The organism is Mesorhizobium tianshanense (assembly GCF_007830515.1).
GTDB classification, from domain to species: domain Bacteria; phylum Pseudomonadota; class Alphaproteobacteria; order Rhizobiales; family Rhizobiaceae; genus Mesorhizobium; species Mesorhizobium tianshanense.
On sequence record NZ_VLKT01000055.1, the window covers coordinates 1 to 44824 of the forward strand.

A 44824-nucleotide genomic window follows, 5' to 3' on the forward strand; every position below is an offset into this window, starting at 1 on the left:
ATAGGCCAGGTTCAGATGTACCTCCTCGCACAGCCGGCGCTCCGAGCGGATGCCGAAGCAATAGCCGACGATCAGCATGCGGATCAGCAGCTCAGGGTCGATCGAGGGACGGCCGATCGGGCTGTAGAAGGGCGCCAGATGCTGGCGGATGGCGGAAAGGTCGACGAAGCGGTCGATCGCTCTGAGCAGGTGATCCGCCGGCACATGCCGCTCCAGGCTGAAGCCGTAAAACAGCTCCTCCTGCATCACACTTTGCTCGCCCATCATCGACTCAATCTCCTCTTACGACGAAGATTGAATCAGTGCTTCAGGGCTGCTGCAACCCGGACTTTTTCAACACAATCGACCCTGAGCGGTCCTACGGCTCCGGTACCAAGCGTCAGATTTGACCACTGGAGCTATAGAATTGCTCCTGGGCTATTCGAAGGAATAGGTGAATCCTCCTTTGGAGGCTCCGACAGTCACCTTCGTCATCTTTTGGCCCTCGAGCGACCGGTTCAGCACGCCGCGGCTCAATTCCGGCAGAAGCGTGTTTGTCAAAATGGCGTCGATCATCCGCCCGCCGGACTCGATCTCGGTGCAGCGGGCCTTGACCAGATCCATGACGCCGTCACCGATCACCAACTCGGCATCGTTGCTTAAGCGCAGCCGGCGGGCGATCTTGGCGAACTGGTGGCGGGTAATCGCTTCGATCATCGAATCCGATAGCGGGTAGTAAGGAATGGTCACCACCCGGCCAAGGAAGGCCGCCGGGAAAACCTTCAACAGTGGGCTGCGCAAGGCTGTGTCAAGATCGTCGAGCCCGGCCCGCAGCGTACCGCTCCTGGTCTGGTCCATAATGACCTCGGAGCCGACATTCGAGGTGAGCAGGATCAGCGTGTTCTTGAAATCGATCCGCCGGCCCTCACTGTCGTCCATCATCCCCTTGTCGAAAACCTGGAAGAAGATTTCGTGCACGTCCGGATGCGCCTTTTCGACCTCGTCGAGCAGGATCACCGAATAGGGCTTTCGCCGGACCGCCTCGGTCAGGATGCCGCCCTTGCCGTAACCGACATAACCGGGCGGCGCGCCCTTCAAGGTAGAAACCGTATGCGCCTCCTGGAACTCGGACATGTTGATGGAGATGAGGTTCTGCTCGCCGCCGTAGAGCATCTCGGCCAGCGCCAGCGCGGTTTCGGTCTTACCCACGCCCGAAGGACCGCAGAGCAGAAAAACCCCCACTGGTTTTTCGGGCGCGCCGAGCCCGGCGCGGCTGGTCTGCACGCGCTTGGCGATCATTTCCATGGCATGATCCTGGCCGACCACGCGTTCGGACAGAGTGGCGGCGAGCCGCAGCGCCTTTTCGGTCTGGCTCGACAGCATCCGTCCTGTCGGGATGCCGGTCCAATCCTGTACCACGGCAGCCACGGCATTGCGGTCGACTGACGGCAGGATCAGCGGCGTCTCACCCTGCGCTTCGGCCAGTTCGGCCATCAGTTCCCGCAGCCGCGCGAGATCGGCAGCCGGATCGGGTGGAGAAGGACCGGCAGTGGCCGTTGCCTCCGCGTCAGTGTCCGGCATTTCGATCTCGGGTGTTTCGATCTCAGTCGTTTCGATCTCAGGCGTTTCGATCTCAGACGTTTCGATCCCAGGCGCATCGGCGCCTGCTGTTTCGGCGACCGCCTCGGGAGGCTCCACAGCATCGAGCGGCACACCCTCGCCGCGCAGCCTGGCGCGCAATTCGAGTATCTCGCCAACCAGCGCCTTTTCCCGATCCCAACGTTCCTGCGCGGTGGTAAGCGTGAGTTCGGTCTCGGCAAGCCCTGTTTCGACCCGAGCCTGCCGGTCGGCCACGTCGATACCGATCGCTGCCTCGCGGCCGATGATGCCGCGCTCGACCTCCAGCGCCTGGCGGCGGCGCATGATATCCTCCACCTCGGCCGGGGTGGCATGCTGTGAAATGGCGACACGGGCGCAGGCGGTGTCGAGAAGGCTCACGGCCTTGTCCGGCAATTGCCGCGCCGGGATGTAGCGATGGGACAGGCTGACCGCCGCCTCGATCGCCTCATCGAGTATCTGCACCTTGTGGTGCTGCTCGAGGACGCCGGCCACACCACGCAGCATGAGAACTGCGACCGCTTCCGACGGCTCATCTATCTTGACCACCTGGAAACGGCGAGTCAGCGCAGGGTCTTTCTCGATGTGCTGCTTGTACTCGGCCCAGGTCGTTGCGGCGATCGTGCGCAGTTCGCCGCGCGCCAGCGCCGGCTTCAGCAGATTGGCCGCGTCACCGGTTCCAGCCGCGCCGCCGGCGCCGATCAAGGTGTGAGCTTCGTCAATGAAGAGGATGACTGGCGTTTCGGAGGATTGAACCTCATCGATGACCGCCTTCAGCCTTTTTTCGAATTCACCCTTCACGCTTGCGCCCGCCTGCATCAAGCCGACATCGAGCATGCGCACGCTGACGCCCTGCAGCGTGGGTGGCACGTCGCCCTCGGCGATGCGCAAGGCAAAGCCCTCGACGACCGCGGTTTTACCGACTCCGGCCTCGCCGGTCAGGATCGGATTGTTTTGCCGGCGCCGCATCAGGATATCGACAATCTGCCTGATCTCCGGATCGCGTCCGACGACTGGATCGATCTTGCCGTCGCGAGCGCGCTGGGTTAGGTCGGTCGCATACTTGGCCAGCGCGGAATCCCCGCCCGGAGCCCGCCGCGACGGTTCGGCGGCGGGAACCGCAGTCGAGGCACCAGCTTCGAGTGAACCCTCCACGACATCAGCGAACCGCGCGATAACCGCGTCTGCATCGATCTTGTCGAATTCGCCGCTGATCTTTGACAGCAGGCCTTCCAGCACCGGCGTCTTCAGGCAGGCGAGCAGAATATGCGCACTGCGGACTTCCTCGACGCTGAATTCCAGCCCCGCCAGGCTCCAGGCCTCCTGGATGGCGTGAAAGATATGATCGGAAAACTCCTCGATCGAAGTGGCGCCGTAAGGCAGCTTGTCGACGGCGCGGGTCATATCGGCCGTGAGCCGACTCGCATCCACCCCGGCGTCTGCCAGTATCAGCTGAACATCAGAGCGCTCGGAAAGCACGAGTTGTTCGACGAAATGAACGAGCTCGACATAGGGATTGCCGCGCAGCTTGGCAGTGTCGGCCGCGGCCTTGAAGGCGCGCAAACAGACGGGATTTAGCTTGCCGACCAGTTCCTTGCGTTTGAAGCTCTGCGACGACCGGCGCTGTTCCATCGAACTTGCTCCTGCGATCTGCCAGTCAATAAACTGCCACATAAGCAGCGACTTGACAAAGCGTGTGATGGATCAAGCGCCTGAGTGTCCGATTAGGCCGACTTTGTACGTCCCGGCAAAAGCCCACGCCACGGGCGCAAACAGCCATGGAATGGCCATCACTTTTGCGGTGCATTCACATTCAGGGTTCGACAATTGTGCCGCCGATTTCGGGCTCGGGACCCGGCTTGCAAGCTTCCATTAAGATTGAGCGGCAACTGAATTGTGGTAAAGTGTCGCAGTGTGCTAACGTTGGGTCACGCACGGCACAGGGGCCGCTTGCTGGGGGTTGGTGTGATTGATCTCGCACTCTGGCTGAATCCGCTGGACGGTGAAAATCCGTCAGGGGAGGATTTGCGCAACGATCCGGCCTTTCATGAGCTGGAGCGCCTCACGGAACCCCAGGTCAAGGTCGTCCACGACGGGAACAACAAGCCCTCGTCGCAAAGCACCGTTCCGGTCGACTGGCCCGCCGTTCTCGACAAGGCGGAGGCATTGCGCGCGCATGGCCGGGATCTGCGCCTGCTTGTCATTGTCACCCGCGCGCTGGCCAATGAGCAGGGGCTCGCCGGGCTCGCGCATGGTCTGACCCTTATCGCGCGGACCTTCGATCAGCATTGGGACACCATGCATCCGGCACTGCGGCCCAATGCTGCGCCACGCGACGCCGCCTTACGCCGTATCAACGCCCTGCTCGACCTCCAAAATGGCCAGGACGGGTTGTTGGCGAACTTGCGGCAAATGACGTTCTTCGCACCGCGCGCTATCGGACCGATCAGCGGACGCGATCTGGAGCAAAGCGCGCTCGACGAACGGGTCATGCTTCTGGAGGCGGCTTCAGGATTGAATGCGGCCGAAAAGGCCGCGCTGGTCAGCGCGCACAGTCAACTTCTCAATCGGGTGCGCAGCGGATGCGCGGCACAGGCTGATCAAGCCAATGCGGAGATGACGTCGCTCATCGCCGATGCCCGAGCGGCGATGACGGCTCTTGATGCAGTCGAGACGGCTCTCAACGTTCATCTGGAGGGCGGCGGAGCCGCTGTCCCGGAATTGAAACGGTTTCTGCAGCGTTTGCTGTCGACCCTCGAACGGAATTCAACAATCGGCGCAACGACGAACGGTGCGGCGAAGCCAGCCGCCACGACTGCAGATCCGGGAATGCCTATTCGAAACGGTCACGGAGCCGATCCTATGGCAAGCATGGCAAGTTACGCGGAACCGAGCACGGGGCTCCCTGATCGGATTTCCTCGCGCGACGACGTCGTGAAATGCCTCGACCTCGTCGTCGCCTTCTATGACCGCACCGAACCGTCGAGCCCGATCCCGCACCTCGCGCGGCGCGTGCGCCGGATGGTGCATATGGATTTTGTTGAACTGATGGAAGATCTCGCCCCCTCGGGGCTGAAGGAATTCCGGCTTCTTGCCGGCGTTCCCGATGCCAAGAAGACGGCTCAGAAGGATGAAAGGTAACAAGCCATGCCAGCCGAAAGCAAAGCGAAGGTCATCGAACGAAATCGCGCACCGCGCGTGCAGATCGCCTATGACGTGGAGACCTACGGCAGCCCGACGACGATCGAGCTGCCGTTTGTCATGGGCGTGATGGCCGACCTTTCCGGCGCTTCACAGACCAAGGAAGCGTCGAAATCGGTGCTGGACCGCGCCTTTGTCGAGACCGACGCCAACCGCTTCCCCAAGTTCATGGAGGCACTCGGGCCACGCGTCAAAGCCCGCGTGAAGAATACGCTACCCCAAGCTGAAGGCGCCGAACGGGACGAGGAACTGGCGCTTGACCTCACCTTCACCAAAATGGGTGATTTCGCGCCGGACAAGATCGCCGAGCAAGTTCCGCAATTGGCCGAAATCCTCAAGATGCGTCGTCAGCTCGAGGAACTGCTCGGCTTCATGGACGGCCGTGTCGACGCCGAAAAGCGCATCGCGCAACTTCTGAACAACGAGCCGCTTCTCGGCAAGATCGCCAACCAGGCATTATCCGACGACGACAAGGTTCAGGAGTAAATCATGGCCGAACAACAAAAAACCGCAGCCGTCGCCGCTGAGGCGGAAGCCATTGACCTGGGAGAATTCAGCGGCCTCCTCGAGAAGGACTTCAAGGTCAAGAAGGACGACAGCGAGAAGCTGCAGCAACTCGTGCGCAATCTTGCGCTCGCGGCGCAGTCCCGTTCCGACACCACGACCATCTCCTCCAACGCGATCAAGTCAATCAAGTCGCTGATCGCGGGCATCGACAAGATGCTATCGGAGCAGGTCAACGAGATCCTGCATGCGCCGGAAGTGCGCGAAATGGAAGGCACATGGCGCGGCCTCTGGTATCTCGTCAACAACACCGAGACGGATCAGAAGCTGAAGATCCGGGTGATGAATATTTCCAAGGAGCAGCTCGCCGACACGCTTGAAGACTATGAAGGCCAGATGTGGGATCAAAGCCCGATCTTCAAGAAAGTCTATACGGACGAGTATTCGATGCTGGGCGGCGAGCCGATTGGCTGCCTGGTCGGCGCCTACGAATTCTCTAACCATCCGCGTGACGTCGGCCTGTTGCGCAACATCTCGGGCATCTGCGCCTCCGCCCACACGCCGTTCATCGCGGCCGCCTCGCCACGCCTGTTCCGCATGGACAGCTGGCAGGAACTGCCGAACCCGCAGGACCTGCAGATGATCGTCTCGAACCCGGCCTATGCCTCGTGGCAATCGCTGCGCGAGAGCGAGGACGCGCGCTACATCGGCCTGACCATGCCACGTGTTCTGGCGCGACTGCCGTATGGCTCGGAAACCGTTCCGGTGAAGGGCTTCACTTTCGAGGAAGAGGTGCAGGCCGACCACAACAAATATGTCTGGATGAACGCCGCCTTCCCGATGGGCGTCAACATAAACCGCAGTCACAAGCTCTACGGCTGGGGCACGCAGATCCGCGGTGTCGAGAACGGCGGCACAGTCATCAACCTGCCGGTGCACTCCTTCCCCACCGACGACGGATCGATCGCTATGAAATGCCCGACGGAAGTTGCCATCGACGACCGGCGCGAGGCGGAACTGGCCAAGCTCGGCCTGATGCCCATCCTGCATAGGAAAAATACCGATCTTGCGGCTTTCATCGGTGCCCATTCGCTGCAAGACGACGAGACGCGCGCGGGGCGGCTGGTCGATCCCGATGCCCAGTCGAATGAACGGCTGAGCGCCAACCTGCCCTATCTTTTCCCGGTTTCGCGCTTTGCGCACTACCTCAAGGCCATTGCGCGCGACAAGATCGGGTCGTTCAAGGAACGCTCCGACATGCAGATCTGGTTGACCGAGTGGATCAACCGCTACGTGCTGGCCAACCCGGCCTTCGCCGACGACAAGGCGCGCGCCAAGCGCCCGCTTGCCGCGGCCGAGGTCCAGGTCGACAGCGTGGAGGGGCGGCCGGGCTATTACAATGCCCGCTTCTATCTGCGTCCGCACTACCAGCTGGAAGGCATCAACGCCTCGCTCAGGCTGGTGTCGGAACTACCGTCCGTGAAGACTTGATTCGCAGCAACCACACCTTGTTCTGTTTAAAAGCGGTGGAGAAAGACAATGCCAGTGAAAATTGATGGTTTTCTAAAGGTTCCGGATATCAAAGGTCCAAGCGTTCGAGACGGCCACGAGGATGAAATCGAAGTCCATGGGGTCGATTACAAGATAGTCGCGCCGTACGATCCGAATTCGCTCTCACGCCGCGGTCGTGTGTCCCTGGGGATGATCAAGTTCACCAAGCACTATGACAAGTCCTCGCCCTATCTGAAAAAGGCGCTGTTCGACAACAAGGCGCTGGACGAAGTTGTGTTCTCCGCCCGCCGGACCATCGATGGGGAGACCAGCGACTATCTGGTCGTTACCCTGACCGACGCCTCGATCATGGAATACGACATGTCGCAGGCCGAGGACGAGGAAGACCTGATCGAGGAGGAGGTCAGCTTCGCCTACAAGAAGATCAAGTTCGTCTATGACAAGGATGACGAAATCGAAATGGATGTCTATGTCGGCAAGTGAGGCGCGGCGGCCCGGCGCGGACAAGCTTACCGGCAGTTCGCGAGCGAAGCGCGAGGCGGTCCAGCCCTCTCTTTGGGACCGCCTCGTCAATGACCTGCCGGGCGTGACCTCCGAGATCGACGGGCTGCGCCAGACCTTACAGGACGAACTTGGCGCGGACCGGCTGGATACGCTCCTTGCGGGCAGTGCGCGGCTCATCGACGCCGATGCGGAGCTGACGTCCGATCAGAAGCGGCGTCTGCACCGCCTGGTCTTTCAGACCCAGCACCGCACGGAGATCGAAAGCCGCGGCGTGGTCGTATCGGCCCGCGTGCTCAGGGAGGCGGTGCGGCGCGACATCGAAGCCTTGTTCAACACCGAGCGTTTCGAAGCTGTTCCGCTTCTTTCCGATCTCGAGAGCGAACAGGCCGCAGACAATCCGCCATCGCTGGCCGACTTTCCGGAGGTGCGCCGAAGTGTGGTCAACTACGGCGTGCCTTCCTTCTCGGGCCGTTCGTCCCGCGACTTTGATCGCGAGGCCCTGGCGCGCGAGATCCGCTCGGTCCTTGCCACGTTCGAGCCACGTCTGAAGGAGAGCGCAACAAAGGTAACGGTGACCCTTGGTGACAAGGTGGGCCTGAAGATCGAGATAGACGCTGTGCTGATCATGACGCCGACACCGGAACGCATGCGCCTGCGCACCACAATCAATCTCGATAACGGCTTGGCGCGGACCGAATTCAGGGAAAGCTGAGATGGATCGGGTCTTCGTAGAATATTACGAGGAGGAGCTGACCCATATCCGCGGACTGGCGGCGGAATTTGCCGACATGCATCCGGCGGTGGCACGCAATCTTTCGCTGGATACGGTCCCCTGCCCGGATCCATATGTCGAGCGGCTGCTTGACGGCGTGGCTTTCCTGGCTGCGCGCACCCGGTTGAAGGTCGATGCCGAGCGTTCGCGGTTTTCACGCAGCATCCTGGATGTCCTCTATCCCGATCTGGTCACCCCGGCGCCGGCAACGGCGATGGCGGTGCTGAAACCCGGCCAGCAAGTCCAGTCGATGATTGCCGGCCATGTCGTCAAGCGGAACACGCGGCTGGTGTCCAGCCTGCAACCCGGTCTGTCGACGCGTTGCACATTCACCACCGCGCAGGACATGACGCTGTGGCCGATAACGATCACGTCGGTTAGCTACTTCCAGGATCGCAGCGGATTGGCAGCGGCCGGCATAGCGCCGATCGGCGGCGTGAGCGGCGAGGCGGCACTGCGTATTGCGCTGGCTCGGACCGGAAAGGGCAAGCTTGACGAACTGGCGCTTGACCGGCTTGATCTGCATTTTGCCGGGCGCACCAAGGCGCCATTGCTGTTTGACGCGATTTTCGGTGCCTGCTCGGCCGTTGGTGCACGGGCGGAGGGCAAGGCCAATCCGCTATCGCCTTTGCCGGGACCCGAAATGGTCGGCATCAGCGACGACGAGGCGTTGATGCCTCGTACCCGTCCGACGTTCGAAGGATATCGTCTGCTGCGCGAATATTTCATGATGCCCGAGCGCTTTCACTACGTGCGGGTTTCAGGACTGCAATCGGTCGTGCGCAGATGCGAGGCCGGGATCGAGATCATCTTCATGTTCCGGCGTCCGGTGCCCGAACTTGCCGATGTGACGCCGGCGGATTTCGAACTTTTTGCAACGCCGATCATCAACCTCTTCGAGCGTGACTGTAACGTCATCGAACTCGATCCCCGCAGGACGCGGCAAGTGCTGCATGCCGACCGCACGCGGGCGCGGGATTTCGAAATCTATCGGGTGACCCGCGTCGAGGACGCCGACACCGAAGGCGCCGACGCCGAAATTCCGGAGCTCTTCAGCCTGGGCCAGAACCGCAGCAGCGGCTGGGTCTATTCCACCGAACGGCGCCCTCGCCGGGCCACCGAAGATGAGCGGCGCGACGGCTTGACCCGCACCTCATACACCGGAGACGACGTTTTCCTGTCGATTTCACGGCCGGTTGGAAGTCCGGCCAACCGGCCGCTGAAGCGCGTCGACATCATGGCGCTTTGCACCAACCGCGATTTGCCGATCCTCGACGACACCCCAACCTTGACGCTGGAGACAGGCGACCCGGTCGAAACGGTGCGGCTTCTCGGTGCGTTGCGCCCGCCCCAGCCGGCCATCCCGGCCGCCCTGCCTGCGGGCGCCGAAGGCGAATCCCGAGCCGACAATCTCGCCTGGCGGCTGGTGGCGCAGCTGGCGCTCAACTTTCTCAGCCTTGCCAAGGAAGGTCGCGGCGTCGATCCGCTGCATGCGCTGCTTGATCTTTACGCCGACCGGGGAGATCCGAGCCTCGCCCGCAATGTGCACTCGATCGTTCGCATCGACTCGCGGTCTGTCATCGAACGGCTGCAGATCGACGGGCCGATGTGCTTCGGACGGGGCACGGAAGTGACGTTGCATGTGGACCAGTCGGTCCTGGCCGGGCAAAGCACATTGCTGCTTTCAGCCTTGCTTGCACGGCTGTTTGCCCGTCACGCCGGAATAAACGGCTTTGTGCGGACCCGCACGCGGCTACTGCAGAAGCAGGAGGATGTGCCATGGCCGATGACGCCCGGCAATCGCTACCTGATCTAGACAAACTCGACCTGGACCGGGGCGAAGGGCTGTCTGATGCATTCGACTTCTTCGAACTGTTGCGCCGGCTCGAACGGAGGGGCGGGCTGTTCGGCTATTCAGGCCAGGCGGACCGCGAGCCGGCAAGGCTCGGGCAGCATGTGCGTCTCAGCTTTTCCGCCAAGGACGTGGTTGAGTTCCGCGAAGCCAAGGACAAGACGCCGGGGAAGGACAAGTCATCGGGGAAGGACGGGGCACCGGCCCGGGTCACGGTTGCAAATCTCGGGCTGATGGGACCGGAAGGCCCCATGCCGCTTCATTTGACACGCTGGGTGCTCGATCGTCTGTCGCAGCGCTGGTTCACCGGCGCTGACGCACAGCAGACCAGCGACACGACGTTCGTCGACTTCGTCAATGTCCTTCAGCACCGCATGATCGCCCTGTACTATCGGGCCTGGGCGGATGCGCATCCGGCGGTACAGGTCGAACGTGCAGTCGGCGGCCGCGTAAGGGCCATGCTTGAAGCCATGGCGGGAATCGGACTTCCCGGCACCCAAAATCCCGATCTCGACGCCGTGAAGCTGCGCCAGGCAGCATCGCTCGCCAGCCAGGTCGACGGTCCGGAGCGGCTGACGCTGTTCCTGGCGGAAGCGTTCAAGGTGCCGGTCCAGATCAAGGAGTTCGTTGCCACCTGGATGACCATACCGGCGACGCTCCAGACCCGCCTTGCCCAAGCTTACGCGGTGCTGGGCCGCGGGGCGACGATCGGCCCGCGCGTTTTCAGCCGCCAAAGCAGGATCGAACTCCGCGTCGGCCCGCTGGGGTACGAGGAGTTCAGGGCGTTCCTGCCGGGCGGTCAGCGTTTGAAAATGTTCAAACAGGCCGTTCGCGACATGGTCGGGGAATCGCTCGACGTCGATCTGCGGATCGTGCTCGCGCGAGACGCAGTGCCGCAGCCCCGTATCGGGGCGGTGCAGCTCGGCCGAACCACCTGGCTTGCGCGGCCCGCTGAAAGGGGCGATGCTGACGATATGCGGCTGCGGACAATTGTCGGATGGCGGCCGGAAATGGCGGGAGTCGCGGCATGAGTCTGCTGCTGACGCTGGAACAAGGGCCACGCACCCAGGCGGTACGGCAGACCCGGCTGGACGAGGGTGAGCTGGTGATCGGCCGCAGCGCGGACGCAGGCTGGCAGATCGACGATCCCGACATGTTCGTTTCACGCGCCCATTGCAGGATCACCGGCGGACGAGATGGATATTTCGTCACCGACACATCAAGCAGCGGATTGTTCATAGACGACTCCGACAGCCCGCTCGGCGCTGGCACATCGGTCCGTCTTCAAAGCGGCATGCGGCTGAGGCTGGGCGACTATATCGTGTGCGTCGACCTGCAGACGCCGGTCGCTCAAGCACCGGCCGCCAGCCAATCGGTCCCGGAACGGTCGCCGCCGGCATCACGAGCGCCGGTAAGCATCGGCCGCGATGACTTCTTTTCAGCCACGGTCGAAGAAGAGCCGCGACGACCGCGTCCCGCCGATCTGCCGGACCCGTTCGAGCAGCCGGTCCCTGGGGCGTTCGAGCGGGCCAACCAGCGCAGTTCGCCTGCCTTCGACGACCCGTTCAGCCTCGACCCGGTATCAACGCCCGCGCAGAAAGGCGCTTCCTATCCCGAACCACGTGATGCGCCGGGCCCCGCGGATCCATTCGGCCTCGATCCGGTGCCTTTGCGCAACGGTGAAACCGAGGCCGCTCCGGGAAAGTCGTCCGAATTCGACGACTTCGGTTTCGGGCCGGCCGCATCGCCCGATTTGAGAAACGGCGCCGGCTCTACCGATCAGCACAAACCCATCGCCGGAAGACCGCAGCCGGCCAATCCTTGGGATTTGCCTGCACAGGCGGCAGATGTCCCTCCCCCGCCGCGTGCGGGCGCTGCTCCCAAACCTGCCCCCTCGGTGGCAGCGGCGCAACAGGCGAACATGGCCCTTCGCACCGCGTTCTTGCGTGGCATGGGCATTGAGGAGGCCGATTTTCCAGGACGCGACAGTGTCGCGGAAATGGAGAAGTTCGGTCGCGAGTATCGGCTCATGATGGAAGGCCTGATGCAGCTGCTGCGCAAGCGGGCCGAGGAAAAGGGAAACGCTCGCGTCGCCCAGACGGTGGTTGGGGCTTCTGAAGTCAATCCGCTCAAGTTTCTGCCGACGGTCGACGACGCCATCGTGACCATCATCGCGGAGCGCAGCCCCGGATTTCTGACCGGCGAAGCATCGATCGCGGACGCGGTCCGCGATCTCGCGCAACATCACGTGCGCGCCTGGCGAGGCGTGCAGTCCGCCTTGCGGCGGATGATTGACCGTTTTGACCCGGCAGCGATCGAGGAAGAGCTGAAATCGAGCTCCGCCATCGGCACACTGCTTTCGGGCGGGCGCAGCGCCAAGCTGTGGGAGCTATACCAGAAACGCCATCGTGAAATCGCCCAGAGTGCGGAATCGAGCTTCCTTGGCGAAATCGGCGCTGATTTTCGGGATGCATATGAGGAGGAGTGAAAAATGATCGATCGGCGCGAATTAATCGTTGCCCTGGGCGCAACGGGGCTGCTTGCGGCCTGTCAAAGCGGTCCGCCAAAACCATCGGCGGTCACGGTCAACCTGACCGGCGCTGCCGGCATGAACCCGGGGCCAGGTGGCGGCGACCGGCCCGTGACGGTCCTTGTGATGCGGCTGCGCAGCACCGGTAAATTCAATTCGGCCGACTATTTCGCGCTGCAGGGGGATGCCGGCTCCGCACTCGCAGGCGATCTCATTGGATCCGACCAGATATCCGTCGGACCGGGAAAGACCGCGTCCAAAACCATCACGGTCGAGCCGGACGCGGCTGCGCTGGGCTTTGTTGCCCTGATCCGCGAGCCTGGCGGCCGGAACTGGCGCACAACCAAGTCGGTGTCGCCGGGATCGAAGCTTACCGTCAACGTCACGCTTGGCGGTGGCGGCATTTCCGCCTAGCGGCCAGGATAAGAGGTGCTCAATGCAGAAAGTAGCGGCATGAGCGAAGCAAACAGGGTGCTGTGGTCCGAAGGCCTGTTTCTCCGGACCCAGCATTTTCAGCAGCAGGATCGTTTTTTCGAGGCGACCGTGCGCGGCGCGTTGCAGGCCGGGCAACTGCATACGTTCGGCTTTCAGCACCTGACGCTGGATCAGGCAATGCTCGATGCCGGCCAGGTCTCCATCCTGTCGGCACGGGGCATCTTTCCGGATGGCACCCCGTTCTCCATCCCAGACATGATGGACGCGCCACGGCCGCTGCCGGTCACCGCCGATACGGGCGCCGGACCGGTGCTGGTCGCTTTGCCGCTCGAACCTGCTGGCGGTGTCGGCTTCGATCCGGCCCATGCCGCATCCACCGGAGCACGCTATCATGGGCGGATCGTTTCGGTCCGCGACGCCGTCCAGGGCGGTTCAGATCCTGAAGAAATCGAAATCGCCCGCCCGCAGGCGCTGCTGCTTGCACCCGGAAAATCGGTGGGCGGCTATACCGCCCTGCCAATAGCCGACATCAAAGGGGTCCGAGCCGATGGCGGCGTCTCCCTGGACGAGACGTTCCTGCCGCCGACCCTGGTTACCGGAGCAGTGGCCTGGTACCGGCAGTTGCTTTTGGAAGTTGTCACCGGCCTCGACCAGATCGCCGAGGCGCATGGCAAAATGGTCATGGGCGGGCCAGGGCGCAGCGTCGAAGACCTGCTGATGCTCAACCTCGCCAATGCGGCGCGTCCGCGACTGGCCCATATGCTGGCGCAGGATGTTTTCCATCCGGCCGAGCTTTACCTGGAGCTTGCCGGTCTTGCCGGTTCAATGGCGACCTATGGCTCGAGCGCGCGACGGCTGAGCGAATTGCCCGCCTATGATCACATGGCGCCCGGCCCCGCATACTCGGCGCTGGCGGACGCCTTGCGCTCACTCATCCTGAGCCTGCGTTACATCGAGCCCAAATCACGCGCACTGCCCGTCATGCGGCATTCGACCAACGTCTGGAAAATCCGCATCGACAACCCGAAGCTGCTGGTGGCCAGCCGGATCGTCATTCGGGTCGGCTCCGAGCTGTCGGAAGACGCCTTGCGCAAGATTTTCGTCAACCAGGCGACTGTCGGTTCGGCCGACCAGTTCGAGGGCCTGTGGAAATCCCGTCTGCCCGGCATTCCGCTGAAACCGCTTCATTCCCAGCCCCGCGAAATCCCCTACGATGGCGATCGGCTGTGCCTTGAGCTGGATCAGAAAAGCGAGCACTGGGCCTCGCTGCTCGATGCACCCGGCTTCGTCATCGGCGTGTCGGGTGTGTTGCCGAGCGAGCCGCAGGTGGACTGCTATTCGGTAAACAGGTGAGATCATGAGCCGGGATGATCCTTTCGGACTGTCGGAGGATCGTGAACGCACCCGCATACGACTGACCGGCGCGCCGATGCCGCGACCGATGACGCCACTCTTGACGGGCGCACCGGTGAAACGGTCGCGTACGCATCCCAACACACTTGTCAACGCATTCGCGCCCCTGCTCGAGTTCGCGCCGGAGCTTGAAAGCGCGCTGCCACCGGAAAACCCGGAAGCTTTGCGCACCCGGTTGCTTGATGAGTTGGTTCGGGCACGCGACGCGGCAATGTCGGCAGGGTCCTCGCTGGAGCGCGCCGACCAAGCAGCCTGGGTGGTGGCGGCGTTGCTCGACGACCTGGCCTTGAACACGCCATGGGGCGGTGCCAGCTCATGGCCGCGCCAGCCGCTCGTGGTCATGCTTCGAGGCGATGTCGATGCCGGCACGCAGTTCTTCACGCGTCTCGACGAACTGGAGCGGCATCCGAACCGGGATCGCGAACTGCTCGAACTGCAGTATCACTGCCTGGCGCTCGGCTTCCGCGGCAAATATCGTGTGCCAGGCCGGTCGGGCGACCGCTCGCTCAATGCCGTTCGCGTTGCCGCGGCGCGCTTCCTGCGCGATGCCGACGCCGACGGCGCGCCGCTGTCGCCGAACTGGAAAGGCGTGATCGCATCCGACGAGCCGCAGCGCTTCATCGTTCCGATCTGGGTGATGGTGCTCGCCGCCGCTGTTATTGCCACCGCAATCCATATCGGGCTTTCGATGGGATTGAGCAGCCAGGCGGTCGAGCTTTCCGCGCTCGTTCGTGCCTTGCCGCCGCCCACGCGCGGCGATATCAGCCGCACGTCGCCACAGGTCGACGCGCCGCCGCCAGAGGCGGTGGATTTCGCGCTGTTGCCGGAGTTTCAGGCCGGAGCACCGGCAAATCTCAAAGCCGCGCTCAGTGGCACCGAGAGCGTTTCGCTGGCCAAGCTGGTCGTTCAGGCCTCCAACCCCGAACTGTTCCAGTCGTCGCGAGCACAACTGACGGACGGCTTCGAACCGCTGATCGGTTCAATCGCCAAGGTGATCCTGGCCAATCAGGAACTGATCGGAAACATCACGGTGGTCGGCCATACGGACAGTGTTCCTCTGCAAAGGTCCAACCCGCTCTCCACCAACCAGCGGCTATCGGAAGCGCGCGCAGCAACCATTGCCGAGATGCTGATCCAGAACGGCGTGCCGCAGGACCGCATTCGTTCCGAAGGCCGCGCAGCCACCGATCCAGTGGCCGACGACAGCACTCGCGAGGGCCGGGCCCTGAACCGCCGCGTCGAAGTGCTGGTCGAAAAGAGGCTGTGAGATGTTCATCCTGCGCTTCCTGTGGGCGGTTCTGACATCGCGCTGGCTCTGGACGCTGATCGGCATCGCGCTGCTGTCGCTGGTTATCTGGGTGTTCGGCCCGATCGTCAGGGTCGGTGCTTACGAACCCTTCGCCTCGGAGAACGTGCGCATAGTCATCATTGCGCTGCTGGTCATCTTCTGGCTGATCTGGCTGATCGTCGCGCAACGCCGGGCGATCCGAGCCAACCGCATGTTCGTCGCCGAGATCGCTGCGCCAGCGGTGGAAAAACCGCTGAGCCCCGGCGAAGAGAACGTCGCCGCCGTCGGTGCCAAGTTCGCCGAGGTGATGGCCGAATTGAAGCGCCGCAAGCTGGGTGGACGCAAGTTCCTGCGCGAGATGCCCTGGTACGTGATCGTTGGGCCGCCGGCCACCGGCAAGACCACGGCTTTGCGCCAGTCCGGCCTGAACTTTCCGATCGATCTCACCGACGACCTGCAGGGGGTTGGCGGCACGCGCAACTGCGACTGGTTTTTTTCTGAGAACGCGGTTCTGATCGACACGGCGGGCCGCTATGTGCAGCAGGAGAGCCAGCCCGACGTCGATGCGGCGGAATGGCTGGGCTTCCTCGACCTCTTGAAAAAGCACCGCGGCCGCCGGGCGCTGAACGGCGTTATCGTCGCGCTGTCGATCGATGTGCTTTCAGAGGGCGACGAAGCCGTCAAGGCTCATGGCCGCAAGATCCGTCGTCGGCTGGCAGAGCTCAACGACCGGCTCGAAATTCGCCTTCCGGTCTATCTGATGCTGACCAAGGCCGACCTGATCAAGGGGTTCGAGGCTTTCTTCGGTGGCCTGTCGACGGCCTCGCGCGAGCAGGTGTGGGGGACGACCTTCGCGCTGGATGCGCGTGTGGACGCAAAGACCATAGAGCGGGAAATCGCCACCCTTGCGACGGAACTCGAGCGGCGGCTGGTGCCGCGCCTGGAGGACGAGGACAAACTCGCCGCCCGCGCCGAGATTTTCAGATTCCCCGCCCAACTCGCAAGCCTGTCCGAGCCGATCCAGGTGCTGATCGAGGCGATGTTCGGCGAAAGCCGATACGAAGAAGCCGCCTGGCTGCGCGGCCTCTATCTGACGTCGGCAACCCAGGAAGGCGCGCCTATTGACCGGCTGACCGCAGCGCTGTCTTCATCCTTCGGTCTTCCGCCGCGGCGGGCGATGCCGGCGCCACGCGTCGAAAAACGCAGCTTTTTCCTGAAGAATCTGCTGACCGAGGTCATCTTCAAGGAAGCAGGCCTGGGGACGTTCGATCCGCTGGCACAGCGCCGTCGCGCCTGGATCTGGCGTGGCGCCGCGGCAGCCTGTGCCGCCGTGGCCCTGTTGGCCGGCGCGGTATTCACCTGGTCCTACTTTGACAACCGCAATGCCATCACCGCGCAGGCGAGCCAGTTCGAAGCGCTGCAGACGCCACTAACCGCGGCAGCCGCAAGTCCGGCATCGGTGGAGCAGCCCGCCATCGATGGCGCGCTCAATGCGATGGCCGAGGTGGTGAATGCTCGAACGGCTCCGCCGAGCAGTGCCCAGGATGCGCTGGGGCCATCGGCCTCGGCGGAGCTGCTGCGGGCGCAGGCCGACACTTACGACCACGCTCTGCGCAACATCCTCGAGCCGCACATGGTGGCTCTGCTCGAGGCGACGATGTGGCGGCAGATCCGCGACCCGGATTTCATGCTCGGGGCGCTGAAAACTTATCGCATGATGACGGGCCTGTCGCAGATGGATGCCGATTTCGTCCAGAACTGGTGGGTCAACGACTTGCCAGAATTCGCACCGGCGGCGCCCTTTCCGACCACCGACGCGGAAGAGCACCAGCTTGCCGCGATCCGTCGCATGGCGGTCGACGACAGCTACACCGCCCCGGATCAGGCGCTGGTTGCCGAGGCGCTGAAAACCGTCTGCACAATTTCATTGCCGGCACGCGCCTACAGGCAGTTGCTGGCCGACCCGGCGGTGGCCGGGCTCAAGGAATGGATCCCCGCGAACTTCGCCGGCCCCAACGGCGCCAAGGTCTTTGCACGGCGTTCCGACAAGACGCTGCGCGTCGGCATTTCGGGCGCGTTCACCTATTCCGGCTTCCACGATGCCATTCTCGACCGGGTCGAGGACGTCGCCGCCCAGGCGGCGCTGGACCGGGCGGTCTTCGCCGGGGGCTGCTCGGAGAATTCCGAAACCTCCGTCTCGGCGCTGTCCGAGGATATTCTGAAGCTCTACTACGAAGACTATATCGCGCAATGGGATAGCTTCCTGCGCGATATGAGGCTCGCGCCGTTGTCCGACCTCAATGTCGCCAGCGAGAACCTCAAGGATCTTTCGAGCGCCGACTCCGCGCTCAAACGCCTGCTTACGGCGGTCGTTCAGGAGACCGAGCTTACCCGATCCGATGAGGCGCCGGCCGATAACAAGGCAGCGGCCAAGGGCGGCTCGAAACTGCTCGGCAAGCTGGGGAAGCTTGGCAAGATCGTGAAGACAGGGGCAAAGCTGCTGCCGCGCGCAGGTTCGGCCAACGAGGTGGATCTTACCGGTAGTCTGGTCGCCGAACACTTCAAGCCGCTCAAGGGCGCCATCGCCGAGGTTGACGGCCAGCCGCCGGCACTCGACGCCGCGGTGGTGGCGCTGACGGCACTTTCGAACGTACTGCAGACGGTCACGGCCAATCCCGACCCTCAGGACGCCATCAAGAAGCAGGGCGGCCTCGCCGAACTGACGGGAGCCGTCGCCAGACAAGCGCAGATCCTGCCCGATCCGATCGACGACTGGCTCGGCGGCATCGCCGGCGACACCAGCGGCCTGACACAGAAGGCGGTTACCTCGGAGCTTAACGCCATCTGGCGCGCCGACATCCTGCCATTCTGCCAGGCGGCGCTGAACGACCGCTATCCGTTCAGCCCCGAAAGCGCGGTGGACGTCAATGTCCGCGATTTCGCCCGCCTGTTCGGGCCGGCCGGGATGATCGACGCCTTCATCAACGACCACCTGATCAGCTATGTCGATACCGCCAGCCAGCCGTGGAAATGGCGCGCCGACTTCGGCCTGGACCCGGCGGCTCTGGCGGCGTTCGAACAGGCGAGGCGCATCCGCGACGATCTCTTTCCAGGCGGTACGGGCCCGGTGATGAGTTTCACGCTCGAACCCAAGGATCTGTCTCCCAACGTCACGCGCGTAACGCTCAATCTCGATGGCCAGAACCTCGTCTACTACAACAACGCGACGCGGCCGCAGCCGATGACCTGGCCCGGCAAGGACGGCACCGGCGTCATCTCGCTCGCCTTCCAGCCGATCGACGGCTCGCCAGAAATCATGCTCAACGAAACCGGCAGCTGGGCGTGGCTGAGAATGCTGCGCAGTGGCCGCTTCACCGGCACCTCGCTGACCGATGTCTACAGCCTGCGACTGGGGACGAAAGGCATGTACGCCGATTTCGAGCTCAAGGCGGCAAGCGTCGAAAATCCTTACAACCTCCAGATGTTCAAGAAATTCTCATGTCCGCCGCAGATATGATCCTGCCCGGCTTTTACGGCAAAATGCCTGCCACCGGCGATTTCGTCGCGCGGCGGCTGCCGGGGGATTTTGTCCGCGTCTGGGATCGCTGGCTGGCACAGCACATCGCCCCGCTGATGGGCCGAGAGGAGTGGCCCGGCACCACCGCGCTACGCTTCCTTGCAGGCCCGGCTTCTTTCGGCGCATCGGCAGGCATCATTCTGCAGAGCGTCGACAGGGTCGGCAGACAATTCCCCTTGAGCATCGTCGCACAGCTTCCTGACGCATCCGTTCAGCTGGCTCGCGCCGATGCCTGGTTTTCCAGGATCGAAGAGGCTGCCATCGCCGCCCAGCATGGCGAGCTGACGCCTGACGAACTGGATACCGCTTTGGCCGCACTGCCGGTGCCGCCGGTCGAGCTGGGCGAAGAGGTCATCAGCGACATGGTGATGTGGACCAGCCGTTCAGACATATTCGACATCGACCCGCTGTCGCCGCAAACGACAGTGGAGCAGATCTTCGCCGCCAGCTGGGAGACCAGCTGATGCAGGCGAATTTGACGATATAATAGCTGGTACGGACGTGGAGGCCGCGTCGGCAAGTTATTTCCAAGACAGTTGAAGGCTCGCCGTTTCACCGTCACGTAAGAATGCGTGGTTCCAGATGTGGATACTGTCCAACGAGACGCCATTTGCCGCCCAGGAAAGCTGGACGCGTGATGAGCAAGGACATGAGGTCTGGCTGATCGCGGTCAAGGCGTCGTTCGAAATCGATCCCGACGGCAAGCAGCGGCTCTTGAAGGACCAGACACCGGTGAACCTGGCGCCCGTATACGGATCGGATCCGAATGAGCTTCTCGACGAGACGGACCTCAACCTGGAGAAAAAGCACACCGACATTCTGGTCGAAGGACACGTCTATGCGCCTGGCGGCGGTCCCAACATCGAGAGCGCGGCGCGCATAAAAGTCGGCGACGTGGACAAGACCATCAAGGTAATGGGCGACCGCGTGTTCGTGCCCGGCCCGGTGTCGGTCAGGATGAGCCGGGCGGAACCATTCAAGAAGATGCCGATCAGCTGGCGCCGGACCTATGGTGGCACGGACATGGAAGCATCGACGCCGAACTGGGACCAGCGAAATCCAGTCGGTACGGGCTTTACAGTCGATCCGCAGCGGCTGATTGGCAAAATCGCGCCTAACTTTGAGTATCCCGATGCACCCTACCGCGACCACAGAAGCGGCAAGCCGGCCGGATTCGGTCCAGTGGCACGGCACTGGCAGCCGCGGATGAATTATGCCGGAACCTATGGCGAGGAATGGGAGAAGACGCGCGACCCGCTTTTGCCCCGAGATTTCAGCCGCATGTATTACCAGTGCGCACCGGAGGACCAGCAAACCAAGACTCCGCTGATCGGGTACGAAGATGTGCGGCTCGGCAATTTCACTGCGGATGGCTTCCTGCAGTTTCTGATACCGCGCATCACCTTCGACATGACCACCGAGTTCTACAACCGCCCGGATCGCAAGAACGGCGAAGCCACCATCCATACGCTGCGCATCAAGCCCGATCTCAGGCAGTTCTCGATCACGTGGATGTCGACCCTGGCAGTGCCTTACGACGAGGAGCGCCTGAAGATGACGAACCTTAGCGTCCGCGAGCGTACCGGCATTTCACCAACAATCGCGGCGACCGGCGTCTGGCTGGCGGACGAAGACGAATGATGGCCAAGGTAGACACGATTGTTGTCGTCGGTGTGGGCGCGCGTACGCCGCTGGGTTTCGACGCGTCCTCGAGTGCCGCGGCGGTTCGCGCCGGAATCTCCGCCATTCAGGACCATCCCTACATGATCGATCGGTTCGGCGAGCGGATGAAGGTGACCCGCGATATCGGCATCGATGTCGATCTGCGCGGGGTCGACCGGGCCGTCGACATTGCAGCATCGCCGGCGCTCGACGCGCTGCGGCCCTTTTTGGAGTCGGGCGCCACCGCTGCGGTGACGCTCATCCTGTCCACCGGCGAGCCTCGACCCGGCCAGCCGGATAGTTTCGCCGCCCAGGTCGATTCGCGGCTGCGCAAACACCTGGGGCAGCATATCGTCCTGGAGGGCGGCGGCTCGACCGCGGGCGGCCATGCCGGGGGCCTTCTTGCGATCTATCACGCCTGCAAATCGCTGCGTGACGGCAGTGCCAAATTCTGTCTTGCCGGCGGCGTCGACACCTACCTCGAGCCGGAAACGCTGGAATGGCTCGACGAAAACGAGCAGCTTCATTCGGACACCACGACATATGGTTTCTGCCCGGGTGAAGCGGCGGGTTTTGCCTTGTTAACAACGCTTGGCGTGGCGCGCGCCCACGGGCTTCGTCCACTGTTGGAAATCGTGGGCACTTCGATTGCGAGCGAGGAAAACAGAATCAAGACGGAGACTGTCGTGCTGGGCGAAGGCCTGGGCGCGGCCTTCCGCTTTCTTTTCCAGGACGCGCCTATCGACAAGGTCGATCGCATCATCTGCGACATGAACGGCGAGCGCTATCGCGGCAACGAGTATGGGTTCGCGGTCATCCGCAATCCCAGCCGCTTCAAGGATGCCGCCGCTTTCGAGACCCCTGCCGATTGCTGGGGCGATGTCGGCGCGGCGTCGGGTCTTCTCTTCGTTAGCCTGATCACGGAAGCGGAAGCGCGCGGTTACCAGCCTGGCCCGCTATCGCTGATCTGGGCAAGCTCCGAAAACGGCGCACGGGCGGGCGTATTGCTCGGCGGCCCGAGAAGGGCCGGCTGATGACCACTCATATCGTCGTCAACAATCTGGGACTGACCTACAAGGGTACGATCGGCCTTTCGATCGCTACTATTCCCGACGTCTGCAAGACCCCGAGTCCGGGCGGCCCGATCCCCTTGCCCTACCCCAATATCGCCAACCAGAGCACGCTCAAGGATGGCACCACGACGGTCTTTGCCAAGGGCGGCAAGATGATCGCTATCAAGGGCTCGCAGTATGGAATGAGTTCAGGCGACGAGCCGGGCACGGTCGGCGGCGTCAAGTCAAATGTCTTCAAGAAGGCGACCGACTGGATCACCTATTCCTTCGACGTAAAAATGGATGGCAAGAACACATGCCGTCACACCGACAAGAAGTTCCACAACGACAAGAACACGGTGAACCTAGCCGGAGATGTCGACCCGCTTAAAGCAACCGATTGCTTCATGCTGAACATCCGTTGCGACAAGAAAATGAAGAAGCGCGGCAAGAAAAAATGGACGCCGTGCATGTGCAAACAACTTTGCGCAAAGGTGGCGTCTCTTGACCGTGCACGGTTAAATCGCGGTGTAAGCACCCCCAAGGGAAAATCCCTACGCAGGGTAGACTATAGCCAATCCGATTATGATTCCTACAAGGCGACGTATACTGAGCGCTTTACCGCGCGTGCCGCCGACAATAAAAACAAAATGGAAAGTCAATTCGCGCACCCATGCGCGGCCGAGGAATGGAACGCGATGGACCCCAGGCCCGCAAACCCGACAGAAGGCGGGTCAAGCGCTCCATTCAATGCCGATCATCTGCATGATGCGGCCCTGGGCGGCCCGCTCGCCAGCATGCGCAATTTCAAGATGCTGAATACGCGAGTGAACACGACGATTGGAGCCGCCATGGGCAGGTACAACCGCGATAACTCCGGCGACCATGATGGCTTGCCGATACGCGCGCATCCGAGTTGCAAGTGTCCGGACGGACCCCCGGATCCATGATCTCTAGTGAGGAGAAACTCCATGTCCAATGATGAGACCGTACTTTCGCTCGTAAAACAGATAGCCGAGCGAGCCATTGAACATCGATCTTTTTTCAGGATCAAGCGAGAGCCTGTGTTCAGGCCGGGAGCGGACGAACAGGATATCAACAAGCTGAAAAAGCTTTGGCGTCACCCTCTCCCGGATGATTACCTGAACCTGTTGCGGACGCATGACGGTATCGACAATTTCGATGCACCGAATGTTTTCTTGTTGTCTACCAAACACATTCTCGACAACCCCGAAATGGACGAGCTTTTTGTCGACGCGGAGATGTTCAGGGAGGGGGAGATCTTTATTTTCTGCCAGGCCGACAACGATGCTCATTCCGTCGCCTTTAGGGCCAGCAGGATAGGTAAAATCGATGTTGTCGACATCGATTCCGGCGGCATCCGCCAGGAGCACCAGGACTTCGTGGCCTATCTCGAGTCGCGAAAGGCCGAACTCGAGAAAGACATTGCGCGTCACAAGGCAGACCGAAAAGGTCTGACGCGATGAGCCCAAGCCTGCGATCGTCGAACACTTTCTTCAAGGTCGAGACGCGTTTCGGCGAGAAAATTCCACGGTGGGAACTCAAGCTGGTTTTCATACTCTATTTCAATCGCGCGATTGAAATCGTCTACGTCAGGCGCATCTACGATCTATACATGTCGCGCTTCGGAAAAAGAATGCGCAGATACTTGGCGACGTGGTCGGACTCGTTCATCGAAGAATTCAATGAGGACGCGCATCGCAGATTTCTGGAGGAATATATCCCGGATTTGTACAGGACGCTGGAATGGGGCTACGCCTTCGATGACGACAAATCGCTCGGCGCATTTGTGTTCGTCTTCCACAGCTACAAACCGGTAAGCGAGCCCAACAAGTCGAGCTTCTGTCGCTTCGAATTCCCGCACGACTGCGATCAGGACGAAATCCAGGCCTTTGTGCTGGAGATCGCGGCCATGGCTCCCTTCACAAGCGGAACGTGCGGGTATGTGCTTCAGCCTTGGCCTGACGATGTCGAAGCGTTCGACCATATGTATTCCGTGTGCCAGAGGTATTGGGGCGTGGAGGCCTGGAACCAGGACGTCACGGTCAACTGGCTCGCCAACCGCTTCAAATGCATATCCTGGCTTACGCTCCTGGGCACCTCGATCCTGCAGGAATTTCCCGGCCTACACCCGGCAGCGAGCCGGGCCGCGCATGCCTATCGGGAACTTCCGACAGGCGCGATGTATCAAACCCGGCCTCGTGCGGCACTCATCGATCTCAACCGACGTGAGGATTTTCGGCCTGAGGCAAGGCTCGCCAGAGCGCTTCTGCCGGCACAGATCGTGAAACACGGCTCCTTTGGCGGGAATCGGTGGACCGATGAGAATTCGGTGCAATGGCTACACAGATTTACGGCTGACTAGCCTTCTGCCCTTGGCAGCATCGATTTGGCGGGCAGTTCTTGTCAGGACGTCGCCAGCCAGCCGCCGGCGTTGCCCCATGCCTTCACCTTGTCGGCGAACGGCACTTTCGCGACCTCATCCCCGAAGTGATCTTCGAAATCCTGGCCAACCTGGCTCGGCTCGGTTGTGAACAGGTCGGCCTCGCGCGCCTCCGGAAACAGTTCCAGCAGCGCGCTGCCGGCCGCAGCCGCAAGTGCCGGATTGCGCATCTGATGGATCAGCCAGTGCAGGAGGGTACGGTCGCCCAGCATTCCGGCGCCGCGCACCGCCAAGGGCGCGGTTTCAGGCGATTTGAGTAAGCCCCCCATCCAGGCGCGCCCGTCCTTGTCGGGCGCAGCCCTGACCGCCGCGCGCAGAGCCGTCATTGCGTCGGGACCGCCGGCGACCGCCACCTTCCGCAGCTCGGGAATGGCCAGATCGCCAGAACCGAGTTCAGCCAACGCCCATGCGGCCCAGAACCTTGGCTGCTCTTCGCCATCCTCCAGCGCCGCCCGCAATTCCTTAGCAAGATCAGCTCGCCTCAGCTTTCCAGCGAGGCGCAGGCTGACGGCGCGAACGCGCGCATCCCGATCGCGGACAAGTCGCGCCAGCATCTGCTTCGGATCGACGCCATGCTCGAGGCAGGCCGATACGCCTAGAAATCGCTTGAACGCGTCCTGCGCGCCGATCCAGTCCCGCACTTCGGCGGCGATCGTTCCGGGCTCGTGCCATGCCAGCGCGCCGACCAATCCACGTGCGTTGTCCTCGCTTTGGCGACCGAGTTCGACGGCCTCGGATACACGGAGGCCGTCATTCTGCTCGATCGCCATCCATGCATAGAGGAACAGTTCGCCCTTTTCGGGGAAGTCCTCATGTGCTGCGACGACGAACGGCCAGGCGGCCGGTCCGGCGATACGCAAACCATCGAGGTTGGCTTCCAGCCGCCTGTCGACGCCAGCGACCACATGAAGGTCAGGGGGATCGTCCGTCAGCAGCGTGTCGCGCTGTGCCCAGAAGAACGCCGCCTGCTCGACATGCTGCCTGACGACATCCGGGACTATTGGCCGTTCCGGCGCGCCTTTCGATTTTTGATTTCGGGTTGCGGCCAACATCAGTTGAGATCGATCGAGCCGCCACGGATACGATTGGCGGCGCTCGCCTGGCTGGTGACAAAGGTGCCACGAATGGTGATGCGGCCGTCCTTTTCCATGAGGATCGTTGCCTTGCCGCAGCGCAGTTCGATGCGCTCTTCGCCGATGATGCGAACGCACTCGCCGTCGCGCACGAGGTGTGGGGCGGCGGTCTTGCGCGCCGGCTCGACGATACGGCCGACGATCAGAGGCCTCATGGCGTCGCCCCCTTGAAACAGCAAAGCCACTTCGGAGCCGATCATATCGGATGTCAGTTCGGTCAGGCTGCGCGCCGGCAAGGCTGTCTCTTCCGGGTTGCCGGGAAATACCACCAGTGGCGACGCGTCGCCGTCGAAACCGAGAAAAATGCCGATCACCACACCGTCAATGCGTTCGCGAACGTCGCTCATCGCTGCACCTCAATTCTCGCTGATCTTCGAACCCTTCATGGTGATGTCGCTCGACGCCTTGATGCTGATCTTGCCCGACGCTTTGACCGAAATATCCTTGCCCTCGATGCCGATCGTGCCGTCTTTCTTCATCATGATCTTGGCCGAGCCGCATTGGATCAGGATCTCGTCGCCTGCGTCGATCACCAGCTTCTTGCCTACCTTGATCGAGCTATCCTGGCTAATGCTGATCCCACTATCCTTTGCGACGCTCAGCGAATGAGCACCGCCGACACTTGTGGAATCGTCGGCCGCGACGCTGGCGCTGCGCGCTGCGCCGACACTGAAAGTCTGGGCGCTGCCAACGGTGACGCTCTGGTCGGCCGCGACGTTGACCGTTTGCCCCGCACCGATCGCCCAGCTGTCAGCGGCGGCGATGTTGTGGGACTGAGCCGCGCCCACCGTCACCGAGCGCGAGGCGCCGATGGTGTTGGTCTGCACCGCACCCACGGTCCTGGTTTCGGCGGCGCCCACGCTATCAATGCGCGCGGCGCCAACCGTGACGGTCTGGATCAGCGCCACGGTCTGCGTGTGGTTGGCGCCGATCGTCTCGGTCGAGTTCGAGCCGATGTTGATCGTCTCATCGATGCCCACGGTCAGCGAGCGGTTCTTGCCGACCGTCTCTGTATCATTGCTGCCAATGTCGGTGGTCTGGTCGACCCCGACCTTGACCGTCTTGTTGTTGCCGACGTCCTCGTCGAGGTTATGGCCGACGGAGTGCTTGGCATCGTTGTCGATGCGGTCCGACTGGTCGTGTTGCACCAGCTTGGTGCGGTCGTTCTTGATCAGAAGGTTATGATCCTTCTGCGCCTGGAAATTGACCAGTTCGGAGCCGGCCTTGTCCTCGAACATCAGCTCGTTGTAACCGCCGCCGCCTTTCGAGGAGTCGGACTTCCAGCCGGATTGCGTGGCGCTGCCCGGCAGCCCGTAAGGCGGCATCTGGGAGGCATTGTAGACCCTACCAGTGATGATCGGCAGATCCGGGTCGCCCTCGATGAAATCGACAATCACCTCCTGGCCGATGCGCGGTATCTGGATGAAACCCCAGCCGCTGCCGGCCCAGGTCTGCGAGACCCGCACGAAACAGGAGCTGTTCTGGTCCTTCTTGCCCAGACGGTCCCAGTGGAACTGGACCTTCACCCGGGCATATTTGTCGGTGAATATCTCCTCGCCGGAGGGGCCGACCACCGTCGCCGTCTGGGGGCCGCGCATGATCGGCCGCGGGGTGATCCGCGGCGGACGATAGGGCAAGGCGGTCGGCGCCACGCCCAGGATCACCTTGAAGTTCTCGCTGTCGACGTCGGCAAGGGCCCTGTAACCGGGATCGAACAGCCGGTATTCGGCGCTGACCACCAGATACTCCTGGTTCTGGTCCTCGCGCGGAAAGCCGTCCAGCTTGAACGTGCAGCCCGAATACAGGCCGCGCACGGTTCCGACGGCGGCGATGCGCTGGTGCACGGCTTGAATTTCCTCGCGCCGGATCGCCGCCAGGCTGTCGCCGCGTCCCACTTCGAGATGCGCACCGGGCTGGCGGTAATTCTCGCCCGCGGCCAGTTTGTGGCCGAACGGCTGGGCGGATTTGGCCATCAGGTCGGCGCCCGGCTTCTCGAAATCATAGTCGGTATGGACATAGGCACCTGGCCGCACCGAGCTGCCCGGAATCCACTCGGTGATGTATTCGACATCGCGCCGGGAGCCCTGCCCTTCAAAGTGATAAGGCACCTTCTCATAGCCCGGCGCCGGCTTCAGCTTGCTCATGGCATCGGCGAGCACAAGCGTGTGCTTGCCCTCGTCATGCTCGAAGAAATACAGGATGCCTTCGTGCTCGAGCAGCCGCTGCACGAAATCGAGGTCGGTCTCGTCATATTGCACGCAGTACTCGCGCGGCGGATAAGACCCTTGCAGGCGTTTCTCGAATTTTGCCGTGCTGTATTTCGAGAAGACCTCCTCGATGATTTCGATGACGCTCATGTTCTGGAAAATGCGGCAATCGGTTGTATTTCCGAGAAACCAGAGCCATGGCCTGACGACTGCTTCGTAATATGCCAGACGGTCCTCGATCCGGGTCAGCCGAAACTCGGACACCAGGCCGCTGAACCAACGTTTCGGATCGGATTCACCTTCGATCGAAACAGCACCGCCCAGCATCTTCAGCGGATCGACATCGGGGCTGCTGCTCACGAAGCCGACCGTGTAGGCCAGGCAACGGCTGATCTCATCACGCCCGACAAGATGCGTGAAGGTCAACAGGTCAGAGCCAACCGGCGTCTGCACAACCGTGGCACGTTCGTTCGGCATGGGTCGTGCCCCTCCCGCCGCTCGTTTCTGCCTAAGCCTAGCACATGTCTTCCAACGACCAAAGGGGACCGCTTGGTGGGCTGCAGCGTGGTTAACTTTAGAATCATCGGCTTGAATGCCTCTGTGCCCCGCGCTCAAAAAATTACTGGTATAATGGGCTGTCATGGGTGAGTTTCCTGACAGGCGATCGACGGCGATTTGAATGTTCATCAGGCTGCAGATCAACAATGTCGACTCCGTGCCCGCCGGTATGTCGACCGGCTACTCAGCTCGTGATCGCAGCTTCGAAATTGGCCGCGAGGCCTGTGACTGGACTTTGCCCGACCCGGACAAGTTCATCTCCGGCCGACACTGCGACGTTCGCTACGAGGCAGGCGCGTTTTGGCTGCACGATGTCTCCCGCAATGGGACCTTCATCAACGGATCGACCCATCGCATGGCCGGCCCGCATCGGCTCGGCCATGGCGACCGGTTGCTGATCGGCCGCTACGTCATCTTGGTGTCGATCGACGACGAGCGCGCCACGACAGGCGCTCAAAGCAGGCACGGTTCGACGCAACGAGAAATGCCGGTCACGACAGGCCGGCCGCTGGACTTCGGAGATGAGCCTTTCTTCAATCCGGTAGAGCAGCGGCCCGAGCAGCGACCACCGGTGTCGACGTCTTCGCCGTCTGCCCCTCTCCCTTCAACGAGAGACGAGGTGCTGCGAGAAATCGCGATCGGAGCCGGCATCCCGCCGGAAATGCTTCAATCGCGTGATCCGCATGAAGTCGCTGCCGAAATCGGCGCGGTGCTGCGGACGGTGGTCGAGGAACTGGCCTTGCTGCTGAAGGCACGTGCGGCTGCGAAAATACTGGCCAAGAGCACGCACCGGACGATGATCAGTGCTGCGGATAACAATCCCCTGAAGTTCGTCCCGGGAACCGACGACATCCTTGAAATCATGTTCGCACGGCGCAGGGCCGGCTATCTCGATGCCAGGCACAGTATCGAAGATGCCTTCCACGACCTCAAGACGCACGAATTCGCCACCTACGCAGCCATGCAGGCTGCGCTCTCCCGACTGCTTGACGACCTGTCGCCGGAGTCGATCGGCAAGAAGCTCCCACCCACGTCATTCACGTCGAAGAAGAGCCTGGCTTGGGACGCCTTTGTCGCCAAATGGCGAACCATGGAGGAAGCGCACGAAAACGGAATGCTGGACATATTCCTGGCCTATTTCAGCGAAGCCTATGCCAAAGCCGACAAGCAAAAATAGGCCGGCAAGACTGAACCTGGCACATGCCTTGGAAATCGGACCTGTTTGCTGGGCTGACCTTGGGCTGCGGAACGGATCATTTACCAAGTGGAAAGTATTAGAGCGTCCTTTGCGAGCCCAAGGGACGCAGCGCTGTAATTGGCGAAGAAAAATCCTTTGGCCGCCCGGCATCTGGTTCCAATCGACCGTTTCTGAGCTTAGGATTACATACGACAGTTCGCCAGCGGGTAAGGCTGATTGACCTGGGGGTCTGCGGCACATGTCATGTTACGGCGGGAAAGTTCTTTGTAGCCGAGCTTCCTCCAGACACTGCCCTCGTCAGCAGCGCCTGCGTTTCGTGCGCCTGACCAGGAACCCTTATACTCGCCTGTGGCGCAAACGCAGGAACCGGGCGTGGACGGACGTTTGGCGATGAGCTCGAAGGACGATCCTTTCGGCCCAGCGGGCAAGACCGTCATTCGCGCACCACGCCGCGCGGAAAAATCAGCGCCAGCTCCTCAGGGGCCTGTTCCTGACAGCGGACAGCCCGGTCCCTCGCCGGTCAAGGATTCAACGGTTTTCGATCCGGGTGTCGGTCATCATGCGCCGCCGGGCTGGACGTCCGGAACCGTGCTTTATCAGGGTGCCGATCCCGGCGCGACGACGGGAGATGGCTCCTTTGCGGCGACACCGAAGCCAGGCATTCAGCAGGAGATCCTGCTGAATGCCACGGATAGCGTCAGATATTGCGCAGCAAACCCGATCCTTGCCGCAGCCGCACCTTTGCTGATGCTGTTTGGCCAGCTCAGGCAAATGCCTGTCGAAAGACAAGCGGCACAACTGTCGGAACATGTCGCCGAGGCGATCGAAAAACTAGACCGGACAATGGAGAAGTCAGGCGTTCCCGAAGAAGATGCGCGGATCGCAAAATTTGCCCTTTGCGAAACCGCTGACGATCTCATCGGCAACCTGCCTTGGCCCAGGACAGACGCCTGGTCGCCGCACAGCATGCTGTCGCAGTTCTTTCACGTCGCGCCCACCGGTGCAGGCTTCTTCGAGGCACTGAACAAGATACTGGCCAGCCCGGAAACACACTACGATTTGCTCGAACTGATGCATGCCTGCCTGTCTCTGGGGTTCGAAGGCCAATATCGAGGCCTGGCGCGCGAAGACAACAATCTCGAACGCGTTCGGCGTGACGTCTACGAGACACTTCGCTACTTCAGGGCGCGCGCCGACGAAGACATCTCGCCCCACTGGCAAAGCCTGGCGGTGTCAAGCGCACAGTCGCCGGCCCGGCTGCCGCTCTGGGTCATTGCGGCCGCAGCGTCGGCGCTGCTGACGGCGGCATTCTTCGTTTTGCGGGTCTTCATCACCAACGAGGGCGACGCCCTTGCCCGCGGGTTGCTGGCGCTCGATCCATCGACACCGATCGCTATCGAACGCGCCAGCGTGGTGCCGCTGGCTGAGCCGATGAAAGTTGCCCCGCCCGCCACCACCACCCAGATCGATCGCATCCGTACCGCACTGGCCAAGGATATCGCGCGCGGTGGGCTGGCCGTCGGCACGCAGGGCAGGTTCATTGTGGTTGAGATCAACAACGTCCTGTTGTTCCAGTCCGGCAGGGCCGAGGTAAACCCGGAGTTTCAGCCGATTGCCGCAGACATCGCCGCCGCGCTGGAACCCGAGCCCGGACCGATCTCGATCGTCGGCCATACGGATAATGTGAAGCCGCGAAAATCGAGCGCATTCAAATCCAACTTCGACCTTTCCGTCGCCCGAGCGAAAGCGGTCGAAGCAATGATGGCACCGCATTTCAGCGACCCCTCGCGAATCACGGTCGATGGCAAAGGCGAAGACGAACCGATCGCCGACAATGCGACTCCGGAAGGCCGCGCGCAGAATCGCCGTGTCGACGTGATGATCCCCAAGGAGGAGACGTTGTGAGCCCGGCCATTTGGAAGCGCCTATGACGCGTTGGCTGCTGCGGATATTCAGCGCCATCGCGCTGGCCGGCTTCGCGGCAGCCGTCTGGTTTGCCGGCCCATTGATCCGTTTTGCCGACAGCCGCCCGCTCGGCCCCGTCTGGCTGCGCGCGACGATCATCGGCGTGATCGTGGCGATCGTGGCGCTGTTTTACGGCCTGCGTTTCTGGCAAACACGAAAAGCGCAAAAGGCGCTCGAAACGGCGGTCGCCCACAGTGACGAGAATAGTGGCGACTCGCAGGTGCTCGAGGCGCGTATGAGTGAAGCCATCGCGGCGCTCAAACGATCGAGCGGCAGGCGCAACTTCCTTTATGAGATTCCCTGGTACATCGTCATCGGCCCCCCCGGCGCCGGCAAGACGACGGCGCTGGTCAATTCGGGCCTGAAATTTCCGCTTGCCGGTTCGGGCAGCGCGCAGCCGGTGGCCGGCGTTGGCGGCACACGCTCCTGTGACTGGTGGTTCACCGACGAAGCCGTGCTGATAGACACCGCCGGGCGTTACACGACACAGGATTCCCATGCCAAGAGCGACAGCAAGAGCTGGCTTGCCTTCTTGTCGCTGCTCAAGAAATACCGCACCAGGCAACCGATAAACGGCGTCATTCTGGCCATCAGCCTTGCCGATCTCATGAGCCTCGATGATCAGCAGCTTGACGCCCATGTCGTTGAAATACGCCGCCGTCTGCGCGAAATTCACGAAACACTGAAAATCCAGTTCCCGGTGTATCTGCTCTTCACCAAGGCCGACCTTGTCTGCGGTTTCATGGATTATTTTGGCGGTTTCGACGAGCAGCGCCGCCGCAAAGTGTGGGGCGCGACATTCCAGACCGCCGACCGCAGCAAGAACATGGCCGGCGAGGCACCGGCCGAATTCGACGCGCTGGCAAAACGCCTGGCGGAGGAGATGACTGATCGCCTGCAGGAAGAGGCCGATCCGCTCGCGCGCATCTCCGCCTTTGGCTTTCCAGCCCAGTTTGGCGCGCTGAAGGGTCGTATTGCCAGTTTCGTCGCCAGCATATTCGATCCGGCCCGCAGCCAAGTGAACGTCAGCCTGCGTGGGCTTTATTTTTCGTCAGGCACGCAGGAGGGCACGCCGATCGACCAGGTGCTGGGCGCGATCGGTCGCAGTTTCGGCAGCGCTTCCCACGCCCATCTTTCCGGCACGGGCAAAAGCTTCTTCTTGCATGATCTACTAACCGGCGTCATTTTCGCGGAATCGGGGTGGGTGTCATACGACAGATCCGCTGAAAGACGTGCAGCGATCGCCAGATATGGCGGCCTTGGCGCAATTACATTGATCACTGCCGCAGCTCTGGGCACCTTGGCCCTGAGCTTTACAGCCAACAGGTCGCTGATTGCTTCTACAACGCAAGCTGTAAGCCAGTATCGCGAGACGGCGGACCCGCTGCTCAAAAGCACGACGGTCGCCGATGTCGACCTCGAAAACGTCATTGGCCCGCTCGACCAGTTGCGCAACCTGCCGGCCGGGTTCGAGACCAGTGAGTTGCCGACACCGATCGAGGAGACATTCGGCCTCAGTCAGCGGGAAAGGCTTCTTTCGGCATCCAAAACGGCTTACCGGCAAGCGCTGGAGCGAACATTCCGCTCGCGCCTGCTGCTTCAGGCCGAACGGACGATCCAGGCCAAGATGGCCGATCCCGCCGCGCTCTACGAACCGCTGAAAATCTACCTGATGCTTGGCGGCAAGGCGCCGAAGGTCGATGACGAGTTGATCGTTTCCTGGATGAGGCAGGATTGGGAGCAGAACCGATATCCGGGCGAAAACAACCGCGCGGGACGGGCGCAACTCGAAAAGCATCTGCGGGCCATGCTGGCGTTGGACGACGCCTATGATCCGGTTTTCGAACTCAACCAGCCACATGTCGAATCCGCTCAACGCTCGCTTGGACGCATGAGCCTTGCCGATCGTGCCTCCGCCCTGGTCAAGTCGGCGGTCTACGCGGCAGCGCTGGACGATTTTTCCGTATCCGTGAAAGGCGGCCCGGAAGCGCAGCTGTTGTTCGAGCGTGTCGATGGGGGCGAACTGTCAGGCCTTCGCGTTCCCGGTATCTACACCTATAGCGGCTTCAACAACTTCTATCTTGGACAACTCTCGCGTATTGCGCAGATGCTTGTCGATGACCAGTGGGTTCTCGGCGGCGGCGGCGAGCAAGGTGGCATCGATCAGGAGTTGCTCAAGCTTGGTCCCGAACTTGTCGAGCGCTATGGGAGGGAATTCGCCTCGGCGTGGAACGGCGTTCTCGACAAGTTGAAGTTCAAGGCGATGCTGAAGGACAAGCCGCACTATATCGCTCTGTCCGCTGCCGCCTCCCCGACCTCGCCAATCGACCAGCTTTTTACGGCGATTGCCGACGAGACAGCCCTGACGCGAGAAGCTGGGTCCAGCAAAGGCCATGGCTCCGAGGCCGATTCCGGCACGCTTCAAAACCGGCCACAGAACGCTGCAGATGTCGCCAGGGGGTTGGCTCGCATCGGCATTCAAATGGCCACCGGCAAATCGCAAAGCCGGGCCGGCACAGGGTTCGCTGGCGCGCAAAATCAGAATCCCGGGGCGAACATCGAAGCGCAATTCAGACCATTCCAGGCCCTGGTGAACGGCCCCGCCGGACGCCGCCCAATGGATGCATTGACCCAGAATTTCCGCGACATCTACCAGAGCCTGCAACTGGCGGCCGACGTCCCTTCGCAGACGGAACGCGTCAACATGAATCTGCAGCTGCAGATATCCACCCTTCGCGCCAATGTCTCGCGTCTGCCCAAGCAACTCGCCCGAATGGTCACCGCGACCGCCGACGAGTTTGAGGGCAATGTCGCAGAAACCTCGCTGGCGAATTTGAACCAGATGCTCGACCAGACGGTCACGCGCGCCTGCCAGGAGGTGGTTGACGGCCGTTATCCCTTCGCCAGCGATGGCGCCGAGGATATTGCGATGGCGGATTTCGCGAAACTGTTCGCCCCAGGCGGACTGATGGACCGGTTCTTTGCACAAAATCTCGCATCGCTGATCGACATGACCGGCCAGGACTGGAGCTGGAAACAGGATGCCCGCTTCGGGCGCGACCTGTCGAAGTCGACCTTGAAAAGCTTCCAGATGGCTGCGGAAATCCGCAACGCCTTCTTTCCCTCGGGTGGTTCGGTGCCGTCGGTCAACGTCACCTTCACACCGTTTTCACTGCATGGCGATGCCGATGCGGCGGTACTCGACGTCGATGGTCAGATTGTCCAAAGCAACCAGGCGGGCAACGCGCCAAGTACGCTGACCTGGCCGAGCGGTATGGCTTCCGCGTCCGCGAGCCTGAGCCTCATGCCGGAAATGCCGGGGCGTGAGTCTGCGATCAAGTTCGACGGTCCGTGGGCGCTGAAACGTCTGCTGGACAAGGCCGCCATCAGCAGCACCGGCGGCGCCACGGAAGCCCGCTTCGTGATCGGCGGGCGCGATGTCGCCTACACGATCCAGGCCAGTTCGGATCCCAACCCCCTCTTTCTTCCTGCGCTTTCGGGGTTCAGCTGTCCAAAGGCGTTTTGAGATGATCTTTGAGCTTTCCAGCACGGCGAGGCCGTCCATCGGCAGCAGGCGCACGCACGTTGATTTCGATACTCTAATGTTCGAGCCTGTGGCAAACTGGCGCGAGCGAGCGCTGACAGTGCGCCGCAGAGGACGCTTGAGAAACGCTTGGTGGCAAATTGAATAGTGTCGCCCTTTCCTTTGAGAGCTTCGGCGTCAGCCACAGAGGCTGTGTCCGCGAGCTCAATGAAGACAGCTACCTGGTCGAGCCGGAAACTGGCCTGTGGGTGGTGGCCGACGGGATGGGTGGCCATGATGCTGGAGAAATCGCTTCGGCCAGCATCATTGATCATCTGGCAACGATCGGCATTGCAAGCTCTGCGCCGGATCTTCGCGCGCGCTTCGAGGACCGGCTCACCCGGGCCAATGCCGAAATCCGCAGGATATCGGAATCCCGCGGCGTAACCATCGGCTCCACTGTCGCCGCCCTTCTGGCGATGGATGGGCGGTTTGCCTGCCTGTGGGCGGGCGACAGCCGCGTCTATCTGATCCGCAACGCCGCGATCTCGCAGATTTCGAAGGACCACACCGAAGTTCAGGAGCTCCTCGACCGAGGCATGATCAGCGCAGCCGAAGCGCTTACCTGGCCGCGCCGCAATGTCATTACGCATGCGGTCGGTGTCAGCGACGACATCGTCATCGACTTCCAGCAAGGCGAAATCCTGCCGGGAGACATTTTCGTGTTAAGCACCGATGGGCTGACAGCGCATGTCACCGACGCCGAGATCGAGGCGGCGGCAGTGTCCGCCACACCTCAGGCGGCATGCGAAGACCTGCTGCAAACGGTGCTGGCGCGCGGGGGAACAGACAATGTCACGATTGTGCTCGTCAAGATCGGGGACGGGCGCAACGGGCAATCGCTCCGTCCGGATCTGTCGAGAGCGGAGGGTTGAGGCCGATGAGCGCCGACGACAAGACGCGAATATCGCCGAACTTCGCCAACACGGCCGTGGGCACGCAGCTTAGCGGCATCTACGAACTCGACGAGCGGATCGCTTTCGGCGGCATGGGCGAGGTCTACCGTGGCCACAACATCCAGACCGGCGACCACGTCGCGATCAAGATCGTCCTACCTGAGTTCGCCCGCGATCAGACGATCCTGTCCTTGTTCCGCAAGGAAGCGTCAATCCTCAATCACCTGTCGCACGACGCGGTCGTGCGATATCACGTCTTCACGATAGATCCCGGGATCGGCCGTCCCTACCTCGCCATGGAATTCGTCGATGGCCAATCGCTGTTTGATGTCATGCGACGTGGCCCGATGCCGACGCAAGACGTGCGCAAGCTCTGCCATCGCCTCGCTTCCGGCTTGAGCGCCGTGCATCAGGCGGGCGCAATTCACCGCGATCTCTCCCCGGACAACATCATCCTGCCAGGAGGCCGGGTCGAACGTGCGAAGATCATCGATTTCGGTATCGCGCGGTCGGCGACCGTCGGCGGAGAGACCCTGATCGGCGGCAAGTTCGCGGGGAAGTATAACTACGTTTCTCCCGAACAACTCGGGCTCTACAGCGGCGATGTCAGCGAGCAATCCGACATGTACAGCCTGGGGTTGGTGCTGGCCGCTGCTCTACGCGGGAAACCGATCGACATGGGCGGCTCCCAGTTCGAGATCGTGGAAAAACGCCGAACCGTTCCGGACCTGTCCGACATCGACGCCGATTTTCGCGGAATTGTTGAAGCCATGCTGCAGCCGGATCCACAAGACCGGCCGATCAGCATGGCGGACATCGCCAGGATGACACGTGACGACACGGATAGCGAGGGGACAGCGCCGCCAACGTCGACCATCCCCCGAGAGCGGACGGGTTTACCGCGGGCGGGGGGGACGCTGGCGCCTGGCCCCAGAAGCCAGCCTCCGGCGGCTCCCGGTGATCGGGTCTTCGTCCCGCATGTCCGCCCGGCGCACCTGTCTGAACCGAGGCCTTCGGCAGTTGCCGGTCCTCCTCGGGCGGTTTTGCCAAACGTCCCTGGAAAGTCCGCCAAGACCCGATCCATCGCGATCGCTGCCTTGGCGACATTAGCTGTCACGGCCGGTGCAGGCATTTATCTGAGCGGCGTGATGACGCCTTCCACGCCGACCGCCGGCGAGACAAAGCTCTCGGCATCAAAGCCGGCCCCGATGGACAGTGTTGTAAATTCGCCGGGCGATGAGCCGGCAAAGGCGGCCCCACCGCAGCAGCCACAACCAGAGACCACTGCGCCAGCTGAAGATCAGGCAGGTGCCGCGGCCGATCAAATGTCGGAGCCGACACAGCCCGCCGAAGTCGCCTCACCAACCGAAAAAATCCTGGAGCAGTCGGTAACCGAGACGCAGTCGCCAGCTGAAAATCAGGCAGATGCCAAGGCGAAGGCTAAAGCAGAGGCAAGAGCTGAAGCCGAAGCGAAAGCGGAGGCCAAGGCGGAGGCGCAGGCGAGGGCTGAAGCCGAGGCCAGGGCCAAGGCCGAGGCGGCGAAGGCCGAAGACGAGGAACGCCAGAAGGCGGATGCGGCGATGCGGACCGCTTCGGAAGAAAAGGCAAGGCTCGACGCCGAACGCAGGGCCGTCGCCGCGGCGCAGGCGCAGAAAGTGGAGCGCGCACCTCAGCAGTCGACCGCAAAAGCCTCGCCGCCACCAGCGGTCCTGCCCGACGTCATCGAGAGCCAGAAACCCGAGCAATTGGCCAGCCAGCCGGCAGCACCCAAGGCGGCCGTGCAGATGCCCGAACCCTCTGCAAGCCAGACGGATGACGCGAACGCACAGGGGCAACAGGGCGAACCGGCGGCGGGCAACCAGCCGGACGAAGCCGACGTCGCCTTGAACGTGCCTAAACCGGAAATACCGCCGAAAATTGCTGTCGACGACGCTGCACAACGGGTCTCCTGGGTGCGCGACTTCAACGGCGGCGGCTGTTTCTACGCGGCATTGACGCCGGCAACCGGCACGGCTGCCGCAATCGAGGGATTTGGAACGGAGGTCCCGCCGTTCGAACGAATGATGTACGATTTCCAGGCAAGATTCCAAGTCGAACCAGACATCAGCCTCCGCCTCATTGAACCAGCCCAATGCGAAGTTACCAAGTTTCTGCGCTTTATGGACCAGACAGCGGCCGACAAGCCGCAGCTTGTTCTCGATCAAACGACCGTGCCGAGCGGTTCGCCGATCGGCGGCACGCTGGTGACGCATGGCGGCCTGATCTCCAGCTTGCTGTTGATCGACCACAGGGGCATGGCATTCAACCTTGACGATCGTATCCTGGTGCAATCGGACAAGGCCACTTTCAACATTCCGATCGATCTCGGCGCAGCCGACAAGGCGGCCGGCAAGGTCTTGCCGCAGATCATAATGGTCATCACGGGTCCACGGGATATTCAGGCTGCGGCGTTCCCCGCGCCGACACCAGCCGCGCAGCTGTTGCCCAAGATTCTCGAAGAGATCGAGACCAACGGATCTGAGTTCTCCGCGACTGCAAAGTACTTCCGGCTTGGCGGGTAGCATGGACGCCGATGCACCTCTCGCGCTTTTCCTTCGTGACCACTGTCCCGCCCAAAAATCAGCGTGACGGGCTTCGCGCAGTGCCTGTCCTGAGAGTCCGTATCAAACTTGCGGTTATGTTGGGTGCGACATTGCTGGCTCTCCTGTCGTCCCACGAAGCGCGCGCCGAATTCACCGTCTGCAATCAGACGCTCGACGTCGTCAATCTCGCCGTCGGCCAAAAGGTCGACAATGCGGACCAGACCGATGGTTGGTGGACCATCGGCGCAAATCAATGCGTGAACGTCATCCGCGAGGAACTCACGAACCGCTACATCTACATCTATGCGACGGACGTTTTTGGTCATGCGACGCTGAGCGGTTCGACCGAAATGTGCATCGACCGGCGGCGCTTCTCGATACGGGGCATCGATGAATGCTGGCAGCGCGGACATATTGCGGCACGATTTCTGGAAGTCGATACGCTTGAACAGGTGCGATGGACCTTTTTCCTGACGGGAAGCAACCCGTGACGCACAGTATCGACACAAGCTTCAGGTTGAAAAAGCAGGCGCGCGCCGTCCTGCGCAGACGCAGGCTCTGGCACAGACTCCTTGGCGGTCTTGCCGTGATTGTTCTGTTGTCGATCGCCGCCGGCTTCTATCTCACCGCGGACTATTGGTCGTTTGGCGATGAAGACGAGGAGTTGCAGGCGGTCGAGGGAACCGACGACATGCCGGCCGATGCATCGGTCTATGTGCCAGCCATCATCGACCTCGCAGGGGACCCGATGTGGATCACCCTTTCGCCCGACGCCGGCGCCGCAATAAAAAGCCAAGCGGTCGCGCGCCCGGCAGAACTCGATCAGGCCGGAGTTTCGCCCCAGATCGAGGTTCTTTCCGACGTGATGCTTAGCGCCAGCGAAAAGTTCATGACAACGATACCGTCCACGCAAGAAGATTTCGCATTCTTCCAGGCGCAGCGACAGACGGCGGCGGCGCCATCCAGCGATCTGCAAAACGATCTTCAGCCACCAGCCGTTGCAAACGAGGCTCCAGTTGCTTCGGACCCGCAGGCGGCTGCCGATGATTCCGAAGCAGGTTGGGGCGAAACAATCGATGCAGGCGAGGCAGCCCTTCCCGCGTTCCGGAAGACCCAGATCGAAAACAACACGAGCGTTGCAATTGTCACCAGCGAATATCAAAGATTCGAGGCTACCGAGGACACGTTCGTAAAGATTCTCAACGATCGCAGCTTGGACAGCGTTGCCCTGGATGCGCATTTCTCCGCCGAGGATGCCAAGCTGGCAGGCGAAGCCCTGAAGGCGCTTTTCAGTCGGGAAAGCCTTGAGCCGGGTTATGTCGTCGCCATGCGTGGTTTCAGGCCGGCGCGCGAGACGACAACCATGTCCCTCATGCAGGTTTCGATCTACGCCAAGAACGTATTTGTCGGTACGCTGACGCGCAATGCCGCTGGTGCGTTTGTGTCTGGTGTCGACCCCTGGGTCCGTGAAGATCTGTTCAACTACTCGGGCGCTCAGGCGGAGGGCACGCACAAAAGGCAATACCGGCTACTCGACGCAATCTACTCGACAGCGGCCCGCAACAAAGTTCCAACCGGCGTGATTGGAGAAGCGATCATGTATCTGTCGCGAGGACAGGATCTGGATGCGTTCGCCAGCGAAGACCAGCGTCTGGTCCTGATCTATTCGCAAAGGCCGCGCGGCAAGGAGGAGACGGCCGGACGAGTGCTATATGTGGGCGTCCAGGGCGCCGAAAAAAGCCTCGACTGTTTCGTCTTCCAGCAGACCGACGGCCAGTTCGCATGCGTTGGCGGCGACGATCAGGTTCGATCGCTGACCGTCACCAACGGCATGGTCACTCCGGTCAACGGGGTCATGACGTCCACCTTCGGCCCGCGCAAGCACCCAATCCTCGGGACTGTCCGCATCCACAAGGGCGTGGATTGGGCGGCACCTGTGGGCACGCCGATAGCGGCCGCCTTCGACGGCGAAATCGTCTTTCAGGGCGATGGAGGCGGGTACGGCAATCTGGTGAAGATCTCGCACGAAAACGCGCGCGAGACGCGCTATGCGCACATGCAGAAATTTGCGGTCAAGGCCGGCGTCGGCGCGCAGGTGAAGGCAGGCGATATCATTGGTTACATCGGCACCACCGGCCTTTCGACTGGGCCGCACCTGCATTTCGAGCTCTATCGGAATGGGCAGGCGATCAATCCCCTGGGCACGGTTACGGCGATAGCAACGGACGCTTCCGCTGTCGGAACGCTGACCGACCGTATCGTTCAAGTCGAAAGTGGCGGCAGCGCCCGCGCCAAGAACCCAAATTCTTCGGCGACGGGCGCTGGTCAGTTCATAACGAAGACGTGGATCAGGATGATGAACACCTACCGCCCCGAACTTGCGCGGACACTGTCAACCGCCGACCTGCTCGCTCTACGTTACGACGCCACCATATCGCGCGAGATGGTCAGTAATCTGGCGCGCGAAGGCGAAGCCTATCTTCGGGCGCGCGGCCACCAGATCACAGCCGGCCGACTCTATCTCTGTCACTTCCTGGGAATGGAAGGCGCCCATCAGGTGCTGTCGTCGCCGGGTTCGGCGCAATTGAGCGCCGTGCTCGGTTCGGCCGTCATTCAAGCCAACCCGTTTCTCACCGGCAAGACCGCCAGCTACGTCGTGGGCTGGGCCGAAAGGAAAATGGGTCGGAAGCTGAGCCCGGCGGCGACCGAGGTGAGCCAGCAGACAACGACGACACAAGTCCGCCAGACATCGCCGGAGTTCGAAAAGTACAAGCAGGCAATCACCGCCCTCATAGGCTCGATGCACAATACGCTTTGAACCTGCTTCTCGCGGCGTGCGAGCTCTGCCGTTGGACCATTGGTGTTCCCGCTGCCAAGTGTTATTATAGGCAACTTTTTTCGGGCGCCTTGTGAACCATAATTGTGGTCGAGATCACATACGTCCAAGAGCCATTTTGGCGGAAGCGACCATGTCGCTGATGAAATTTAGCATGCGCAGATATCAATAGTGCGCCCCGAGGGGCGGAGGGCTGGTCCATGAAAGCGTTTGCCGTCTTTCTGAGCGGGTTTATCCTGTTTATCATCGCCTCGCTTGACGCCGAGGCTGCCGCGCCTGATGCCAAACGCGTGGCGCTGGTCATCGGCAACAGCAAATATGCCCATGCCGTTGCCTTGCCCAATCCCGCCAATGATGCGCACCTCATCGCATCCACGCTGCGCAATGCCGGCTTCCAGGTGATCGAGGGGATAGATCAAGACAATGCAGGCATGCATGGCCTCATCAGTCGGTTTACCGAGCAATCCTACGATGCCGACCTCGCCGTCATTTTTTATGCCGGCCACGGCATGCAGGTCGACGGCAAGAATTTCCTGATTCCGGTGGACGCCGAACTGACATCGCCCGTTTATCTCAAGACCCGCACCGTTCAGATCGACGACTTCATGGCGGCGTTACCGGCCGAGCCGGCGATCGGCGTCATTATCCTCGATGCCTGCCGCGACAATCCACTGGCCAGGACGCTGGCCGCCTCGATGCCGAAGAGCCGTTCCGCCTCGTTTGGCACCGGTCTGGCGCCGATCGAGGCAAAATCGGACGGCGTTGGAACCGGCGGAATCTTGATTGCGTATGCAACCGATCCCGGCGCCATCGCTTTCGACGGCAATGGCGTCAACAGTCCCTACTCCGCAGCGCTCGCCAGGCACCTGACTGAACCCGGCGTTGAAATCCAGAGCGCGCTGACGCGTGTGCGTGGCCAGGTGACCGAAACGACACAAGGTCGCCAGAGGCCCTGGCACAACGCATCACTGGGACGCGAGGTCTTCCTGGGACAGTCCGTAGCGGAAGCAGCGCCTGCCACAAAACCTGTCGTTGTTGGCGCATCCGGCGCGGCGACATCGGCCCCTGCCCCGGTGACCAACGAGCCTCCTTCCTGGGAGGTGGAGCAGCGCCTGTGGGATGAGGCTTCCAAGCGCAATTCCATTCCGTTCTACGATGCCTATCTCGAACAGTTTCCAAACGGCCGCTTCGCCACGGTGGCGCGGCTGAACATCGACCAGTTGAACGAACCGAACGCCGACAATCGGCAGGTCGCGGCAGTCGATGAAGACGAGGCGAACGCAAATTCCGGCTCAGCCGTTCGCACCTCGGTTGGCGTTTCGGACGAGGTGAAGCAGGCCCCCGGCACCGAGTTGACGGAAAGTGCGATCGGTCTCGATCGCGAAGGCCGTATCGATCTGCAGTTGCGCATCGAAGCCTTGGGCAACGAGCTTGGTCGCATCGATGGAAATATAGGTCCAAAGACCCGCCAGGCGATTGGCATCTGGCAAGCGAAGAACGGCCTGCCGCAGACCACCTTTTTGACGCGCGAGCAACTGGCGTTCCTGGTGATCCAGACCGATCCTATGATGGAATCGGTGCGTGCCAGATACGCTGCTGATCAGGCTCGTGCAGCACAGCCGAAAAAACAGGTGCAGCAGGCCCGCACAAAGAAGCCGGTGGTGGCGAAGAAGTCCCGCAAGCAGCAGCAGATTGTTCAGAAGAAGCGCAACCGCGAGGTGGTTCGACGGGATGCCCCGCCGCCGAACAACAACGACTTCCTGACCAAGGCGCTGATTTTCGGCACCGGTGTGGCCGTGGGTGGCGTGCTCAACAATAACAACAACTGACAAGCCGACGTTTCAAGCCTGTCGACGTGAGCCGTGCCCTGGTCGCAGCGGCCCTACTCAGTCCTTATCCGCATCTCCACCCGGCGGTTTACCGCATCGTATGGGTTGGGGCTGCGCGGGTTCGTTTCGCCCATGCCTGCCGCTTTGATGCGGGCAGGGTCGATGCCGTTAGAGGTCAGGAAGGTTGTTACCGATCGGGCTCTTCGTTCCGACAGTCCCTCGTTGTAGTGCGCCGAGCCGGATGCATCGGTGTAACCTTCAACGACGAAGTCGAGAGCGCTCAGTCGGCTGTCCTTCAGCGCCTTGGCGAATTCGTCGAGTTCAGCGCGCGCGGTCGCGTCGAGTTCCGCGGAATCCAGCCCGAAATTGATCAGCATATCGAGGCTGGTCTTGTCGGCCGGCGCGTCATTCTGCTTGCTCTTGCATTCGTCTTCGGTGCCGACGCAAATTCCACGCGACGCGCCGAACTCGTTCACCCCGGCAAAAAACTTCACGATGTCTTCTGACTTCTGAGTTGGGTCGGCGAAAGCGTGAGTTGGAAAAAGCGCGACCGTCAACACGAAGGCTAAACTGCCCAACTTCATAGCGGTACTCCTGTTTTGAGCATCCGATTTCGGCGGCTGCGGACTATACCAAATCCCGAAGCGATTGTCTGTCAATAAACGTCGAGCATATGAAGAGTATACGGCAGTTTCATCTTGCTATGGCCTGAGACTTGACCAGCGCCCCGTCCAGGGCTTCAGTGTCGATTGTTCCCTAAGTGAAAGCGTGGCGGCCATGGCCAATGAGCTTCGATTCAAAACGGCGCGGGATCTTTTCATGGCCTGCCCCGCTGTCTCCAGGCACATGGTGGCACTTCCGACCGAACAGCCCTCAATCGAATTTTGCCGCGCCCTCCTTGCCGGGCGGGTGCCCGAGGATGCGGTCACATTCTGTGCCTATCTGCTTCCCGAACGGGCCGCGGTGTGGTGGGCCCATGAGTGCCTGCACCACCTGACCGATCTGCTCGACAGCAGGGACCAGGAGTTGCTCGCGCTTGTTCGTGATTGGGTCAGCGAACCGGACAGTCCTCATCATAGCGCGGCAGTAAGCAACGCCGCTGCAATGCCGCCGGCAACGCCGGCCGCCTGGATTGCCCTGGCTGCGGGACTGCGCGCCAACGGTTCGGCCATGGATGCATCAGCGTTATCGGCCTCGCAGCCATTACCTGCCGCCCACGCTGTCAGTGCGGGGGTTCTGGCCGGACTGGCACGTGTTGCACTAGCGGACCGCTTTTCGGTGCTTTGCGCGTTTGTCGAAATGGGCATCCAGATGGCAGAGATCGAGGCGCTGAGCCAGTCAGCGGACGCGTACTAGTGGATTGATTCCAACGTTTGGAACCCTCGGTTTCGGGCGGCGATGATGTCGTCGGGATCGGCTCTCCAGACGAATGGCTTGGGGCTGTCGGCATTGTATTCGCGAACGAAGCGGTTGATGGCTGCCTGGAGATCGACGACGGAGTGGAAGACGCCGTGCTTGAGCCTGCGCCGGGTGAGTTTGGCGAAGAATCCCTCGACGGCGTTGAGCCAGGAGCAGGAGGTCGGCGTGAAGTGGAAGGTCCAGCGCGGATGGCGCGCGAGCCAGGCGCGGACCTTGTCCTTCTTGTGTGCGGCGTAGTTGTCGAGGATGACGTGGA

The 44824-nt window shown here is 61.7% G+C and carries 34 protein-coding genes and 1 pseudogene; 28 read left to right on the forward strand and 7 right to left on the reverse strand.

Annotated features, from left to right (window positions below):
- Both IQ26_RS31160 and tssH read right to left on the reverse strand, forming a co-directional pair.
- On the reverse strand, positions 1 to 267 hold a 267-nt coding region (locus IQ26_RS31160), incomplete at its 3' end, for a transposase (RefSeq protein ID WP_145722229.1).
- A 150-nt stretch (positions 268 to 417) separates the two neighbouring features.
- Complete coding sequence (gene tssH / locus IQ26_RS31165; protein ID WP_145722230.1) at positions 418 to 3228, reverse strand: type VI secretion system ATPase TssH; 2811 nt, start codon at positions 3226 to 3228, stop codon at positions 418 to 420.
- A 333-nt stretch (positions 3229 to 3561) separates the two neighbouring features.
- Between tssH and tssA the strand changes: the two genes are divergently transcribed.
- From tssA to IQ26_RS31255, 18 genes are all read left to right on the forward strand, one after another.
- The gene (gene tssA, locus IQ26_RS31170; protein ID WP_145722231.1) at positions 3562 to 4737 is read left to right on the forward strand and encodes a type VI secretion system protein TssA; all 1176 of its coding nucleotides are present in this window, start codon (positions 3562 to 3564) and stop codon (positions 4735 to 4737) included.
- A 6-nt stretch (positions 4738 to 4743) separates the two neighbouring features.
- Positions 4744 to 5283 carry a type VI secretion system contractile sheath small subunit gene (gene tssB, locus IQ26_RS31175; protein WP_145722232.1) on the forward strand — a complete coding sequence of 180 codons (540 nt, stop codon included), beginning with the start codon at positions 4744 to 4746 and terminating at the stop codon, positions 5281 to 5283.
- A gap of 3 nt (positions 5284 to 5286) precedes the next feature.
- Complete coding sequence (tssC, locus tag IQ26_RS31180) at positions 5287 to 6792, forward strand: type VI secretion system contractile sheath large subunit (RefSeq protein ID WP_145722233.1); 1506 nt, start codon at positions 5287 to 5289, stop codon at positions 6790 to 6792.
- A 48-nt stretch (positions 6793 to 6840) separates the two neighbouring features.
- Positions 6841 to 7296 (forward strand): Hcp family type VI secretion system effector, encoded by a 456-nt coding sequence (locus tag IQ26_RS31185; RefSeq protein ID WP_145722234.1) that lies wholly within the window; start codon positions 6841 to 6843, stop codon positions 7294 to 7296.
- The gene (tssE, locus tag IQ26_RS31190) at positions 7283 to 8029 is read left to right on the forward strand and encodes a type VI secretion system baseplate subunit TssE (protein WP_145722256.1); all 747 of its coding nucleotides are present in this window, start codon (positions 7283 to 7285) and stop codon (positions 8027 to 8029) included. Before IQ26_RS31185 ends, tssE begins: the two co-directional genes overlap by 14 nt.
- A 1-nt stretch (position 8030) precedes the next feature.
- Entirely contained in the window at positions 8031 to 9905 is a 1875-nt protein-coding gene (gene tssF, locus IQ26_RS31195; protein ID WP_145722235.1) for a type VI secretion system baseplate subunit TssF, read from the forward strand.
- Positions 9869 to 10972 (forward strand): type VI secretion system baseplate subunit TssG, encoded by a 1104-nt coding sequence (gene tssG, locus IQ26_RS31200; RefSeq protein WP_145722236.1) that lies wholly within the window; start codon positions 9869 to 9871, stop codon positions 10970 to 10972. Before tssF ends, tssG begins: the two co-directional genes overlap by 37 nt.
- Positions 10969 to 12429, forward strand: coding sequence for a type VI secretion system-associated FHA domain protein TagH (gene tagH, locus IQ26_RS31205; protein ID WP_145722237.1), 1461 nt, complete (start codon positions 10969 to 10971; stop codon positions 12427 to 12429). The genes tssG and tagH (IQ26_RS31205) overlap by 4 nt, the downstream gene beginning before the upstream one ends.
- A gap of 3 nt (positions 12430 to 12432) precedes the next feature.
- On the forward strand, positions 12433 to 12885 hold the full coding sequence (gene tssJ, locus IQ26_RS31210; RefSeq protein ID WP_145722238.1) for a type VI secretion system lipoprotein TssJ: 453 nt from the start codon (positions 12433 to 12435) through the stop codon (positions 12883 to 12885).
- Between the two features lie 39 nt (positions 12886 to 12924).
- Positions 12925 to 14259, forward strand: coding sequence for a type VI secretion system baseplate subunit TssK (gene tssK / locus IQ26_RS31215; protein WP_145722239.1), 1335 nt, complete (start codon positions 12925 to 12927; stop codon positions 14257 to 14259).
- Between the two features lie 4 nt (positions 14260 to 14263).
- Complete coding sequence (gene icmH, locus IQ26_RS31220) at positions 14264 to 15586, forward strand: type IVB secretion system protein IcmH/DotU (RefSeq protein WP_145722240.1); 1323 nt, start codon at positions 14264 to 14266, stop codon at positions 15584 to 15586.
- Between the two features lies 1 nt (position 15587).
- Complete coding sequence (tssM, locus tag IQ26_RS31225; protein WP_145722241.1) at positions 15588 to 19124, forward strand: type VI secretion system membrane subunit TssM; 3537 nt, start codon at positions 15588 to 15590, stop codon at positions 19122 to 19124.
- A complete protein-coding gene (gene tagF / locus IQ26_RS31230) occupies positions 19121 to 19648 on the forward strand; it encodes a type VI secretion system-associated protein TagF (RefSeq protein ID WP_145722242.1) in 528 nt (175 codons plus the stop codon). The genes tssM (IQ26_RS31225) and tagF overlap by 4 nt, the downstream gene beginning before the upstream one ends.
- Positions 19649 to 19766: 118 nt before the next feature.
- On the forward strand, positions 19767 to 20825 hold the full coding sequence (locus tag IQ26_RS31235) for a DUF2169 family type VI secretion system accessory protein (RefSeq protein ID WP_145722243.1): 1059 nt from the start codon (positions 19767 to 19769) through the stop codon (positions 20823 to 20825).
- Complete coding sequence (locus IQ26_RS31240) at positions 20822 to 21880, forward strand: beta-ketoacyl synthase N-terminal-like domain-containing protein (RefSeq protein WP_240547318.1); 1059 nt, start codon at positions 20822 to 20824, stop codon at positions 21878 to 21880. The genes IQ26_RS31235 and IQ26_RS31240 overlap by 4 nt, the downstream gene beginning before the upstream one ends.
- Complete coding sequence (locus tag IQ26_RS31245; protein WP_145722244.1) at positions 21880 to 22848, forward strand: DUF4150 domain-containing protein; 969 nt, start codon at positions 21880 to 21882, stop codon at positions 22846 to 22848. The genes IQ26_RS31240 and IQ26_RS31245 overlap by 1 nt, the downstream gene beginning before the upstream one ends.
- A 21-nt stretch (positions 22849 to 22869) precedes the next feature.
- Positions 22870 to 23385, forward strand: coding sequence for an SMI1/KNR4 family protein (locus IQ26_RS31250; protein WP_145722245.1), 516 nt, complete (start codon positions 22870 to 22872; stop codon positions 23383 to 23385).
- Positions 23382 to 24284 carry a type VI immunity family protein gene (locus IQ26_RS31255; protein WP_145722246.1) on the forward strand — a complete coding sequence of 301 codons (903 nt, stop codon included), beginning with the start codon at positions 23382 to 23384 and terminating at the stop codon, positions 24282 to 24284. Before IQ26_RS31250 ends, IQ26_RS31255 begins: the two co-directional genes overlap by 4 nt.
- A 41-nt stretch (positions 24285 to 24325) precedes the next feature.
- On the opposite strand, the gene IQ26_RS31260 is transcribed toward IQ26_RS31255, so the two are convergent.
- Genes IQ26_RS31260 through IQ26_RS31270 form a run of 3 tightly spaced genes read right to left on the reverse strand, consistent with a single transcriptional unit; the run spans position 24326 to position 28179 of the window.
- A complete protein-coding gene (locus IQ26_RS31260) occupies positions 24326 to 25414 on the reverse strand; it encodes a HEAT repeat domain-containing protein (protein ID WP_240547319.1) in 1089 nt (362 codons plus the stop codon).
- On the reverse strand, positions 25414 to 25842 hold the full coding sequence (locus IQ26_RS31265; protein WP_145722247.1) for a DUF6484 domain-containing protein: 429 nt from the start codon (positions 25840 to 25842) through the stop codon (positions 25414 to 25416). Before IQ26_RS31265 ends, IQ26_RS31260 begins: the two co-directional genes overlap by 1 nt.
- Before the next feature lie 9 nt (positions 25843 to 25851).
- The gene (locus tag IQ26_RS31270; protein ID WP_145722248.1) at positions 25852 to 28179 is read right to left on the reverse strand and encodes a type VI secretion system Vgr family protein; all 2328 of its coding nucleotides are present in this window, start codon (positions 28177 to 28179) and stop codon (positions 25852 to 25854) included.
- 250 nt (positions 28180 to 28429) lie between these two features.
- Here IQ26_RS31270 and IQ26_RS41330 point away from each other — a divergent pair.
- The 9 genes and pseudogenes from IQ26_RS41330 to IQ26_RS31310 all read left to right on the forward strand — a co-directional run.
- Positions 28430 to 28651: pseudogene (locus IQ26_RS41330) on the forward strand (FHA domain-containing protein); the annotation flags it as partial.
- Positions 28652 to 29437: a type VI secretion system-associated FHA domain protein TagH gene (gene tagH / locus IQ26_RS31275; protein ID WP_322791155.1), complete on the forward strand. Its 786-nt coding sequence runs from the start codon at positions 28652 to 28654 to the stop codon at positions 29435 to 29437.
- A 411-nt stretch (positions 29438 to 29848) separates the two neighbouring features.
- Entirely contained in the window at positions 29849 to 31363 is a 1515-nt protein-coding gene (gene tssL / locus IQ26_RS31280; RefSeq protein WP_145722259.1) for a type VI secretion system protein TssL, long form, read from the forward strand.
- A 22-nt stretch (positions 31364 to 31385) separates the two neighbouring features.
- On the forward strand, positions 31386 to 34949 hold the full coding sequence (gene tssM, locus IQ26_RS31285; protein ID WP_145722250.1) for a type VI secretion system membrane subunit TssM: 3564 nt from the start codon (positions 31386 to 31388) through the stop codon (positions 34947 to 34949).
- A gap of 158 nt (positions 34950 to 35107) precedes the next feature.
- The gene (locus tag IQ26_RS31290; protein WP_145722251.1) at positions 35108 to 35881 is read left to right on the forward strand and encodes a PP2C family protein-serine/threonine phosphatase; all 774 of its coding nucleotides are present in this window, start codon (positions 35108 to 35110) and stop codon (positions 35879 to 35881) included.
- Between the two features lie 5 nt (positions 35882 to 35886).
- Entirely contained in the window at positions 35887 to 38463 is a 2577-nt protein-coding gene (locus tag IQ26_RS31295; RefSeq protein WP_145722252.1) for a serine/threonine-protein kinase, read from the forward strand.
- A 131-nt stretch (positions 38464 to 38594) separates the two neighbouring features.
- Complete coding sequence (locus IQ26_RS31300; protein WP_240547320.1) at positions 38595 to 38975, forward strand: DUF1036 domain-containing protein; 381 nt, start codon at positions 38595 to 38597, stop codon at positions 38973 to 38975.
- A complete protein-coding gene (locus tag IQ26_RS31305) occupies positions 38972 to 41302 on the forward strand; it encodes a M23 family metallopeptidase (protein ID WP_145722253.1) in 2331 nt (776 codons plus the stop codon). Before IQ26_RS31300 ends, IQ26_RS31305 begins: the two co-directional genes overlap by 4 nt.
- Before the next feature lie 218 nt (positions 41303 to 41520).
- A complete protein-coding gene (locus IQ26_RS31310) occupies positions 41521 to 43149 on the forward strand; it encodes a caspase family protein (protein ID WP_145722254.1) in 1629 nt (542 codons plus the stop codon).
- A 53-nt stretch (positions 43150 to 43202) separates the two neighbouring features.
- Here IQ26_RS31310 and IQ26_RS31315 read toward each other — a convergent pair whose 3' ends face one another.
- Positions 43203 to 43733, reverse strand: coding sequence for an OmpA family protein (locus IQ26_RS31315; protein WP_145722260.1), 531 nt, complete (start codon positions 43731 to 43733; stop codon positions 43203 to 43205).
- Positions 43734 to 43926: 193 nt separating this feature from the next.
- On the opposite strand from IQ26_RS31315, the gene IQ26_RS31320 reads away from it, so the two are divergent.
- A complete protein-coding gene (locus IQ26_RS31320) occupies positions 43927 to 44505 on the forward strand; it encodes a DUF6931 family protein (RefSeq protein ID WP_145722255.1) in 579 nt (192 codons plus the stop codon).
- Here IQ26_RS31320 and IQ26_RS31325 read toward each other — a convergent pair.
- A partial coding sequence (locus tag IQ26_RS31325) for a transposase (RefSeq protein WP_208760256.1) occupies positions 44502 to 44824 on the reverse strand: 323 nt, incomplete at its 5' end. The genes IQ26_RS31320 and IQ26_RS31325 overlap by 4 nt on opposite strands.

Coding starts and splice junctions, on each gene's coding strand:
- IQ26_RS31185 (WP_145722234.1), top strand. CDS start 6,841: ATGCCAGTGAAAATTGATGGTTTTCTAAAGGTTCCGGATATCAAAGGT.
- tssE (WP_145722256.1), top strand. CDS start 7,283: ATGTCGGCAAGTGAGGCGCGGCGGCCCGGCGCGGACAAGCTTACCGGC.
- tssK (WP_145722239.1), top strand. CDS start 12,925: ATGAGCGAAGCAAACAGGGTGCTGTGGTCCGAAGGCCTGTTTCTCCGG.
- IQ26_RS31265 (WP_145722247.1), bottom strand. CDS start 25,842: ATGAGCGACGTTCGCGAACGCATTGACGGTGTGGTGATCGGCATTTTT.
- tagH (WP_145722237.1), top strand. CDS start 10,969: ATGAGTCTGCTGCTGACGCTGGAACAAGGGCCACGCACCCAGGCGGTA.
- icmH (WP_145722240.1), top strand. CDS start 14,264: ATGAGCCGGGATGATCCTTTCGGACTGTCGGAGGATCGTGAACGCACC.
- IQ26_RS31310 (WP_145722254.1), top strand. CDS start 41,521: ATGAAAGCGTTTGCCGTCTTTCTGAGCGGGTTTATCCTGTTTATCATC.
- IQ26_RS31270 (WP_145722248.1), bottom strand. CDS start 28,179: ATGCCGAACGAACGTGCCACGGTTGTGCAGACGCCGGTTGGCTCTGAC.
- IQ26_RS31235 (WP_145722243.1), top strand. CDS start 19,767: ATGTGGATACTGTCCAACGAGACGCCATTTGCCGCCCAGGAAAGCTGG.
- IQ26_RS31320 (WP_145722255.1), top strand. CDS start 43,927: ATGGCCAATGAGCTTCGATTCAAAACGGCGCGGGATCTTTTCATGGCC.
- IQ26_RS31260 (WP_240547319.1), bottom strand. CDS start 25,414: ATGTTGGCCGCAACCCGAAATCAAAAATCGAAAGGCGCGCCGGAACGG.
- IQ26_RS31250 (WP_145722245.1), top strand. CDS start 22,870: ATGTCCAATGATGAGACCGTACTTTCGCTCGTAAAACAGATAGCCGAG.
- tssB (WP_145722232.1), top strand. CDS start 4,744: ATGCCAGCCGAAAGCAAAGCGAAGGTCATCGAACGAAATCGCGCACCG.
- tssH (WP_145722230.1), bottom strand. CDS start 3,228: ATGGAACAGCGCCGGTCGTCGCAGAGCTTCAAACGCAAGGAACTGGTC.
- tssM (WP_145722250.1), top strand. CDS start 31,386: ATGACGCGTTGGCTGCTGCGGATATTCAGCGCCATCGCGCTGGCCGGC.
- tssL (WP_145722259.1), top strand. CDS start 29,849: ATGAGCTCGAAGGACGATCCTTTCGGCCCAGCGGGCAAGACCGTCATT.
- tssF (WP_145722235.1), top strand. CDS start 8,031: ATGGATCGGGTCTTCGTAGAATATTACGAGGAGGAGCTGACCCATATC.
- IQ26_RS31240 (WP_240547318.1), top strand. CDS start 20,822: ATGATGGCCAAGGTAGACACGATTGTTGTCGTCGGTGTGGGCGCGCGT.
- IQ26_RS31295 (WP_145722252.1), top strand. CDS start 35,887: ATGAGCGCCGACGACAAGACGCGAATATCGCCGAACTTCGCCAACACG.
- tssC (WP_145722233.1), top strand. CDS start 5,287: ATGGCCGAACAACAAAAAACCGCAGCCGTCGCCGCTGAGGCGGAAGCC.
- tssJ (WP_145722238.1), top strand. CDS start 12,433: ATGATCGATCGGCGCGAATTAATCGTTGCCCTGGGCGCAACGGGGCTG.
- IQ26_RS31315 (WP_145722260.1), bottom strand. CDS start 43,733: ATGAAGTTGGGCAGTTTAGCCTTCGTGTTGACGGTCGCGCTTTTTCCA.
- tagF (WP_145722242.1), top strand. CDS start 19,121: ATGATCCTGCCCGGCTTTTACGGCAAAATGCCTGCCACCGGCGATTTC.
- IQ26_RS31255 (WP_145722246.1), top strand. CDS start 23,382: ATGAGCCCAAGCCTGCGATCGTCGAACACTTTCTTCAAGGTCGAGACG.
- tssM (WP_145722241.1), top strand. CDS start 15,588: ATGTTCATCCTGCGCTTCCTGTGGGCGGTTCTGACATCGCGCTGGCTC.
- IQ26_RS31245 (WP_145722244.1), top strand. CDS start 21,880: ATGACCACTCATATCGTCGTCAACAATCTGGGACTGACCTACAAGGGT.
- tssG (WP_145722236.1), top strand. CDS start 9,869: ATGGCCGATGACGCCCGGCAATCGCTACCTGATCTAGACAAACTCGAC.